At 72.5% G+C, this 56382-nt stretch carries 49 protein-coding genes and 5 pseudogenes (2 of these 54 only partly in view); 22 read left to right on the forward strand and 32 right to left on the reverse strand.

All coding sequences use genetic code 11. From position 1 onward, the window contains the following. Positions 1-1569: the 5' portion of a malto-oligosyltrehalose trehalohydrolase gene (treZ, locus tag BIV25_RS18905; protein WP_071373519.1), read on the reverse strand. It extends 177 nt beyond the left edge of the window; 1569 of the gene's 1746 nt are visible here — the first part of the coding sequence; the start codon lies at positions 1567-1569; its stop codon lies off the left edge, out of view. 179 nt (positions 1570-1748) lie between these two features. Here treZ and BIV25_RS18910 point away from each other — a divergent pair, with 179 nt between their 5' ends. After that, a complete protein-coding gene (locus BIV25_RS18910; RefSeq protein WP_071373520.1) occupies positions 1749-2300 on the forward strand; it encodes a DUF1707 and FHA domain-containing protein in 552 nt (183 codons plus the stop codon). 127 nt (positions 2301-2427) lie between these two features. Next, positions 2428-2844, forward strand: coding sequence for an SSI family serine proteinase inhibitor (locus BIV25_RS18915; protein ID WP_177235326.1), 417 nt, complete (start codon positions 2428-2430; stop codon positions 2842-2844). Between the two features lie 22 nt (positions 2845-2866). On the opposite strand, the gene BIV25_RS18920 is transcribed toward BIV25_RS18915, so the two are convergent. The 4 genes from BIV25_RS18920 to glgX all read right to left on the reverse strand — a co-directional run bounded on the left by BIV25_RS18920 (position 2867) and on the right by glgX (position 10315). Further along, positions 2867-4117, reverse strand: coding sequence for a M14 family zinc carboxypeptidase (locus tag BIV25_RS18920; RefSeq protein ID WP_071373522.1), 1251 nt, complete (start codon positions 4115-4117; stop codon positions 2867-2869). Positions 4118-4310: 193 nt separating this feature from the next. After that, complete coding sequence (gene treY, locus BIV25_RS18925) at positions 4311-6677, reverse strand: malto-oligosyltrehalose synthase (protein ID WP_177235327.1); 2367 nt, start codon at positions 6675-6677, stop codon at positions 4311-4313. A gap of 158 nt (positions 6678-6835) precedes the next feature. Next, positions 6836-7783, reverse strand: a complete 948-nt coding sequence (locus BIV25_RS54380; protein ID WP_071373524.1) for a hypothetical protein — start codon at positions 7781-7783, stop codon at positions 6836-6838. 366 nt (positions 7784-8149) lie between these two features. Next, positions 8150-10315, reverse strand: coding sequence for a glycogen debranching protein GlgX (gene glgX, locus BIV25_RS18940; RefSeq protein WP_071373526.1), 2166 nt, complete (start codon positions 10313-10315; stop codon positions 8150-8152). 365 nt (positions 10316-10680) lie between these two features. Here glgX and BIV25_RS18945 point away from each other — a divergent pair, with 365 nt between their 5' ends. Beyond that, the gene (locus BIV25_RS18945) at positions 10681-11919 is read left to right on the forward strand and encodes an SAV2148 family HEPN domain-containing protein (RefSeq protein ID WP_079176721.1); all 1239 of its coding nucleotides are present in this window, start codon (positions 10681-10683) and stop codon (positions 11917-11919) included. Between the two features lie 101 nt (positions 11920-12020). Continuing rightward, the gene (locus tag BIV25_RS18950; RefSeq protein ID WP_071373528.1) at positions 12021-12746 is read left to right on the forward strand and encodes a 3'-5' exonuclease; all 726 of its coding nucleotides are present in this window, start codon (positions 12021-12023) and stop codon (positions 12744-12746) included. A 40-nt stretch (positions 12747-12786) separates the two neighbouring features. Here BIV25_RS18950 and BIV25_RS18955 read toward each other — a convergent pair whose 3' ends face one another. Then, the gene (locus tag BIV25_RS18955) at positions 12787-13650 is read right to left on the reverse strand and encodes a phosphotransferase enzyme family protein (RefSeq protein ID WP_071373529.1); all 864 of its coding nucleotides are present in this window, start codon (positions 13648-13650) and stop codon (positions 12787-12789) included. Positions 13651-14002: 352 nt separating this feature from the next. Between BIV25_RS18955 and BIV25_RS52855 the strand changes: the two are divergent. The 6 genes and pseudogenes from BIV25_RS52855 to BIV25_RS18980 all read left to right on the forward strand — a co-directional run. Beyond that, positions 14003-14572 (forward strand): annotated as a pseudogene (locus BIV25_RS52855) (ABC transporter substrate-binding protein); the annotation flags it as partial. Between the two features lie 77 nt (positions 14573-14649). After that, positions 14650-15892: pseudogene (gene mgt / locus BIV25_RS47120) on the forward strand (macrolide-inactivating glycosyltransferase). Between the two features lie 219 nt (positions 15893-16111). Further along, positions 16112-16663: a DUF1697 domain-containing protein gene (locus tag BIV25_RS18965; protein ID WP_071373530.1), complete on the forward strand. Its 552-nt coding sequence runs from the start codon at positions 16112-16114 to the stop codon at positions 16661-16663. Between the two features lie 33 nt (positions 16664-16696). Beyond that, entirely contained in the window at positions 16697-17707 is a 1011-nt protein-coding gene (locus BIV25_RS18970; RefSeq protein ID WP_071373531.1) for a ketopantoate reductase family protein, read from the forward strand. 78 nt (positions 17708-17785) lie between these two features. Beyond that, positions 17786-18466: a DsbA family protein gene (locus BIV25_RS18975; RefSeq protein WP_071373532.1), complete on the forward strand. Its 681-nt coding sequence runs from the start codon at positions 17786-17788 to the stop codon at positions 18464-18466. Between the two features lie 525 nt (positions 18467-18991). Next, the gene (locus BIV25_RS18980; RefSeq protein ID WP_071373533.1) at positions 18992-19291 is read left to right on the forward strand and encodes a hypothetical protein; all 300 of its coding nucleotides are present in this window, start codon (positions 18992-18994) and stop codon (positions 19289-19291) included. 57 nt (positions 19292-19348) lie between these two features. On the opposite strand, the gene BIV25_RS18985 is transcribed toward BIV25_RS18980, so the two are convergent. The 15 genes from BIV25_RS18985 to BIV25_RS19050 form a co-directional block, all read right to left on the reverse strand. After that, positions 19349-20086 carry a sirohydrochlorin chelatase gene (locus tag BIV25_RS18985; protein WP_071373534.1) on the reverse strand — a complete coding sequence of 246 codons (738 nt, stop codon included), beginning with the start codon at positions 20084-20086 and terminating at the stop codon, positions 19349-19351. A 1-nt stretch (position 20087) separates the two neighbouring features. Further along, the gene (locus tag BIV25_RS18990) at positions 20088-20981 is read right to left on the reverse strand and encodes an ABC transporter permease (RefSeq protein ID WP_071373535.1); all 894 of its coding nucleotides are present in this window, start codon (positions 20979-20981) and stop codon (positions 20088-20090) included. Continuing rightward, the gene (locus BIV25_RS18995; protein ID WP_071373536.1) at positions 20968-21747 is read right to left on the reverse strand and encodes an ABC transporter ATP-binding protein; all 780 of its coding nucleotides are present in this window, start codon (positions 21745-21747) and stop codon (positions 20968-20970) included. Before BIV25_RS18995 ends, BIV25_RS18990 begins: the two co-directional genes overlap by 14 nt. Positions 21748-21782: 35 nt before the next feature. Further along, positions 21783-22886 carry an ABC transporter substrate-binding protein gene (locus BIV25_RS19000; protein ID WP_071373537.1) on the reverse strand — a complete coding sequence of 368 codons (1104 nt, stop codon included), beginning with the start codon at positions 22884-22886 and terminating at the stop codon, positions 21783-21785. Positions 22887-23109: 223 nt separating this feature from the next. Next, on the reverse strand, positions 23110-24444 hold the full coding sequence (locus BIV25_RS19005) for a sulfate adenylyltransferase subunit 1 (protein WP_071373538.1): 1335 nt from the start codon (positions 24442-24444) through the stop codon (positions 23110-23112). Positions 24445-24446: 2 nt separating this feature from the next. Then, complete coding sequence (gene cysD / locus BIV25_RS19010; RefSeq protein WP_071373539.1) at positions 24447-25382, reverse strand: sulfate adenylyltransferase subunit CysD; 936 nt, start codon at positions 25380-25382, stop codon at positions 24447-24449. A 118-nt stretch (positions 25383-25500) separates the two neighbouring features. Then, on the reverse strand, positions 25501-26076 hold the full coding sequence (cysC, locus tag BIV25_RS19015; protein ID WP_079176724.1) for an adenylyl-sulfate kinase: 576 nt from the start codon (positions 26074-26076) through the stop codon (positions 25501-25503). Beyond that, positions 26073-26792 (reverse strand): phosphoadenylyl-sulfate reductase, encoded by a 720-nt coding sequence (locus BIV25_RS19020; protein ID WP_071373540.1) that lies wholly within the window; start codon positions 26790-26792, stop codon positions 26073-26075. Before BIV25_RS19020 ends, cysC begins: the two co-directional genes overlap by 4 nt. Then, positions 26789-26971, reverse strand: coding sequence for a hypothetical protein (locus BIV25_RS19025; protein ID WP_071373541.1), 183 nt, complete (start codon positions 26969-26971; stop codon positions 26789-26791). The genes BIV25_RS19020 and BIV25_RS19025 overlap by 4 nt, the downstream gene beginning before the upstream one ends. After that, the gene (locus BIV25_RS19030; protein WP_071373542.1) at positions 26968-28668 is read right to left on the reverse strand and encodes a nitrite/sulfite reductase; all 1701 of its coding nucleotides are present in this window, start codon (positions 28666-28668) and stop codon (positions 26968-26970) included. The genes BIV25_RS19025 and BIV25_RS19030 overlap by 4 nt, the downstream gene beginning before the upstream one ends. A gap of 127 nt (positions 28669-28795) precedes the next feature. Continuing rightward, on the reverse strand, positions 28796-28879 hold the full coding sequence (locus tag BIV25_RS54385; RefSeq protein ID WP_309486338.1) for a putative leader peptide: 84 nt from the start codon (positions 28877-28879) through the stop codon (positions 28796-28798). Between the two features lie 186 nt (positions 28880-29065). Beyond that, a complete protein-coding gene (locus tag BIV25_RS19035) occupies positions 29066-29641 on the reverse strand; it encodes a GNAT family N-acetyltransferase (protein ID WP_071373543.1) in 576 nt (191 codons plus the stop codon). A gap of 88 nt (positions 29642-29729) precedes the next feature. After that, entirely contained in the window at positions 29730-31061 is a 1332-nt protein-coding gene (locus tag BIV25_RS19040; RefSeq protein WP_071373544.1) for a hypothetical protein, read from the reverse strand. Positions 31062-31249: 188 nt separating this feature from the next. Beyond that, positions 31250-32536 carry a GAF domain-containing protein gene (locus tag BIV25_RS19045; protein ID WP_177235328.1) on the reverse strand — a complete coding sequence of 429 codons (1287 nt, stop codon included), beginning with the start codon at positions 32534-32536 and terminating at the stop codon, positions 31250-31252. Between the two features lie 327 nt (positions 32537-32863). Next, positions 32864-34501, reverse strand: a complete 1638-nt coding sequence (locus tag BIV25_RS19050) for an acyl-CoA dehydrogenase family protein (protein ID WP_071373546.1) — start codon at positions 34499-34501, stop codon at positions 32864-32866. A gap of 154 nt (positions 34502-34655) precedes the next feature. Between BIV25_RS19050 and BIV25_RS19055 the strand changes: the two genes are divergently transcribed. After that, complete coding sequence (locus BIV25_RS19055; protein WP_177235329.1) at positions 34656-35909, forward strand: YihY/virulence factor BrkB family protein; 1254 nt, start codon at positions 34656-34658, stop codon at positions 35907-35909. Between the two features lie 75 nt (positions 35910-35984). Here BIV25_RS19055 and BIV25_RS19060 read toward each other — a convergent pair whose 3' ends face one another. Beyond that, positions 35985-36830 (reverse strand): NmrA family transcriptional regulator, encoded by an 846-nt coding sequence (locus BIV25_RS19060; protein WP_071373547.1) that lies wholly within the window; start codon positions 36828-36830, stop codon positions 35985-35987. Between the two features lie 81 nt (positions 36831-36911). Between BIV25_RS19060 and BIV25_RS19065 the strand changes: the two are divergent. The 3 genes and pseudogenes from BIV25_RS19065 (at position 36912) to BIV25_RS19075 (ending at position 39705) form a co-directional block, all read left to right on the forward strand. Next, a pseudogene (locus tag BIV25_RS19065) lies at positions 36912-37889 on the forward strand (AraC family transcriptional regulator). Positions 37890-38081: 192 nt separating this feature from the next. After that, entirely contained in the window at positions 38082-38918 is an 837-nt protein-coding gene (locus BIV25_RS19070) for a VC0807 family protein (RefSeq protein WP_256255919.1), read from the forward strand. A gap of 100 nt (positions 38919-39018) precedes the next feature. Continuing rightward, the gene (locus BIV25_RS19075) at positions 39019-39705 is read left to right on the forward strand and encodes an AraC family transcriptional regulator (protein WP_079176725.1); all 687 of its coding nucleotides are present in this window, start codon (positions 39019-39021) and stop codon (positions 39703-39705) included. Here the strand turns inward: BIV25_RS19075 and BIV25_RS19080 are convergent. Then, a complete protein-coding gene (locus BIV25_RS19080) occupies positions 39679-40089 on the reverse strand; it encodes a VOC family protein (protein WP_071373548.1) in 411 nt (136 codons plus the stop codon). The two genes, BIV25_RS19075 and BIV25_RS19080, sit on opposite strands and share 27 nt — an antisense overlap. A 246-nt stretch (positions 40090-40335) precedes the next feature. Here BIV25_RS19080 and BIV25_RS19085 point away from each other — a divergent pair, with 246 nt between their 5' ends. Both BIV25_RS19085 and BIV25_RS19090 read left to right on the forward strand, forming a co-directional pair. Next, on the forward strand, positions 40336-41199 hold the full coding sequence (locus BIV25_RS19085; protein WP_071373549.1) for an oxaloacetate decarboxylase: 864 nt from the start codon (positions 40336-40338) through the stop codon (positions 41197-41199). Then, positions 41196-41462 (forward strand): hypothetical protein, encoded by a 267-nt coding sequence (locus tag BIV25_RS19090; protein ID WP_177235330.1) that lies wholly within the window; start codon positions 41196-41198, stop codon positions 41460-41462. Before BIV25_RS19085 ends, BIV25_RS19090 begins: the two co-directional genes overlap by 4 nt. A 96-nt stretch (positions 41463-41558) precedes the next feature. Here the strand turns inward: BIV25_RS19090 and BIV25_RS19095 are convergent, their stop codons facing one another. Then, positions 41559-41762, reverse strand: coding sequence for a hypothetical protein (locus BIV25_RS19095; RefSeq protein WP_071373550.1), 204 nt, complete (start codon positions 41760-41762; stop codon positions 41559-41561). Between the two features lie 549 nt (positions 41763-42311). Here BIV25_RS19095 and BIV25_RS19100 point away from each other — a divergent pair. Together BIV25_RS19100 and BIV25_RS19105 are read left to right on the forward strand one after the other, a co-directional pair. Next, a pseudogene (locus tag BIV25_RS19100) lies at positions 42312-42952 on the forward strand (alginate lyase family protein); the annotation flags it as partial. A 132-nt stretch (positions 42953-43084) separates the two neighbouring features. Further along, positions 43085-44659: a carboxylesterase/lipase family protein gene (locus tag BIV25_RS19105; protein ID WP_071373552.1), complete on the forward strand. Its 1575-nt coding sequence runs from the start codon at positions 43085-43087 to the stop codon at positions 44657-44659. Between the two features lie 190 nt (positions 44660-44849). Here BIV25_RS19105 and mmuM read toward each other — a convergent pair whose 3' ends face one another. The 3 genes from mmuM to BIV25_RS19120 all read right to left on the reverse strand — a co-directional run bounded on the left by mmuM (position 44850) and on the right by BIV25_RS19120 (position 47544). After that, entirely contained in the window at positions 44850-45779 is a 930-nt protein-coding gene (mmuM, locus tag BIV25_RS19110) for a homocysteine S-methyltransferase (RefSeq protein WP_071373553.1), read from the reverse strand. 188 nt (positions 45780-45967) lie between these two features. Then, on the reverse strand, positions 45968-46576 hold the full coding sequence (locus BIV25_RS19115) for a DJ-1/PfpI family protein (protein WP_071373554.1): 609 nt from the start codon (positions 46574-46576) through the stop codon (positions 45968-45970). Continuing rightward, positions 46573-47544, reverse strand: coding sequence for a GlxA family transcriptional regulator (locus BIV25_RS19120; RefSeq protein WP_071373555.1), 972 nt, complete (start codon positions 47542-47544; stop codon positions 46573-46575). Before BIV25_RS19120 ends, BIV25_RS19115 begins: the two co-directional genes overlap by 4 nt. Positions 47545-47995: 451 nt before the next feature. On the opposite strand from BIV25_RS19120, the gene BIV25_RS54390 reads away from it, so the two are divergent. The 3 genes from BIV25_RS54390 to BIV25_RS19130 all read left to right on the forward strand — a co-directional run bounded on the left by BIV25_RS54390 (position 47996) and on the right by BIV25_RS19130 (position 50096). Next, the gene (locus BIV25_RS54390; protein WP_371273037.1) at positions 47996-48148 is read left to right on the forward strand and encodes a hypothetical protein; all 153 of its coding nucleotides are present in this window, start codon (positions 47996-47998) and stop codon (positions 48146-48148) included. 73 nt (positions 48149-48221) lie between these two features. Beyond that, on the forward strand, positions 48222-48659 hold the full coding sequence (locus BIV25_RS54395; RefSeq protein WP_371273038.1) for a hypothetical protein: 438 nt from the start codon (positions 48222-48224) through the stop codon (positions 48657-48659). Positions 48660-48674: 15 nt separating this feature from the next. Then, complete coding sequence (locus BIV25_RS19130; protein WP_071373556.1) at positions 48675-50096, forward strand: RICIN domain-containing protein; 1422 nt, start codon at positions 48675-48677, stop codon at positions 50094-50096. On the opposite strand, the pseudogene BIV25_RS19135 reads toward BIV25_RS19130, so the two are convergent. Continuing rightward, positions 50090-50437, reverse strand: a pseudogene (locus tag BIV25_RS19135) (polysaccharide lyase family protein); the annotation flags it as partial. The gene BIV25_RS19130 and the pseudogene BIV25_RS19135 sit on opposite strands and share 7 nt — an antisense overlap. Positions 50438-50677: 240 nt before the next feature. Between BIV25_RS19135 and BIV25_RS19140 the strand changes: the two are divergent. Then, positions 50678-51520 (forward strand): isocitrate lyase/phosphoenolpyruvate mutase family protein, encoded by an 843-nt coding sequence (locus BIV25_RS19140; RefSeq protein WP_071373558.1) that lies wholly within the window; start codon positions 50678-50680, stop codon positions 51518-51520. On the opposite strand, the gene BIV25_RS19145 is transcribed toward BIV25_RS19140, so the two are convergent. From BIV25_RS19145 to BIV25_RS19160, 4 genes are all read right to left on the reverse strand, one after another. Further along, positions 51454-52179, reverse strand: a complete 726-nt coding sequence (locus tag BIV25_RS19145; RefSeq protein ID WP_071373559.1) for an alpha/beta fold hydrolase — start codon at positions 52177-52179, stop codon at positions 51454-51456. The two genes, BIV25_RS19140 and BIV25_RS19145, sit on opposite strands and share 67 nt — an antisense overlap. Then, entirely contained in the window at positions 52176-52766 is a 591-nt protein-coding gene (locus BIV25_RS19150) for a TetR/AcrR family transcriptional regulator (protein ID WP_071373560.1), read from the reverse strand. The genes BIV25_RS19145 and BIV25_RS19150 overlap by 4 nt, the downstream gene beginning before the upstream one ends. Before the next feature lie 245 nt (positions 52767-53011). Then, the gene (locus BIV25_RS19155) at positions 53012-55888 is read right to left on the reverse strand and encodes a glycoside hydrolase family 2 TIM barrel-domain containing protein (protein ID WP_071373561.1); all 2877 of its coding nucleotides are present in this window, start codon (positions 55886-55888) and stop codon (positions 53012-53014) included. 12 nt (positions 55889-55900) lie between these two features. Then, positions 55901-56382, reverse strand: the 3' portion of a protein-coding gene (locus BIV25_RS19160; RefSeq protein ID WP_071373562.1) for a carbohydrate ABC transporter permease. 394 nt of this gene lie beyond the right edge of the window; the window shows 482 of its 876 coding nt (coding positions 395-876); its start codon lies off the right edge, out of view; its stop codon occupies positions 55901-55903.

The following is a 56382-nucleotide window of genomic DNA, read 5'->3' on the forward strand; positions in this document are numbered from 1 at the left end:
GAGCCAGCGCGCCTCCTCGTCGTACGCCACCTTGGTGTCGGCGAGATCGGGGTCGGTGAGGTCCGGCTGCTCACCGCGCAGTGCGATCAGCCGCCGGTACCAGGCCAGTACGCGCGCGTGGGGCTCGCGCGCCGGCTCCGACCAGTCCAGCACGGAGCGGTCCCGCGTCGCCGGGTCCTGCGGGTCCGGTACGTCCTCCTCGGCCCAGCCGTGCGCCGCGAACTCCCGCCGCCTGCCCCGCCGTACCGCCTCGGCCAGCTCCGGATCGGTGTGGTCGGTGAAGAACTGCCACGGCGTGCCCGCCGCCCACTCCTCGCCCATGAACAGCATCGGCGTGAACGGCGAGGCCAGCGTGAGCGCCGCCGCGCAGGCCAGCAGGCCGGGGGAGAGCCGGGCCGAGAGCCGGTCGCCCTGGGCGCGGTTGCCGACCTGGTCGTGCGTCTGGCTGTAGCCGAGGAGGCGGTGCCCGGCCACGCGCGCGCGGTCCAGCGGGCGGCCGTGGCACCGGCCCCGGAAGGTGGAGTACGTGCCGTCGTGGAAGTACCCGCCGGTCAGCGTCTTGGCGAGCGCGGCGAACGGGGCGCGCGCGAAGTCCGCGTAGTAGCCCTGTGCCTCACCGGTCAGCGCGGCGTGCAGGGCGTGGTGGAAGTCGTCGTTCCACTGCGCGTGCAGCCCGAGGCCGTGCTCCGCGCGCGGGGTGATGTACCGCGGGTCGTTCCGGTCGGACTCCGCGATCAGCGACAGCGGCCTGCCCACCTCCTCGGCGAGCGCGTCCACCGCGGCCGACAGCTCCTCCAGGAACGGGTACGCGCGCGTGTCGTGCAGCGCGTGCACCGCGTCCAGACGCAGCCCGTCGATCCGGTAGTCCCGCAGCCACGCCAGGGCGCTGCCGAGCAGGAACGCGCGCACCTCGTCCGAGCCGGGCGCGTCCAGGTTCACCGCCGAACCCCAGGGCGTGTGATGCGTGTCGGTGAAGTACGGCCCGAACGCGGGCAGATGGTTGCCCGACGGACCCAGGTGGTTGTGCACGACGTCCAGGACGACCCCGAGGCCGAGTTCGTGGGCACGGTCGACGAAGCGTTTCAGCGCCTCCGGGCCGCCGTACGGCTCGTGCACCGCCCACAGCGACACCCCCTCGTACCCCCACCCGTGCCGCCCCGGGAAGGGACACAGCGGCATCAACTCCACGTGCGTGACGCCCAGTTCCACCAGGTGCTGCAGTCGCGCCGCGGCCGCGTCCAGAGTGCCCTCGGGGGTGTACGTCCCCACGTGCAGCTCGTAGAGCACCGCGCCCGGCAGCCCCCGCCCCGCCCACCGCGCACGCCACGCGTACCGGCCGTGGTCCACGAGCGCGCTCAGCCCGTCCGGGCCGTCCGGCTGGCGGCGCGAACGCGGGTCGGGCAGGACGGGACCGTCGTCCACCGCGAACCCGTACCGGGCGTCGTCGTCCGCCTCCGCCTCCCCCGTCCACCAGCCCACGCGCTCGGGATCGCGCACCAACGCGCGCGTGGTGCCCTCGCAATGGAGCGTCACTCGGTCTGCCTGCGGTACCCACACCTCGAACTGCACGGACGGTTCCCCTTCGTCTGCTCACCGTGATGATCTCCCGCGGCCCCATCGTGCCGTCCGGACGATCAATGCGCTCTCGAATTCGGTCTTTCCCGGCGGGTGTCGCGGAACGCACGCACGCGTGACAGCGATTCCGGGTTTTCTGGACACTCGGGGTTCACTGACCGACAATCACCTGCGTGACGTCGTCTTTCGAGTTCTCCACGTACCCCGCGCGGCTGTCCGACGCGGAGCGCGACAAGGCGCTCATGGTGCTGCGCGACGGCGTCGCCAAGGGGCGGCTGTCGCACGACACGTTCGTGCGCCGCATGGAACTGGCGCTCGCCGCCCGCCATGCCGACGAACTGGCCGCCCTCGTCGCCGACCTGCCCCGCGAGAAGCGCCTGTCCCGCGCGGTCTTCGGCAGCGTCGAGGCCGTCTCCGCGTTCACCGTACGGCTGCGCCGCGCCTGGCAGGCCGAGCGGCTGCCGAAGCTGCTGCTGCCGCATCCCGGACAGACCCACCCGCTGCGCATAGGCCGTGACCCCGCCAACGGGCTGCGCCTGAACCACGAGACCGTCTCCCGTATGCACGCCGAGCTGTTCCGCCAGGGGGAGATGTGGGTCCTCAGGGACCTCGGCTCCACCAACGGGACCACCGTCAACGGCCGCCGGGTGACCGGTGCGATCGTGGTCCGCGAGGGCGATCTGGTCGCCTTCGGCCGCATGGGGTTCCGGCTGGCCGTGAGCTGAGCCCGCCGGCCGAGGCGCCCGGTCGTGTTCGAACAGGCGCTCTTCGCGCGTGCGCGTGCCGTCCCGTTCGAGTGAGCCAGACGCGCCGGACTGCGGAACGCGCGCCGGCGTGCCGATGCTGGGAAGCATGACGTACCTCTCGAGATCGACCGCGGCGGTCGGTGCCGTGCTGGCGGCCGCCGGGCTCCTCGCCGCGGGCCCGGCCCAGGCGGCACCCCGCGACCGCGTTTCCGGCAACTGGCTCCATCTGACCGTCGCCAAGGGCGAGGACGGCAACGGTCCCACGCGCGGCGCCCTGCTGTTGTGCGACCCGCCGCGGGGCGGCCACGCGCGGGCGGCCGAGGCGTGCACCGAACTCGCCGCCGCCGGCGGCGACATCCGCCGTATCCCGCCCGAGCGCGTGTTCTGCCCGGCCCTCTACTCCCCGGTGACCGTCCACGCGTACGGGCGGTGGAACGGCCGGCCGGTCGACTTCCGGCAGACCTACACCAACACCTGTGTCATGAACGCGCACACGGGGGCGGTGTTCGCCCTGGACGCGTGACCGCCGGGCGCGGCGGCGCGGCTCACCCGGCCCGCTCGCGGGCCTGCTGCGCCGCCACCAGCACCGTCCGGGACTGATGCTCCACCTGGTGCTCCAACGGCACCCAGCGGGCCCGGAAGCGCTCCGCGAACGCGTCGCACCAGTCGGCCACGAGGTGCTCCAGCCGGGGCGCCGCACGGTCGTCGGTCTCCCGCAGCACCCGCAGCAGCATCGCCGCCGCGCGCAGCGGAAGCCGTCGCCCGAAGGCGTCCACACTGCCGACGTACGCCATCGTGGTACCGGCCGGCGGGGTGTGGATCCAGTCCTCGGCCAGGCCCGGGATCAGCCCCAGCACCCAGCGCGAGGCCCGCAGCAGCGGACCGTCCAGGCCGTCCAGCCGGGGCTGCGCCTCGGCCAGTATCCGCTCCACCTCGCGCGCGTCCCCGGTCAGCCGCCGGGCCAGTCGCCGTATCGCGGCCGCGGGCGCCGGGTGCGGCGCCCGGTCGTCCACCAGGTCGCTGGCCCACATCGGGACCTCCACCACGGCCGTCAGACCGCCGTAACGGTGCGCGTGGTACCAGGTGCTGTGCCGCGCGTCGTCCGGCATGCTCGGGTAGGCGACGCCCGTCTCCGGGCCGGGCATGACATGCACCCCGGGGCCGGCGGCGGGCCAGCCAGCGGCGTCCGAGGCACCCGTCTCCACCGGGATGTGCAGCTGCGCCGCGGACTTCGCGAACGGCTCGGCGAGCCCCGGCACGGCCCGGGTCAACTGCACCCAGCTGCCACCCAGGTCGGTGCCGTGCAGCGTCACCTGGAGGTACGGGCGCAGCTCGTCGATCACCCCGGTCAGCGTCCGGGTCTCGGGCGGCAGCCGGTCCGGCGGCAGCACCGACGGCGACCACTCCGGCTGCTCCGCGCCCGTCGGCCGGTAGAAGCCGAGGTGGTAGTCGAGCAGGCTGCGCGGCGCCGGGGTCACATGCAGACTCGCGCCGTCGGGATCGGCACAGAGCAGGAAGTGCCAGGAGGTGTCCGCCCGCAACTCCCGCTCGGCCAGGACGCGTTCGGCCAGCACCCGCAGGGTGGAACCCCCCGTCGGCTCGTTGGCGTGCGCGCCGGCCACCACCAGCACCGCCCGCCGGGCGTGCCCCACCGAGAGCAGGTGCAGGGGTCTTCCCGCGCGCGAGGCGCCCACCTGCCTGAGCGCGCACAGCCCGGGTTCCTGAGCGGCCAACGCCTGTGCGGAGGCGGTCAGTTCGGGAACGCTGGGATAGCGCAGCTCCGGCAGGAAACTCACCCCCGTACTCGTCCGCCCGGCTTCGCCCTCCCAGTCCCGCACGGGATGGGTGGACTGTCAAGCATGCGGCGGGGGAGGCTCCCGGGGGCGCCCGGACGCAGTTCCCGGGACGCGGTGCGAGCGCTGTGCGCCGTGGGCTCACTGCTGGTGCAGGCCGCGTCCCGCGAGCGCCAGGAACCCGCAAAGGCCCCTCTCAGTCCTGTGCGACGCGCTCCAGGAGTGCCACCGGGCGCCGGTCGAAGAGGTCGGCCACGCGCGTGTGGCCGGTGAACTCCCGGCCCGCGGCGAGCACGTCCGACCACCGCCCGGGCGGCAGCGCCAGCCGTGTCTCCCGCCAGCCGCCCGCCTCCGCGAGGCGCAGCGACAGCCGGGTCACCGCCGTGACCACCTCCCCGGAGCGGGCGAAGGCCACGCAGTGGGCGGCCGCCGGGCCCTCGGCCGTCAGCGGGGCGTACGCCGCCCTCGTACCGAAGGCGTCGGGGCGCCGGGCGCGCAGCCGGAGCGCCGCCGCCGTCAGCGCGTCCTTCTCGCCGGGTGCCTCGGGTGGGAAGGACACCGGACGCCGGTTGTCCGGGTCCACCAGCGCCCGGTACTCGCCCTCGGTGCCCTGGTACACGTCCGGCACCCCCGGCATCGTCAGCTGGACCAGGGCGGTGCCGAGCACGTTGGCCCGGACGTGCGGCTCCAGCATCGTGCGGAACGCGGCCACCTGCTCGCCGGGGGGCCCGCACGGACCGGCCGCGACGAAGGCGGCCACCGCCTCCTCGTACGGCGGCTCCTGCTCCGTCCAGCTGGTGTAGAGGCCCGCCTCGCGCACGTGCTTCAGCAGCGCCTCCTGGACCCGCTCCGCCGCCGCGGGCCCCAGCCCGAACACCGTCTGCCAGGCCGCCCAGGCCAGTTGCCCGTCCGGCACCCCCTCCTCCGGCAGCGTCACCTCGGCGATCAACTCGGCCCACCGCGCGGGGCATTCGGTCAGCACGGCCAGCGCCGCGCGGACATCGGCGCTGCGCTTGGTGTCGTGTGTGGTGACCACCGTGCCGGTGGCCGGCCAGTCGCGCTGCACGCGCGCGCAGTACGCGTGGAACTCCTCCGGGCAGACCCCGGGCCGGCCGGGATCGCCGCCCACCTCGGTCGCCGACAGCAGCGGCACGTAGCGGTAGAACGCCGTGTCCTCGACCGACTTGGCCCGCAGCGCCGACGCGGTCTGCGCGAACCGGGTGCGCAGCTCGGCCCGGCCCGCGCGGTCCCCCGCCGGTGCCTCGGACGGTTCGGTCAGCAGCCGTCGTACGACGTCCACCGCCCCGGCCTCCTCGGGGACGGCGAAGGCACGCCGGGCCTCCTCGGCGGCCTCCTCGGTCACGACGGCGGCCGCGTCGGCCGAGGTGTAGGGCCGGTACACCCGCATCCGGACCAGCAGTTCCACCAGGGCCGTACGCAGCGCCCAGGGCGCCCGGTCGCGCAGTGCGAGATCCGGCGAGGCCGCGCAGAGCCGGGCGGCCACCCGGGTGAGCCGGTCCGTCTCGGCGGCCAGCTCGTGCGTGAGCACCTGGTAGGCGGCCCGGCGCACGGTGGCCGCCCAGTCCCCGCCCCGATCGGTCTGCGGGGCCGCGAACCGCCGGTACGCCGTACGGAGTCCGTCCGCCCCGGCCCGGTCCGTGAACAGGCCGTCGACCCGGCGCAGGGCGTCGTACCCGGTGGTGCCCGCGACGGGCCAGGACGGCGGCAGGGCTTCGCCGTCGGCGAGGATCTTCTCCACCACCGTCCAGCGCCCGCCGCTCGCCGCGTGGAGCCGCGCGAGATATCCGCCGGGGTCGGCGAGCCCGTCGGGGTGGTCGACGCGCAGCCCGTCGAGAACGCCCTCGCGCAGCAGTTGGAGGATCTTGGCGTGGGTGGCGTCGAACACCTCCGGGTCCTCCACCCGCACCCCGATCAGTTCCGAGATGCTGAAGAAGCGCCGGTAGTTCAGCTCGGTGCGGGCCAGCCGCCACCACACGGGGCGGTACCACTGGGCGTCCAGCAGCTCCGCCGGCGGCAGGCCCTCGGTGCCCGGGCGGAGCGGGAAGGCGTGGTCGTGGTGGCGCAGTACGCCGCCGTCGACCACGAGACGCCCGTGTTCCGTGCCGACGGGGCCGCCGAGCACCGGCAGCAGCAGCCGGCCGTGCCCGGCCTCCCAGTCGATGTCGAACCACCGCGCGTACGGCGAGGCAGGCCCCTCGCGCAGTACCTCCCACAGGGCGTGGTTGTGCCGGGGCGCCATCGCCATGTGGTTGGGCACGATGTCCGCGACCAGACCCATACCGTGCTCCCGCGCGGTCCGCGCCAGCGCCCGCAGGCCCTCCTCGCCGCCCAGTTCCTCGCGCACCCGCGCGTGGTCCACCACGTCGTAGCCGTGCGTGGAGCCGGGCACGGCCTCCAGGACGGGGGACAGATGCAGATGCGAGACCCCGAGCGACGCCAGGTACGGTACGGCCGTCGCCGCGGCAGCGAACGGGAACGCGGGCTGCAGCTGGAGCCGGTAGGTGGCCGTGGGCACGCGTGGTCCGGGTCGCACAGGGGTCATGGAAACCTACGTACCCAGACCGCCCGGTTTCGTGTCATCGGTCCCTGCACGCACGCATGCGCGCGTGCCTGGCTTCGGCGGATGGGGACAACGCCTCGCCCGACGGGGGAGCCGGGGACGGGGAAGCCGGACCGGCCCCGCACGCGCGACACGTACCGTCAGGTGATCGGCCTGACGGGACCGCTGCTGCCGTGCGTGTCGTTCCTGGGCCGGCTGCCGACGGCCACCATCCGGTTCGGCAGCGTGCTGCTCGTCGCCCGGACGAGCAGTTCCCTGTCCGCCGCGGGGCTGGCCGCGGGGCGCTCGCCCTCGGCCAGGTGGTCTGCGGCCCGGTGGTGGGGCGGCTCGCGGACCGGCACGGGCAGCGCAGGGTCGTGCTCGCGTTCTCGCTCGCCAACGCGCTCGTGGTGGCCTCCCCGGTCGCCGACGCCCTCGCGGGCCTTCCCTCGGCCGTCCTGGCGCTTCTGGGGGCCGCTGCGGGTGGCACCGTGCCGCTCGTGGGTCCGCCGGCCCGCGCCCGGCTGGTCGCTCTCGCCCGCCGCGCCGGATCCCCCGAGGCCACGGTCGGTGCCGCGCTGTCCTTCGGGAGCACGCTCGACGAGCAGTCCTTCGTCCTCGGCCCGGCCCTGGTCGGGCCCGCCTCCGTGCTCGCCCGTCCGGCGTACGCGATGGGCGGCGCGGCGGTCCTGGTGGCCACGTGCGGCACCGCCTTCGCCCTGCACCCGACCGCCACCCCCGAAGACCGCGGCCCGGCACACGGGCATGACACCGATCCGGCGAAGTCCCCCGCCCGCGCCCCCGCGCGTGCCGCCCTTCCGGCCGCGCCCGCCCGCATGCCCGGCTGCGTGCACGCACCGCGCGCGGCTCTCGCCCTCCGGCGGGCCATGCTCGGTGCATGTCAGTCCGGGATCACCGCGCTCACCGCCCGGCTCGGTCAGGAGGACCAGGCGGGGCTCGTGTACGCCGCCATGGGGGGTGACGAGCGCCGGGGCCGGGCTCGCCATGGCCGCCGTACCCGCCCGCTTCGGGCCGCCGCCGCACTGGCGGCTGGCCACGGCGGCCGCGCGCGTCCTGTCGCTGTCGCTGCCGCTCTCGCTGCGGCGCACGCGCAGCCTGCCTGGTCTCTACGCCGTGGTCGCCGTGCTCGGCATCGCCTACGCGCCGCATCTGATCACGGTGTTCGGGCTCACCGAACGCGCGGTGCCGCCGGCCCGGCTCGCCGAGGCGACGGCGGTCGCCACCGGTGCGCCGGCCGGCGGACAGGCCCTCGCGGTCGCCGTGACCGGCCGCCTCACCGACGCCCGCGGCCCCGGAGCGGCCTTCGAGGTGGCGAGCACGGCGGCCGCGCTCACCCTGGTGATCGCCCTGACGGCCCGCCCCACGACCCACGCCGCAGCGGCCGGACACGCCGCGCACACGCGCGTGGACGACGTACCGGCCCGCGCGCTCCTGAGCCCCGCCCGCCCCCGAGGTCAGGCCGGTCGCTGCAGCACCGTCAGGCTGCGGTCCGGCAGGGTGAGCAGGTCGCCCGCCCCGACCTTCGCGCCGCCGCCCGGCGGCACCCCCTCCGGGCGGGCCGTGTCGACCACCACCTGCCACTGCCGGCCGTGGTCGACCGGCACCAGGAACTCCAGCGACTCGGGCGAGGCGTTGAACATCAGCAGGAACGAGTCGTCGGTGACGCGCTCCCCGCGCGGGCCGGGCTCGGAGATGGCGTTGCCGTTGAGGAACACCGTCAGCGCGGACGCCCGCGCCGAGTCCCAGTCCCGCTGCGTCATCTCGGCGCCCTCCGGGGTGAACCAGGCGATGTCGGAGAGCGCGTCGTGCGTGCCCTCCACCGGCCGCCCGTGGAAGAAGCGCCGCCGCCGCAGCACCGGGTGGTCCCGCCGCAGCCACACCATCGCGCGCGTGAACTCCAGCAGCCCCCCGGCCTCGTCCTCGGCACCGGCCTCGGCACCGGCCTCGCCCTCGGCACCCGCCTCCGCGCCGCTGTCGGGCCAGTGCACCCAGGCCAGCTCGTTGTCCTGGCAGTAGGCGTTGTTGTTGCCCTGCTGGGTGCGCGCGAACTCGTCGCCGTGGCTGATCATCGGCACGCCCTGGGACAGCATCAGCGTGGCGAGGAAGTTCCGCAGCTGCCGCGCGCGCAACGCGCGCACGCCCGCGTCGTCGGTCTCGCCCTCGACCCCGCAGTTCCACGAGCGGTTGTGGCTCTCGCCGTCCCGGTTGTCCTCGCCGTTGGCCCGGTTGTGCTTGTCGTTGTACGAGACGAGGTCGCGCAGCGTGAAACCGTCGTGGCAGGTGACGAAGTTGATCGAGGCCAGCGGGCGGCGGCCGTCGTTCTGGTACAGGTCGGACGACCCGGTCAGCCGGGAGGCGAACTCCGCGAGCGCCCGCGGCTCGCCCCGCCACAGGTCCCGCACCGTGTCGCGGTACTTGCCGTTCCACTCGGCCCACAGCGGCGGGAAGTTGCCCACCTGGTAGCCGCCCTCGCCCACGTCCCACGGCTCGGCGATCAGCTTCACCTGGGAGACCACCGGGTCCTGCTGCACCAGGTCGAAGAACGACGACAGCCGGTCCACCTCGTGGAACTGCCGGGCGAGCGTCGCCGCGAGGTCGAAGCGGAAGCCGTCGACGTGCATCTCCAGGACCCAGTAGCGCAGCGAGTCCATGATCAGCTGGAGCACGTGCGGGGACCGCATGAGCAGCGAGTTCCCGGTGCCGGTGGTGTCGGTGTAGTAGCGCGGATCCTCGGCGAGCCGGTAGTACGACGGGTTGTCGATGCCCTTGAACGACAGCGTCGGGCCCAGATGGTTGCCCTCGGCCGTGTGGTTGTAGACCACGTCCAGGATGACCTCGATCCCGGCCTCGTGCAGCGCCCGGACCGCCGACTTGAACTCCAGCACCTGCTGCCCGCGGTCGCCCCAGGAGGCGTACGCGTTGTGCGGGGCGAAGAAGCCGATCGTGTTGTAGCCCCAGTAGTTGCTCAGCCCCAGGTCGGTCAGCCGGTGATCGTTGACGAACTGGTGTACGGGCATCAGCTCCAGAGCCGTCACCCCGAGCCCGGTCAGATGGTCGATGACCGCGGGGTGGGCCAGCGCCGCGTACGTGCCGCGCAGCTCCTCCGGCAGCCCCGGGTGACGCATGGTCAGGCCCTTGACGTGGGCCTCGTAGATGACCGTGTGGTGGTACTCGGTGCGCGGCGGCCGGTCGTCGGCCCAGTCGAAGTACGGATTGATCACGACCGAGGTCATGGTGTGCGGCGCCGAGTCCAGGTCGTTGCGCCGCTCCGGCGCGCCGAAGTGGTAGCCGTACACCTCCTCGCCCCACCGGACCGAGCCGCTGACCGCCTTCGCGTACGGGTCGAGCAGCAGCTTCGCGGAGTTGCAGCGCAGCCCGCGCGCGGGGTCGTACGGGCCGTGCACGCGGAACCCGTAACGCTGTCCCGGCATCACGCCCGGCACGTACGCGTGCCGCACGAACGCGTCGCTCTCGCGCAGTTCCACCGCCGTCTCCGAGCCGTCGTCGTGCAGCAGACACAGCTCTACTCGGTCCGCGGCCTCCGTGAAGACCGCGAAGTTGGTTCCGGCGCCGTCATAGGTGGCGCCGAGCGGATACGCCTGTCCAGGCCAGACCTGCATGCAGACGACTCTGACAGGTGATCCGCCCGCCCGGGGCCGTGACGGCCCCCGAGTCTCCCGAAAGTGACGAAACCTCACCTGTCCCGGAGCGGCCACGAGGCGCGTCGGCGTCCGCCCGGGCGCCGCTCACCAGCACGGACGGTACCCCGGCGGGGCCCGCCCGGCACCCCGGAGACCGTCCCCGCTATGAATCCGCTCACTCCCCGTGACGCAGGGCCGGGGAACGACCGTCGGCACAGGTCGAGTTGAGGAAAACAGTTGGACAACCGACCTGTCCATCCGGCTGCAACCCCGACCGCTCCCGGAGTACCCTTCCTTGATCGTTGGGACGGGGCAGGCCCCGGGGCGCGGAAGGCGGTGCACGGGTGGGCTCGGGAGGGCTGGAGCTGCCCCCTGGTGACGAGGGTCACGAGGGAAACTCCACAGACGTCCCGCCCGGCGCGGTGTCCCTGGCCCGGCCGATGGACGCGGGCTCCATCGGGCCGGAGCTGGACTGGGACGCCGACGCCTGGCGCGAGGTGCGCACCCGCGCCCAGCGGGCCGGCCGGGCCTACATCTGGCTGAACCTCGTCGAACAGCGGCTGCGCGCCGTCGTGGCCGCCGTGCTGCGCCCCATCTACGAGCCCGTCCACGCGGACGACTGGGTGGTCGCCGCGGCCGGACCCGCCGGGCAGGAGTGGGTGCAGCGCGCGGTCGCCGTCCGCGAGGTCAGCCGCCGCAAGGGCTACCTGCTCGATCCGGCCGACGACAACGTGCTCAGCTTCCTGACCCTGCCGCAGCTGCGCGAGCTGATGGTGCAGCACTGGCCGTGCTTCGAGCCGTACTTCGACGAGCGTCGTGACCTCGAACTCGCCCTGGACGAGCTGGAGGTGACCCGCAACGTCGTCTCCCGCAACCGGGCCCTGTCCGAGACGGTGCTCAGCCAGGCCGAGCGGGCCTCGGCCCGGCTCCTGGAGATGCTCGGCGCGGCCGGGGACGTCCCCTCCGCGCGCCGGCTGCCCGTCGACGCGGTCGAGGACCTGGTCGGCGACCGGTACGCCGACGTGGTCGCCGTCCACGCCGACCGGGTCCGGCTCATGCGCCAGTTCCCCGCCGAGGACCTCTTCGCCGGTGCCCGCCGGCTCGACGCCATCGGCATCGGCCTCAACCTGCTGGTGCAGAACTTCTCCGGGCGCCGCCTGATCCGCCTCGCCGAGTCCGGCTGCCGGGTACGGCTGCTGTTCCTCAACCCGGCCTCCAGTGCGGTCAAGCGCCGCGAGCGCGAACTGGGCATGAAGCGGGGCGAGCTGAGCCGCTCGGTCGAGATGAACATCCTGCACATGCGCCGGGTCCGCTCCCGGCTGCGCGACCCCGGGGCCTTCGAGATCCAGGTGTACGACGAGACGCCCCGCTTCACCGCCTACCTGGTGGACGGCGACGGCGCCGACGGCATCGCCGTGGTGCAGTCCTATCTGCGCGGGGCGCGGGGGATGGAGTCGCCGGTGCTCGTGCTGCGCAACGGCAGCAAGCTGGTGAAGTCGGATGATGTCGGCGAAGCCGGACTGTTCCCGACATACCGGGAGGAATTCGAGCTGTCCTGGGTGGATTCGCGCCCTGTGTCCTGAACTGTCCGCCGGAGTAAGCGGAATCCCGTCCTCGGATTGTCAGTGCCGCGTGCGAGGGTGGAGGCCACTGGGGGAAAGCACCACCGAGAAGGGGGGCCGCCATGGGCTGGCACCGTGAGCTGCTGATCGGCTTCGATCTGGAGACGACCGGCACGGATCCGCACGAGGCACGCATCGTCACCGGTGCGGTGATCGAGGTCAGGGCCGGGGAGCCCGTGGGGCGCCGGGAGTGGCTTGCCGACCCCGGCGTGGAGATCCCGGCCGACGCGGTGGCGGTGCACGGCATCAGCACCGCGCACGCGGTGGCCCAGGGCCGGCCCGCCGACCAGGTGGCCGACGCCCTCGCCGCGGCCCTGACCGGGTACTGGCAGGCGGGCGTCCCGGTCGTCGCCTACAACGCGGCCTTCGACCTCACCCTGCTCTCGGCCGAGCTGCGCCGCCACGGCCTGCCGTCCCTCGCCGACCGCCTCGGCGGCACCCCGCCCGCCCCGGTCGTCGACCCCTACACGATCGACCGCTGGGCCGACCGCTACCGCCGCGGCAAGCGGAACCTGGAGGCGGTCTGCGCCGAGTACGGCATAGTCCTCGACCGGGCCCACGACGCCGCGGCCGACGCCCTCGCCGCGGCCCGGCTGGCCGGCGCGATAGCCGACCGCCACCCGAAGATCGCGTCCCTGAGCCCGGCGGACCTGCACGGCCGCCAGATCGAGTGGTACGCGCAGTGGGCGGCGGACTTCCAGGAGTTCCTGCGCCGCAAGGGGGACACGGAGGCGGTGGTGGACGGGACATGGCCGCTGCGGGAGCCGGCCGGGAGCCGGCTCGTGTAGCGGCCGGTCCGCACCGCGTCGCGGTCACCTCGCGGCATGCTCAGAACGGATACCAGCGCACCGCCCCGTCCCCGTCCCGCAGCGACGACACCCGCCTGCGGAACTCGGCCAGCGCCTTCGGGTTGCTCGGGGCGTGCTGGGCCACCCAGGCGCAGCTCGCCGTCTCCCGGGCGCCGCGCAGGACCGCGCAGCCCGCCCACTCCCGTACGTCCCAGCCGTACGCCGCGGTGAAGGAGTCGTACGCCTCGGCGGGCAGCCCGTACCGGTCGCGGGAGAGGACCATCACCACCAGATCGTGCTCGCGCAGGTCGGCGGAGAAGGTCTCCAGGTCGACCAGGACCGGCCCGTCGGGCCCGATGTGCACATTGCGGGGGAGTGCGTCGCCATGGATGGGGCCCGGCGGCAGATGAGGCGTCAGCGCGGCCGCGGCCGCCGCGAAACCGTCCCGGCGCGCACGCAGGTAGGCCGCGTCCTCGGGGTCGATCGCGTCCCCCGCGAGCCGCAGCCAGCGCTCGACACCGCCCAGCAGCTCGCGCGGCGGCAGGGCGAAGGAAGGAGAGGGAAGTGCGTGCACGATCCGCAGCAGCTGCGCCAGATCACGCGGCTCGGCGGGCCGTGCCGGCTCCGGCAGCCGGTGCCACACGGTCACCGGATGACCCTCGGTCAGCCGCGGCTCCGGCTCGGCCGCCCGTACCGCCGGCACGCCCGACTCGGCCAGCCAGCCGGCGATGTCCAGCTCGCGCCGGGCCCGCTCCAGCAGCTCGGCGTCCCGGCCCACCTTCACCACCAGGTCGCCGGCGGCGAACACCGCGTTCTCCCCGAGAGCGAGCAGCCGTGCGTCCCCGGCCGGTCCCGGCAGCACCCCCGCCGCGGCCAGTACGTCCCGTGCCCGTCCCTCGTCCATCGTGCCTCCGTGCGGTCGGATCTCCCCGGTCAGTCTCGCATTCGCACAGGTCGGGTGGTGTGCCGGGCCGGGTGAGCGGTCCCGTGACGCGACCTGAGGCGCTCACGACGATGAGCACGTCGACCCAGGCAGGCGAAGGGACGATTCCATGACATCAGTGGCCGAAGGGTTACAGCCGGGCCGTCGCCGTGCCGCCGATCACGGCACCTGGTTCCTCGTCCTGCCCGCCCTGATCCGGCCTCGGCCCGCCGGTCGCCGCCGCGTTCCTCGCCACGCCGCCCTCCTTCGCCGTCTTCGCCCTGGTCCAGCGGCGGATCACGGCCGGTCCGCTCGCAGCGGCGGTGAAGAGCTGATGAGGCCGCCGACGAGGCCCCGGACGCTCACCGCACTGGTCGCCGTCCTGCTGCTGCTCGCCGGCTGCTCCTCGGCCGGACGGCACGCCGGTGGCCCGGTCACCCTGCGCTTTCTGTCGCTCGCCCGGCAGCAGGAGTCCGCCGCCTCCGACAAGTCCCCGGTGAAGGAGTGGAACGCCACCCATCCGGGCCTCACGGTCGAGTGCGTCCAGGGAAGCTGGGACAGCGTGCACGGCCAGCTGCTCACCTCCTTCGAGGGCGGCGAGGCCCCGGACATCATCCACGACGCCTCCGCCGACCTCGCCGACTTCGCCCACGGCGGCTACCTCGGCGGCCTGTTGCCGGCCCGCCTCAACGCCGATGTCCCGCCCGGCAGTTGGGACGCCGTCACTTTCGGGCACGGCGTCCACGGCGTGCCCTTCCTCCGGGAACCCCGGGCGCTGATCGCCGACGCCACCCTGCTCGCCCACGCAAAGGTGCGTGTGCCCACCCCCGGACACTCCTGGAGCTGGGCGGAGTTCCGGCAGGCCGCGAAAAGGCTGAGCGGGCCCGGGAGATACGGCGTGGCCCGGCCGCTGGATGAGCCCGTCTCCGCCACGCTCGACCTCTCCCTGCCGGCGGGCGGACAGGGGGCCGGGAAAAGCGTTTGGACGAGACGTCTCGTCTCGCCTAACCTCGGACCCATGACCAGTTCCGCACACATCGCCATGTTCTCCATCGCCCAGCACGGCCACGTGAACCCCAGCCTGGAGGTGATCCGGGAGCTCGTCGCCCGGGGCCACCGGGTCACGTACGCCATCCCGCCGGTGTTCGCCGACAAGGTGGCCGAGACCGGGGCCCGGCCCGTGCCGTACACCTCCACGCTGCCCGCGCCCGGCGCGGACCCGTCGGCCTGGGGGACCACGCTCCTGGACAACGTGGAGCCGTTCCTCGCGGACGCCGTCCAGGCGCTTCCCCAGCTCATCGAGGCCTACGCCGGCGATGAGCCCGACCTCGTGCTCCATGACATCGCCTCCTATCCGGCCCGCGTCCTTGCCCACCGCTGGGGCGTCCCGGCGATCTCCCTCTCGCCGAACCTCGTCGCCTGGGAGGGGTACGAGAAGGAGGTCGCCGAGCCGATGTGGGCGGAGCCGAGGAAGACGGCGCGCGGGCAGGCGTACTACGCCCGGTTCGAGGCCTGGCTGAAGGAGAACGGGATCGCCCGGCACCCGGACCCGTTCGCCGGCCGCCCGGACCGCTCGATCGTGCTGATCCCGAAGGCCCTCCAGCCCAACGCCGACCGGGTCGACGAGCGGGTCCACACCTTCGTCGGCGCCTGCCAGGGCGACCGCTCCGACCAGGGCGACTGGCAGCGGCCGGCCGGCGTGGACAAGGTCGCGCTGGTGTCCCTGGGCTCGGCCTTCACCAAGCAGCCCGGGTTCTACCGCGAGTGCGTCCACGCGTTCGGGGACCTGCCCGGCTGGCACCTGGTGCTCCAGGTGGGTCGCCATGTCTCCGCCGTCGACCTGGGCGACGTACCGGCCAATGTCGAAGTCCGCGACTGGGTGCCGCAGTTGGCGATCCTGAAGCAGGCCGACCTGTTCGTCACGCACGCGGGCGCCGGCGGCAGCCAGGAGGGCCTCGCCACGGCCACCCCGATGATCGCCGTACCGCAGGCCGTCGACCAGTTCGGCAACGCCGACATGCTGGTGGCCCTCGGCGTCGCCCGGCGGCTGGACACCGAGGAGGCCACCGCCGACCGGCTGCGCGAGACCGCCCTCGCCCTGGTGGCCGACCCGGAGGTGGCCCGCCGCCTGAAGGCGGTCCAGGCCGAGACGGCCCAGGAGGGCGGCACCCGCCGGGCGGCCGACCTCATCGAGGCGGAACTGCCCCGCCGCGCCGGTGCCTAGGAAGAGGTGAGGCGGGGCCGCGGAGCGGAACGAAGGATGTCCGTTCCGTCGTCACCGCACGGATTTGTGATTACAGAAGCTTGTTGAACAAGTCACAGCTGTGTGGCGAGGTTGCTCCGGCCCCCGCTCATCAGCCAGAGTTTCGCGCAGTGCGCCTCGCGCGGACCCGGCCGTCGTGCCCACCCCCACGGGGCACGACGGCCGCTCTACGCTGGCTGGATGACGACCTACGCGGCGCTGTTGCGCGGTATCAACGTCGGCGGCGCCAAGAAGGTGCCCATGGCCGACCTGCGCGCCCTGCTGACCGGCCTCGGCCACACCGGCGTACGGACCTATCTGCAGAGCGGCCAGGCCGTGTTCGGCGCGGAGCGCAGCGACGAGGAGTCGCTGGCGGCGCAGCTGAGCCGGGCGATCGAGGGGCGCTTCGGCTTCCCCGTCGACGTGCTCGTGCGTGAGCACGCCTATCTGAAATCCGTCGCCGAGGCCTGCCCGTTCCCGGCCGCAGACCTCGCGCCGAAGCAACTGCACGTCACGTACTTCTCCGCGCCCGTCACCGCGGAGCGCTACGCCGAGATCGACCGAACCGCCCATCTCCCCGAGGAGTTCCGGCTCGGCGACCGCTGCCTGTACCTGTACGCTCCGGACGGCCTGGGCCGCTCCAAGCTCGCCGAGGCGCTCGCCCGCACCCGCCTGACCAAGGGGCTGATCGCCACCAGCCGGAACTGGAACACCGTACGGAAACTGGTGGAGTTGACGGCACCCCCGGCCTGACGCGGTTGGCCGCGCGTGTGCGAGGCTCGCCCCATGCGCTACGTGGTCATCGGGGCGGGAGCGGTCGGCGGAAGCGTCGGCGGGCGGCTCGCCCAGGCCGGGCGCGAGGTCGTCCTCGTGGCCCGCGGCAGACACCTCGACGAGCTCGCCGGACACGGGCTGCGCCTGCTCGTCCCGGAAGGCGAGTCGAGGCACCGGCTGCCCGTCGTCGACGGGCCCGGCCCGCTCGGCGAGCTGCGCGCCGACGACGTACTCCTCCTCGCGGTGAAGACGCAGGACACCGTCACCGCGCTGGAGACCTGGGCCGACGTGCCCGTCGCGGGCGGCGGCACAGCGGCGCAGAGACTGCCGCTCGTGTCCCTCCAGAACGGCGTGGAGAGCGGACGGCTCGCACTGCGCCGTTTCCGGCACGTGTACGGCGTCTGCGTCTGGCTGCCTTCGGCCTTCGTGGAACCCGGTGTCGTCTCCGCCGCCGGCAGCCCGCTCACCGGCATCCTGCACTTCGGCCGGCTGCCGCACGGCACCGACGACACCGCCCGCCGTATCGCCGCCGACCTCGCGGACGCCCGCTTCGAGGCACCCGTCGTGCCCGACGTGGCCCGCTGGCAGTACGCGAAGCTGCTCGGGAACCTCGGCAACGCCGTCGAGGCGGTGAGCGGACGCCTCGCCGACGAGGCCGGACAGGCGTTGTACGCGCGCGTGCGCGCCGAGGGCGAGCGGGTGCTCGACGCCGCCGGGATCGCGTATACGAGCGCGGAGGAACAGCACGCGGCACGCGGCGACAAGGTGACCCTGCAGCCACTGGACGGCGCCCCGCGCGGCGGCGGCTCCTCCTGGCAGTCCCTGGCCCGCGGCACCGGCACCATCGAGACGGACTACCTCAACGGCGAGATCGTCCTGCTCGGCCGGCTGCACGGCGTACCCACCCCGCTGAACGAACTGCTCCAGCGTCTCGCGGGCCGCTTCGCCCGCGAGCACCGGGCCGCCGGCTCGATGCCGGTCGCGGAGCTGGTGCGCAGGGCGGACGAGGCGGAGCGGAGATAGGAACAAGCCGATTGGACCATGAAGAGGAGAGGTGAATGGGCCGGGATCGGGCACCAATGGCCGACTAGCGTTGCCGTCATGACGCACAGCGACACCGCCTCCACCCCCGCCCCGACCACCGCCCCCGCCCCGGCCACCGGCGCCGCCGAACCCGCCCGTACCCGCGTCGACTTCTTCTTCGACCCGGCCTGCCCCTTCGCCTGGCTCACCTCCCGCTGGCTGCTGGAGGTCGAGCGACTGCGCCCGCTCGACCTCCGGTTCCGGGCGATGAGCCTGTACCTGCACAACACCGGCAACCAACTCCCGGGCTGGTACCGGGACCTGGTGGACCGTTCGATCGGCCCGGTGCGGGTCGCGGTGGCCGCGGCCGAGCGGCACGGCGAGGAGGTGCTGCGCGATCTCTACACCGCGTTCGGCACCCGGATCCACGAGCGCGGGATCAAGGACTTCGACGAGGTCGTCACCGAGTCGCTGGCCGAACTCGGCCTCCCCGCAGGCCTCGCGGCCGCCGCGCACGACCCGGCGTACGACGACGCCGTGCGCCGCAGCCACGAGGCCGGGGCCGAGCCCGAGACGGGCGGCTACGTCGGCACGCCCACCCTGCACGTCGACGGCACGGTGTGGTTCGGACCGGTGCTGCGCGCCGTACCGCGCGGCGCCGAGGCGGCCGAACTCTTCGACAGCTTCCGGGTGCTGGCCCGCCACCCCGACCTGTTCGAGCTCAAGCGCACCCGCACCGGCTCCCTCCGCTTCGACTGACCCGGACGCCGGGGTGGCCGATAAACGCCGCTGAGGCGCCCGGAGTTCGCCTCGCCTGTGACATGCGGGCCGTGCCCGGCGCAGAACGAGAAGCCACCGGGTCCGACGTCACAGGGGAGCGCCGGACCCGGTGGCCTTCTACCACGTCCGCACCCCGCGGTGGCCCGGCTCCGCGAACCTCGCGACAAAATCATCCGCTTGTCCCTAGGGTCGGGAGAGTGAACGGCCGGAGGCAAGCGGAGTGAGGGGACGCATGAGCGGGGCGCACGGCACCGGCACCGCGGGCAGCGCGGTACCGATCCCGCGCCACGCGCCCGGCCCCGCGCGCGTCACCGGCCCACAGGGCCTGGTCAACGGATACCGATCACCCGGATGGGTGGCGATTTTCGGCCCATTCCGCACCACCGTGACCGCCCGGCCTCCCGCGCGTCCGAGGGGCCCCCGCGACGTCGGTAACGTCAGCGGTCTCTCCCCCTCACCCAAGCTCCCCTCACGGCCCCTGCGGGCCAGAAGCGAGGACAGGACATGACCACCTACGGCTACGGCGGCCGCGGCCGCATGGGCCTCGGCGACGGCACACCGCCGGACCTGGAGACCCTCATGGCCGTCGCGGAGCGGCTCACCGCCGCGCTGCAGGCCGAATACCCGGGTATCGCCGAGTACGGCATGATCATCCAACGTCAGTTCGAGCAGTCCGCGGAGGACGGCCTGCCGCCCAACCTGGGCCGGATCCGCTCCTCGCTGAACGAGATCGCCATCCGGGCGGGCGCCGGCACCGGCAGCCTCACCTTCACCCAGCGACTCCTGGACGCCCTCGGCCTGTGACCCGCCGCGGCGCCGCCGCCACGGGCCGGGTGCCCTCCGCGACGGCGCTCGGTGCGCTCAGGCGCCCAGCGCCGCCAGTGCCGGCCGGCGGGCCGCGTCGTAGCGCTCCAGCAGCACCCGCGCCACCTCCGGCGCGGCACCCAGCACCCGCGCCCGTACGTCCGCCCCGGCCGCGCCCCGCGCGATGCGGTCCGGCAGGAAGCCGGGGGCCAGGACGTACGGCGCGACGGCGACCCGCGCGCAGCCGAGGGCCCGCAGTTCGGCGACGGCGTCCTCGGTGCGCGGCAGGGACGCGGAGGCGAACGCAGGCCGCACGGCGCACCAACCGGTGTGCCGCCACTCCCGCGCGATATCAGCGATCACTGCGATCGCCTCCGGGTCGGAGGACCCCGCCGAGGCCAGCACGACCCCGGTCGAGGACTTGTCGGCGGGCGTCAACCCCGCCTCGTACAGCCGCCGTTCCAGCGCGGACAGCAGCAGCGGCGACGGGCCGAGCACGTCCGCCTGCCGGATCCGCAGCCGCGCCGGGGCATCCCGCAGCACGGCCGGGATGTCGGCCTTCGCATGGAAGGCGCGCGTCAGCAGCAGCGGCAGGGCGACGACGTCCCGTACGCCCTCGGCCGCGAGTGACTCCAACACCCCGTGCACGGAGGGCACGTTGAAGTCCAGGAACCCGGTCTCCACACGCAGCCCCGGCCGCAGCGACCGCACCCGCCCCACCAGGGCGTGCACGGTCGCCGCGTGCCGCGGATCGCGGCTGCCGTGGGCGATGACGAGAAGAACCGGGGCGCGCATCTCAGCCCTTCACCAGCAGACCGCGGCTGCGCAGTACCCACCGCTCCAGCGGGCTGAAGATCAGCAGGTCGATCGCGACGCCGACGAAGAGGATGAGCAGGATGGCCTCGAACACCATGGCCATGTCGCTGGCGTTGCGGCCGTTCTCCAGCAGCTGGCCGAGGCCCACGCCCAGGTCGGGGAAGGACGCGATGATCTCGGCGGCCATCAGTGAGCGCCACGAGAACGCCCAGCCCTGCTTGAGCCCCGCCACGTAGCCGGGCATGGCGGCGGGCAGCGTCACGTGCCAGATGCCCTTGAGACCCGTCGCGCCCAGCGTGCGGCCGGCCCGCAGGAACAGCGGTGGCACCTGGTCGACGCCGGACACCAGACCGTTGGCGATCGAAGGGACCGCGCCGAGCAGGATCACGGCGTACATCATCGAGTTGTTCAGGCCGAGCCAGATCACGGCCGGTGGGACCCATGCCACCGACGGCAGCGACTGCAGACCGGACAGGATCGGGCCGATGGCGGCGCGCACGAACTTCGCCCGGGCGACCAGCAGTCCCAGCGGGGTGCCGATGAGCAGGGCGAGGGCGAAGCCGAGCAGGCCGCGTGAGACGGACGTCCAGATGTAGCCGAGGAGCGTGCCCTGGAGCCAGGCCTCCTTGAACGCGCTGCCGACGGCGGCCGGGGAGGGCAGCTTGGTCGGGTTGTCGACGACCGGGTAGAGCAGTGCCCATGCCGCGAGGACCACCGCGATCGCGACGATCGGCGGGAGGATCTTGTTGAGGAACGTCTGCCGCAGCGGCGGGCGGCCGGTGGTGGTGGTCTCCAGTGCGTCGAGGCCGGCCTCGACGCTCCCGGCGTCCTGGCCCGGCGCGTCCTGCGCCGGTGTCGTCTCAGTGCTGGCCATGACGGCGGATCTCCCCCCGCAGTACGTCGGTGATCTCAAGGGACAGTTCGGCGACGGGGGCGTCCTCGATGCGCCGTGGCTGCGGGATGTCCACGCGCCACTCGCGCGCGATCCGGCCCGGCCGCGAGGACAGCAGCACGACCCGCTGGGCGAGCCGCACCGCCTCGCGCACGTTGTGCGTGACGAACAGCACGGACACGCCCGTCTCCGCCCAGATCCGGGTCAGCTCGTCGTGCAGCACGTCCCGGGTGATGGCGTCCAGCGCCGAGAACGGCTCGTCCATCAGCAGCAGGCTGCTCTCCTGGGCGAGCGCGCGGGCCAGCGCGGCCCGCTGCCGCATGCCGCCCGACAGCTCGTGGACGCGCTTGCCGTGCGCGCCCTTCAGCCGGACCAGGGCGAGCAGCTCCTCGGCCCGCTCGCGCCGCTCCGGCTTGGCAACTCCCCGCAGTTTCAGGGCGAGTTCGATGTTCTTGCCCGCGGTCAGCCACGGGAACAGGGCGTGTTCCTGGAACATCAGGGCGGGGCGCCCGTCCGTCGTGATGGCGCCGGCGGAGGGCCGGTCGAGCCCCGCCACCAGGTTCAGCAGCGTGGACTTGCCGCAGCCCGAGGCCCCCAGGAGGGTGACGAACTCGCCCGGAGCGACATCGAGGCTGATGTCGTCCAGGACGAGCTGCTGCCCGCCCGGAGTCGCGAAGGACTTCGAGACATGGTCGAGGCGTGCGGCGTACTGGGTCGTTTCGGCGGCCTTGGCGAAGGTCGTGGCCATGGTCGTCACCTCCTGGGGACTGGTCGAGACCTGCGTCAGCTCGTGCCGAGGCCGGCGGCGTCGACCGTGCTCGCGCCCTCGGCCTTGAGGACCTTGTTCAGGATCGTGAGGTCGTAGATGCCCTTCAGGTCGGGCTGCTGGAGCAGACCGGCCTGCACCGCGTGCTGTGCCTCGGTGTCGAGGGTGGCGGCCAGCGGGTCGTCGGTGAACCGGATCGACGTCCACGCCGGGTCCAGGACGTTCGCGGGCAGTGCCTTGCCGGAGTCCGCCGCCAGCTGCTTGTTCGCCGCGGCCTTCGCCGCCGCGGGGTTGGCGTTGATCCACTTGTTGGCCTCGACCGAGGCCTTCAGCACCGCCTCGACCGCCTTCGGGTGCTCTTTCAGGAACGACTGCCGCACGATGATGTTCGTGATCACGAACTTCTTGTCCGGCCACAGCGACGACTCGTCCAGCAGGACCTTGCCGCCCTCGGCGACCAGCTTCGACGCGGTCGGCTCCGGCACCCAGGCGCCGTCGATCGAGCCGTTCGCGAAGGCGTCCGGGGTCACCTTGTTGTCGGTGCGCACGACCGACACGTCACCCTTGCCGCTCTGCGCGTCGACCTTCCAGCCCTGCTCCGCGATCCAGTTGAGGAACGCGACGTCCTGCGTGTTGCCCAGCTGCGGGGTGGCGATCTTCTTGCCCCTGACGTCCTTGAGGGACGTGATCTTCTTCGGGTTGACCACCAGCTTCACCCCGCCGGACGCCGAACCGCCGATGATCTTCAGGCTCTTGCCGTCGGACTTGGTGTACCCGTTGATCGCGGGGGAGGGGCCGATCCAGCCGATGTCGATGGACCCGGAGTTCAGCGCCTCGATCTCGGACGGACCGGCGTTGAAGAGCGCGTAGTCCGCCTTGGTGGCCCCCAGTTCCTTCTGGAAGATGCCCTGCTGGCGGGCGACCAGTGCGGTGCCGTGCGTCAGGTTCCCGAAGTAGCCGATCCGGACGGAGCCCAGTCCGTCGATCTTCTTCGCGCCGGCGGCGACCTTGGCGGTGTCGTCGGTCTTGGCCTGGGATCCGTATCCGCAGGCGGCGAGGGTGAGCAGAGGCAGCGTGGCTATCACCGCGAGACTGCGGCGGAAGGCGGTTGTTGCAGGCACGGGAGGTGTTCCTCTCGGAGGCCCGGCGGTCACGGTCTCTCAGGTCGTGGCCGGGAGGTCGGCAGGTCTTCGTCTACGGCGGTGGGGGGTGAGGGCGCGCATGCGGTGCGCGTACGTCAGCGCACACATCGGGCCACCCCGCCCTGCCCGCTGCCGAGGGCGCCGCTGCCGATGCGGCCGCCCTCCTTCGCGAACGTCGAGTAGAAGTCCGGGGAGTTCATGGTCAGAAGTCCCAGCCGTCCTCGTCGGCCCGGTCCTTGACCGGGTCCGGGGCCGCGAACGACTCGCCGACCATGCCCGCCGTCAGCGTGGTGCCGTCGGCCGGGTCGATCAGGATGAAGGAACCGGTGCGGCGCGAGTCGGCGTAGGAGTCGACCGGCAGCGGCTCCGCGGTACGGATCTTCACCCGGCCGATGTCGTTGGCGACGAGCCGGCCCGGGTGCGGGTGCAGGGACAGGTCGTCCAGCGTGAGCCGGGACGGGATGTCCTTCACGATCGCCTTGACCGTGCGGGTGCCGTGCTTGAGCAGCACCCGGTGCCCCACGGTCAGCGGGGCGTCGGCCACATGGCAGACGGTCGCCTCCACGTCCTGGGTGGTGGCGGGCGCGTCCTTGGTCGGCACGATCAGGTCACCGCGCGAGACGTCGACGTCGTCCTGGAGCAGCAGCGTCACCGACTGCGCCGTCCACGCCACGTCGACCGGCTCGCCCAGCAGGTCGATCCCGGAGATCGTCGTGGTCCGGCCGGACGGCAGGATCGTGACCTGCTCGCCGACCCGGAAGGTGCCGGCCGCGATCTGGCCCGCGTAGCCGCGGTAGTCCGGGTGCTCGGCGGTCTGCGGCCGGATCACGTACTGCACGGGCAGCCGCGCGTGGCAGTGCGCCAGGTCATGGCTGACCGGCACGGTCTCCAGGTGCTCCAGGACGGTCGGGCCGCCGTACCAGTCCATGTTCGCGGACGGCTCCACCACGTTGTCTCCGGCGAGCGCCGAGATCGGGATCGCGGTGACCTCGGGGACGCCCAGCTCGGTCGCGTACGCCGTGAACTCCTCGGCGATCGCCGCGAACACCCTCTCCTCGTAGCCGACGAGGTCCATCTTGTTGACCGCGAGGACCACGTGCGGCACCCGCAGCAGCGCGGCGATGGCCGCGTGCCGGCGGGTCTGCTCGACCACGCCGTTGCGGGCGTCGACCAGGACCACCGTCAGCTCGGCCGTGGAGGCACCGGTGACCATGTTCCGGGTGTACTGCACATGGCCGGGGGTGTCGGCGAGGATGAACCGGCGCCGGGGCGTGGCGAAGTAGCGGTACGCCACGTCGATCGTGATGCCCTGCTCCCGCTCGGCGCGCAGACCGTCGGTGAGGAGGGCGAGGTCCGGCGCGTCCTGGCCACGGCTCGCGGAGACGCGCTCGACGGCCTCCAGCTGGTCGGCCAGGACCGACTTGGAGTCGTGCAGCAGCCGCCCGACCAGGGTCGACTTGCCGTCGTCGACGGAGCCGGCGGTGGCGAACCGCAGCAGGGTGGTGGACGGGAGAACCTCGGTCGTCGTCGTGCTCATGGCTAGAAGTACCCCTCGCGCTTGCGGTCTTCCATCGCGGCCTCGGACAGCTTGTCGTCGGCGCGGGTCGCGCCCCGCTCGGTGAGCCGGGAGGCGGCGATCTCGGCGATCACGGCGTCCAGCGTCGTCGCGTCGGAGTCGACGGCGCCCGTGCAGGACATGTCACCGACGGTCCGGTAGCGCACGAGCCGCTTCTCGGCCTTCTCGCCGTCCTTCGGGCCGCCCCACTCACCGGCGGTCAGCCACATGCCGGACCGCGCGAACACCTCGCGCTCGTGCGCGAAGTAGATCTGCGGCAGCTCGATGCCCTCACGGGCGATGTACTGCCACACGTCCAGCTCGGTCCAGTTGGACAGCGGGAACACCCGGACGTGCTCACCCGGCGCGTGCCGGCCGTTGTAAAGATTCCACAGCTCGGGGCGCTGGCGGCGCGGGTCCCACTGGGAGAACTCGTCGCGCAGCGAGAACACCCGCTCCTTGGCGCGGGCCTTCTCCTCGTCCCGGCGTCCGCCGCCGAACACCGCGTCGAACTTCTCGCTCTGGATCTTCTCCGTCAGCGGCAGCGTCTGCAGCGGGTTACGGGTGCCGTCGGGACGTTCCTTCAACACACCCCGGTCGATGTAGTCCTGGACCAAGGCCACATGGAGGCGCAGCCCATGGGCGGCCACCACACGGTCCCGGTACTCAAGGACCTCGGGGAAGTTGTGTCCGGTGTCCACATGCAACAGCGAGAACGGCACCGCGGCCGGCGCGAACGCCTTCAGCGCCAGGTGCAGCATGACGATGGAGTCCTTGCCCCCGGAGAACAGGATCACCGGGTTCTCGAACTCGCCCGCCACCTCGCGGAAGATGTGGACGGCCTCGGACTCCAGGGCGTCCAGGTGGGAGAGGGCGTACGGGCTGCCCGTACCGTCCTTCACCGTGGCGACCGTGGTCATGCTGCGCCCCTTTCGTTCTCCCCCAGACTCCGTCCGGGGGCACCCCCGTCTCCGCCCGCGCGGCGCAGAGGTGCGGCCATCGTCGTCGGCTGCGGCTGAGTGGCCGCGCGCGCGTCGCTCACAGCAGTCCCCTCTCGCTCAGCAGGGCGTACACCGACGCGGCGGACTCCTGCACGGTCTGGTTCTGCGACTCGATCCGCAGATCCGGGGTCTCGGGCTCCTCGTACGGGTCGTCGACCCCGGTGAGCCCGGTCAGTTCGCCCGCGGCCTGCTTGGCGTACAGCCCCTTCACATCGCGGACGCTGCACACGTCGACCGGGGTCGCCACGTGGATCTCCAGGTACGACGTCCCGTTCTCCGTGTGCCGCTTGCGTACCGCTTCCCGGCTGTCCGCGTACGGTGCGATCACCGGCACCAGCGCCGTGACGCCGTTGCGGGCGAGGAGTTCGGCGACGAAGCCGATGCGCTGCACGTTGGTGTGCCGGTCCTCGCGGCTGAAGCCGAGGCCGGCCGAGACGAACTCGCGGATCTCGTCGCCGTCGAGCACCTCGACGCGGTGGCCCTCGCCGCGCAGCCGGCCGGCCAGCTCGTACGCGATGGTGGTCTTGCCGGCGCTCGGCAGACCCGTGAGCCAGACGGTGGCTCCGGTCGTCACGTGGTTCTCCTGGGTCGAGTCGTTCGAGTCGTTCGTCATCCGTGCAGTCCGCACTCGGTCTTGGCGCGGCCCGCCCAGCGGCCGGCTCGCGCGTCCTCGCCCGCGAGGACCCGGCGGGTGCAGGGGGCGCAGCCGATGGAGGCGTAGCCGTCCATCAGCAACGGGTTGGTGAGGACGCCGTGTTCGGCGACGTAGGCGTCCACGTCGTCCTGCGTCCAGCGGGCGATCGGGGAGACCTTGACCTTCTGCCGCTTCTCGTCCCAGCCGACCACCGGGGTGTTCGCCCGGGTCGGGGACTCGTCGCGGCGCAGGCCCGTCGCCCAGGCCCGGTAGCCCTTCAGGCCCTCTTCCAGCGGCTGCACCTTGCGCAGCTTGCAGCACAGGTCGGGGTCGCGGTCGTGCAGCTTCGGCCCGTACTCGGCGTCCTGCTCGGCCACCGTCTGCCTCGGGGTGAGCGTGATGACGTTGACGTCCATCACGGCCTCGACGGCGTCCCGGGTGCCGATCGTCTCCTCGAAGTGGTAGCCGGTGTCCAGGAAGACGACGTCCACGGCGGCCTCGCCCTTCCGTACCCGGGAGGCGAGATGGGTGACCACCGCGTCCTCCATGGACGAGGTGACGCAGAAGCCGGATCCGAAGGTGTCCACCGCCCACTGGAGGATCTCCAGTGCGGAGGCGTCCTCCAGGTCCCGGCCCGCCTGTTCGGCGAGCGCCTTCAACTCGTCATTGGTCCGCTGTTCCTGAGCCGTCGTCATATCCGGTCGTCCCCTCCGTTGTCGGCTCGCTTCAGCCCCCGGGCCAGCAGCCCGAGGAACTTCAGCTGGAATGCGCGGTTGCACGCCCCGCATTCCCAGGCGCCGTGGCCCTCCTCGTGCGGACGCAGGTCCTCGTCACCGCAGTAGGGGCAGTAGAAAGGCGCGGCGCGCTCACTCATGACAGGGCCTCCTCGGAGGCACGGGCGGCCCAGGCGGCGAACCGCTCGCCGTCCGCACGCTCGGCCTGGAAGCGCTTCAGCACCCGCTCGATGTACTCGGGCAGTTCCTCCGCGGTGACCTTCAGGCCGCGCACCTTGCGGCCGAAGCCGGCCTCCAGACCGAGGGCGCCGCCGAGGTGCACCTGGTAGCCCTCGACCTGCTCGCCCCGGTCGTTCAGGACCAGCTGGCCCTTGAGACCGATGTCCGCGACCTGGATGCGGGCGCAGGCGTTCGGGCAGCCGTTGAGGTTGATGGTGAGCGGCTCGTCGAAGTCCGGGAGACGGCGCTCCAGTTCGTCGATCAGGGTCGAGCCGCGCTGCTTGGTCTCGACGATCGCGAGCTTGCAGAACTCGATGCCGGTGCAGGCCATGGTGCCGCGCCGGAAGGACGACGGGCGCGCGGTGAGGTCCAGCGCGTCCAGCCCCTCGACCAGCGACTCGACCTTGTCCTCCTCGACGTCGAGGACGATCATCTTCTGCTCGACCGTGGTGCGGACCCGCCCGGAGCCGTGCGCCTCGGCGAGGTCGGCGATCTTCGTCAGCGTGGCGCCGTCGACCCGGCCGACTCGCGGGGCGAAACCGACGTAGAACCGGCCGTCCTTCTGCCGGTGCACGCCGATGTGGTCGCGCCACTGCTGCGCCGGCTGCTCGGGGGCGGGTCCGTCGATCAGCTTGCGTCCGCCCAGGTACTCGTCCTCCAGCACCTGACGGAACTTCTCCGCGCCCCAGTCCGCGACGAGGAACTTCAGCCGGGCGCGGTTGCGGAGCCGGCGGTAGCCGTAGTCGCGGAAGATCGAGACGACGCCCTCGTGGACGTCCGCGACCTCCTCCAGCGGCACCCAGGCGCCGAGCCGCACGCCCAGCCTGGGGTTGGTGGACAGGCCGCCGCCGACCCACACGTCGAAGCCGGGGCCGTGCTCGGGGTGGCGTACGCCGACGAAGGCCACGTCGTTGATCTCGTGCACGACGTCCATCAGCGGCGAGCCCGAGATGGCGGTCTTGAACTTGCGGGGGAGGTTCGAGTACGCCGGGTTGTTCAGCACCCGGCGCTTCATCTCCTCCAGCGCCGGGGTGGCGTCGATGATCTCGTCCTCGGCGATGCCCGCCACCGGGGAGCCGATCATCACGCGCGGGGTGTCACCGCAGGCGGTCACGGTGGACAGGCCCACGGCCTCCAGCCGCTGCCAGATCTCGGGCACGTCCTCGACCTGGATCCAGTGGTACTGGACGTTCTGCCGGTCGGTGATGTCGGCGGTGCCGCGCGCGAACTCCTGCGAGATCTCGCCGATCACACGCAGCTGCCGCGTGGTGAGGGCGCCGCCGTCGATGCGCACCCGCATCATGAAGTAGCTGTCGTCCAGCTCCTCCGGCTCCAGCACCGCGGTCTTGCCGCCGTCGATCCCGGGCTTGCGCTGGGTGTAGAGGCCCCACCAGCGCATCCGGCCGCGCAGGTCGCTGGGGTCGATCGAGTCGAAACCGCGTTTGGAGTAGATCGTCTCAATGCGTGTCCGCACATTGAGACCGTCGTCGTCCTTCTTCACCTGCTCGTTGCCGTTGAGCGGGGTGAAGTGCCCCGCGGCCCACTGACCCTCACCGCGGTGACGGCTCACCTTGCGGCGGGGCGCGGAGGCGGCGGGGTTCGGTGGGGTGGCGGCCATGGTTCTACGTCCTTCGGGACAGGCGGGAAGGGGGCTCTGACCTGCGCGTGGGCACGCATGCGGGCATGCTCGCGCAGCGTCGCGCGGCAGAGATCAGGTGCGGGGAGGGGCGGCGGTGCTGGTGGGCTCAGCTCGCCGGACAGATGGCGCTGGACATGCGGCCGAGGTCGACGTGCCGCCGACTCACCAAGGCAATTCCAGTTCCAGACATGACGGAAGCGTGTCACGGCGATCTGGACACAGTCCAGCTTTATCCATCATGCGGACATCCTTGTCTCGAAATACGGAACAAGGGTGTTGTCGCTCACATGCGCCGCCGAAGGCTTGTCCCGGCAGGTCGCGCCGGGTATGCGGGGGCACGGGGCGCGGTACGGGTCGCCGGGCGGGCTTGACGGGCTCAGGCGGGGTACGCCCCCGGCCACGGACCTGGCGTCGCCACCTCCGGCTCCGGCTCGACCCTCGTGTCGAACAGCGTGAAGCCCCGCCGCTGGTAGTTGGCCATGGCGAACTCGCCGTCCTTGCTGCACGTGTGCAGCCACACCCGCTTCGTCGGCGCCCGCCCCGGCCACCGCTCCGCCAGGTCCCAGGCGCGGGCCGTGCCGTACGACAGCAGATGACCGCCGATGCGCCGGCCGCGGAAGGCGGGGACCAGTCCGAAGTAGACGATCTCCACCACGCCCTCGTCCTGCGCCTCCAGCTCCACGTAACCGGCGGGCGTACCGCGGTCGTAGGCCACCCAGGTCTCCACGCCGGGCCGCGCCAGGTACTCCTGCCACGCGGCGTACGGCCAGCTCAGCCGGTCGGTCCAGCGGATGTCGCCGCCGACCGAGGCGTACAGGAAGCGGCTGAACTCGGGGGAGGGGGCCTCGGCGCGGACGATCCGGACGTCGTCGCCCTCCGGCGCGGCGGCGCTCAGGAGATCAGCCGGGGACGTCTGCTCCAGTGACCAGGTGGTGACGGGGACGCTGCTCATGCGGGCCAGGGAATCATCCCGCCGCGGATCTGTCGATCGCCCTGGTCACCCCGCGTGCTGCCCGCGTGCGGTCCGAGGGGAGAGGGGCTCAGTCCGGTGAGCGGTCCAGCTCGGCCAGCGGCAGGGCGAAGAGCATCCGGTTCGACAGCGACCAGACCTCGCCGGTCTCCTGCCAGTACGACAGCGAGCCCGCGTCCTCGGCCCAGCAGCGGTGTGAGGCGTCCGACCCGCACTGCGCCGCCTTCGCGCCCGTGAGGTCCTGCCGCCACAGTCCGCCGTGTCCGTCCCGGGAACCGGGCAGGCGTCCCACATACCAGGACGGATGGGTCGCTCCGGGCTCCCGGTACGACAGCACGCCCCGGATCCCTGCCGCCCGGGTCCGGTACTCCTCCACCGCGTTCACCCGGCCCGCGGTGTCCGTGGCGAGCAGCCCGCCGCGCCCGGGATCGGTGCTGAAGGCGTACCGCCACAGCCGGGCCGGGCGGTCGCCGCCGGGCGCCGTCCACTCCGCGGCGACCAGGCTGTCGGGCGCCGTGCTCCGGTCCAGGGCGAGCGCGCCGGTGCAGGGCGGCCCGTCGGCGGTGCAGCGGCCGGCGGTGAAGCGGTAGGAGCCGACCGCGGGCATCACGTACTGATAGCCGTCCGCGGACCAGCCGCCCGGCACCCGGCCGATCGCCGGCCCGTCGACATCGGTGCGCTGGATGCGGTCGAGGTCGTAGACGTAGAGCGCGTCGGCGCCGCCGCTCCTGGCGGTGACCAGCAGCTTGTCCTGGTACCAGACCATGCCGGAGATCCCGGAGGCCAGGCCCCGGTAGTTCCGGCCACCGTCGGCCGGCACCACCAGCAGCACCCAGCTGTAGGAGAGGCGGGCGGGGTCGTCGGCGTTCACGAAGGCGACCCGGGCGAGGCCCCGCTCGGCGGCGGGGCCGGCGGTGGTGCTGTGGGTCCAGCCCGCGAGGACCACCCGGTGCGTGCCCCAGACGCCGTCGTCGTCGGCGTCCCCGGAGGTGGTCACCGACGCCGGCCGCCAGGCGCTCGCGGCGTCCGCCGGGTCCCAGCAGTAGGCGCGGGCGACGTCCGGGGCGACGGGCAGGGAGGAGCGGTCGGCGGAGGAGCAGTCGGCGGACTGGTTCATGGTGCGGTCGGCGCCCGCGAGGACGTCGGCCACGCCGACCGGGTTGCCCATCGCCGTGGCCAGCCGGTCCAGCGTGCGGTCGGGGACGAGCTGTTCCCGCAGCTGCAGCCGGCCGGTGTCGGCGGGGGAGGAGAGCGGCTTGAGCGCGCCGGGGCTGTCGGTGACATCCGCCTGGGAGGCGCTGATCAGGGTCGCGGCCGCGGTGAGCGCCAGCGCGGTCCCGGCCAGGACCGCGCGCAGCGCGGCGCCGCGTCTGCGCCGGCGGTGTCTGCCGCGATGCTTCATCTCGTCCCCTCTTTCAGGGCTCCTTCGCCTCCGAGGTGCCTGGGTGGCCCTGTGCGGGCCGAGGCGGGCCAACTGTGCCTGGTGGTCCGTATGTTGACGCCTGGCGCAGTCGGGGAGGCCCTGACAGGATGCTACGGCAGTAACGGCCCGCGCAGGGCGAAGACCCCGCAATTGCGCCCAGGACATCGTCAGGAGGCGGCGGGCGGCATGCCTCCCGGAGTCGTCCGGCGACGCGAGATCGCCGGTGCCGTCGAAGAAAGTAGCAGGTCACGTGGGTCGTCGGGGAGCAGTACCGTCGATTCCACGTCCTCGCGGAAACGATACGGCCGATGCTGGAGAAGTTCCCCGAGGTACCGCCGGACCCGCGACATCTCGGCACGCACCGTCACGGTGCGTGAGGGATCCCCGAACAGGTCCCCGGCGAGCGCCGCCGCACCCCGGCCGGAGCGGTGCTCGGCGAGCAGGTAGATCAACTCCGCGTGCCGAGGACTGAGTTCACGCGACCAGGACCCGGCGGCACCGCTCACCGTCAGCGTGCTGCGCCAGGGCCTGGCCAGATCCAGCACGAGCCGGGTCGCCGTGGCCGCCGGCTCGTCCGCCGCCCGCAGCAGCCAGCCCCCGGCCAGCGGCTCCACCGCGCACGAACCCAGCGAGGGCAGCCACCGCAGGCCCGGCGAGAGCGACTTGGGCAGCGCCACCCGCCGTACGTACGGCATCCCGGACACCGCCGCCGACCAGCCGTCCCGGTCCACCACCAGCGCCCGGCCGTCCAGCCGGGCCAGCAGCGGAGCCGCCACCGACCGCAGCCGCTCCAGCGACTCCAGATGCAGTTCCCGCAGCCGCGCCTCGGCCAGCTTGGCCACCGAGTCCACCCAGGCCAGCGTCGCCGGATGCATCGTCTCCAGCGGGCCGCTGACGTCCACGACACCGATCAGCCGGCCGTCCCGGGGGTCGGTGATCGGCGCGCCCGTACACGTCCAGGAGGCGTGGGACCGTACGAAGTGCTCGGCGGCGAAGACCTGGACGGGCCGGCGCACCACCGCCGGAGTGCCCACGCCGTTCGTGCCGACGACGTCTTCCCGCCAGTCCGCGCCGAGTTCAAAACCGAGGCCGTCCGCCTTGCGCAGCACCGGCGGGGCACCCTCCCGCCACAGCACCCGTCCCTCCGCGTCCGCGACGACCATGATGTGCTGGGCGACGTCCGCGACCGAAAGCAGACCCTCGCGCAGCACCGGCAGCACGTGCCGCAGCGGCGACTCCTCGCGCCGGCGCCGCACTTCGTCCGACGGCAGCAGCCCCGAGCGGAAGTCGTGGTCGGGGTCCACGCCGCTGCGCAGCATGCGCCCCCAGGACTGCTCGATCACCGGCCGCGGCGCGATCCGCGCACGCTGACCGGCGAGCGTGGCCTCGCGCACCTCGTTCAGTACGCGCGCCGCCTGCGCCGCGTCCACGGCGGCCAGGCGCGCCACGTTCATCGGCGGGTTCACCACTGGGGTCCTCCCGGGGAAAGGGCCCGACCGGGCCCGGAAAGGTCTTCGAACGTCCGTGTAAAGCCGTACCGACGGCGGTTTCCGGCCCGGCTGTGCTCCCCCATACTGCCGCGAGGCCTATGGCGGAGGCACATACTCCGCACACGTGGGCCGACAAGTTGCAACCCCTTGCAACCCTGGTGAACCCGTCGAAGGTGGCCGAGACTTGACCCCCCGGGGTGGTGCCGTGTCGGCGCAGCACCACCCCGTCCCTCCGGAGACCTGGCCGAAAACGCCCACGGGGGTGCCGGGTTCGGCGGGGCAAGCGGCGTTTCACGGCACAGGGCGTGCTCGTTCCACGATCGCCGTCAGATCCAGGCCCGCCGGCAGGGTGCCGAAGCTCGCTCCGTGGTCGCCGCCCAGGCGCGAGGCGCAGAAGGCGTCGGCGACCTCCGGCGGGGCGTGGCGGACCAGCAGCGAGCCCTGGAGGACCAGCGCGAGACGCTCCACCAGGCGACGCGCGCGGGCCTCGATGCGGTCCAGGTCGGCGAGTTCGGTGAACAGGTCCTTCACCGCCCGGTCGAGCCGGTGGTCGGCGCCATGGGCGCGGCCGATCTCGGTCAGACAGGCGTCCAGCGCACCCGGCTCGCGCTGCAGCGCCCGGAGCACGTCCAGCGCCTGGACGTTTCCCGCGCCCTCCCAGACGGAGTTCAGCGGCGACTCCCGGACCAGCCGGGGCAGCCCGGACTCCTCGACGTAGCCGTTGCCGCCCAGGCACTCCGCGGCCTCCACCGCGACGGGCGTACAGCGCTTGGTGATCCAGTACTTGGCGGCCGGCACCGCGAGCCGCAGGAAGGCGCGCTCCTGCTCGCTCCCGTCGTCGTGGGCGGCCGCCAGCCGCAGCGCCAGCGTGGTCGCGGCCTCGGACTCCAGAGCGAGGTCGGCCAGGACGTTGCGCATCAGCGGCTGGTCGATCAGCGCGGCGCCGAACGCCTCCCGGTGCGCGCAGTGGTGCACGGCCTGCGCCACCGCCTGCCGCATCAGCCCCGCCGAACCGAGCGCGCAGTCCAGCCGGGTCGCGGCGACCATGTCGATGATGGTCCGCACCCCGCGCCCCTCCTCGCCGACCCGCCGCGCCCACGTCCCGTCGAACTCGACCTCGGCGGAGGCGTTGGACCGGTTGCCCAGCTTGTCCTTCAGCCGCTGGAGCAGGAACACGTTACGGGTGCCGTCCGCGAGGACCCGGGGCACGAGGAAGCAGGTCAGCCCGCCGGGGGCCTGCGCGAGCACCAGGAAGCCGTCGGACATCGGCGCCGAGCAGAACCACTTGTGCCCGGTCAGCGTGTACGTCCCGGCCTCGGCGAGGGGCCGGGCCTCGGTGGTGTTCGCCCGTACGTCGCTGCCGCCCTGCTTCTCCGTCATGGCCATGCCGAAGAGGGCGCCGGGTTTCCGCTCGGCGGGCCGCAGCTCGCGGTCGTAGACCGTCGACGTCAGCCGCGGCACCCACTGCGCCGCCAGCTCCGGGTCGGCCCGCAGCGCGGGCACGGCCGCGTGGGTCATCGACAGCGGGCAGCAGTTGCCCGCCTCGACCTGGGTCCAGACCAGGAACCCGGCCGCCCGGCGCACGTGCCCGGCGGGCCGCGTCCAGGCCGCCGTCAGCCCCGCCCCGACCCCCTTGCCCAGCAGCCGGTGCCAGGCCGGGTCGAAGTCGACCTCGTCGATCCGGTGGCCGTACCGGTCATGGGTGCGCAGCCGGGGCGGATTCTCGTTCGCCCGCACTCCCCACTCCTGCACCTGCGCCGAGCCGGCGGCACGGCCCAGCACGGACAGCTCCTCGCGCACCTCGTCCAGCACGTCCGGACCGGTGTGGCGCTCGACGGCCGCCACGAGCGCCCGGTCCGCGGTGAACAGGTCGTATCCGGCCAGCGGGGGCGGCTGGTTCGTCACGGTGTGGGTGGAGGTGCCTGCCATGATCGCGAACCTATCCGGGACGGTGCTGGTGGTGGCCTCCAGCGTGGCACAGCGGCGGGTACCAGGGGGACAGAAGGCGATCAATGGGGCCGTGGAGCGGAGCCGACCGGGCCGGAAGGTGAGGCGGGTCCGGTGCTGCGGATACCGTTGGCTCGTGCAGCCAGCAAGTGAACCCCCCACGCGGCCCGCCGGTCGCCTCCACCGGGCCAGAGCCCTCTACCGGAACGTCTCCAAGCGCAGGACCGCCTGGCTGCTGCTCAAGGACACCGTCAACTCCTGCATGGAGTACCGCATCCTGGGCCTCGCCGCCGAGGCCGCGTTCTTCACGCTGCTGTCCGTGCCGCCCCTTCTGCTGTGCCTCATCGGGCTGCTCGCCTACGTCGACACCTGGACCGGCGCCCACAGCATCCAGAGCCTGGAGACCAACATCCTCGACGCCTCGCGGACGGTCCTGTCCGACAAGGGCGTCAAGGACATCACCCAGCCGATACTGCACGACGTGATGAAGGGCGGCCGCCCCGACGTCATCTCCATCGGCTTCGTCTTCGCCCTGTGGTCCGGATCCCGCGCGGTGAACGTCTTCATCGACACCATCACCGTCATGTACGGCCTCGACGGCGTCCGGGGCATCGTCAAGACCCGGATGATGTCGTTCCTGCTGTTCATCGTGGCGCTGCTGATCGGCTCGGTGGCACTGCCGCTGATGGTGGCGGGCCCGGACGCCGTCGTACGGGTGGTGCCCTGGTCGGAGACGCTGGTGCAGGTCCTGTACTGGCCCGTCGTCATCCTCCTGTCCATCGCCTTCCTGACGACCCTGTACCACGTGTCCGTGCCCGTCCGCTCGCCGTGGATCGAGGACGTCCCCGGCGCCCTCGTCGCCCTGGCCATGTGGGTCCTCGGCAGCTTCCTGCTGCGCATCTACCTCGTGCACACCATCGAGGGCGCCACCATCTACGGCTCCCTCGCGGCGTCCGTCGCCGTCCTGTTGTGGATCGGCGTGTCGGCCTTCGCCGTCCTCGTCGGCGCGGCCGTGAACGCGGCGATCGACCGGGTCTGGCCCGCCGCCGCCACGGCCGCCGCCCGCGAGGCGAACGAGCGCGTCCGCGAGGCCCAGGTCGCCGAGTACGTCGCCTGGGCGTCGGCGGCCCGCGAGACCGACCCCGACGACCCCGAGATGCCCTCCGAGTTCCCCGAGCGCTGGTCCCGCTTCCTCCCCCCGGAGGACGTCACGGCCCGCCTGCGCACCCACGCCAAGAACCCGCACCACCACCACGCGCACAACGGGAGCGGTGACCCGCACAAGGGACAGGGACAGGGACAGGGTCAGGGCCATGCTCAGGGTCAGGGTCAGGGCCAAGGGCATGGGCATGGGCCCGGCCCGGGGAGTGCGCCGTCGCAGGGGCAGTGACGGGTGCGCCGGAGAGCAGGCAGGCAGGGACGAAGAGGGGGAGACGAGCAGGGGCGTGCGATGGCCCCCAGCCGCTCAGGGCTTCCACACTCCGTCCGCCGCGGCCTCCCGTACGACGTCACCGAAGTCCCGCGGCTCGCGGCCCAGCACCTGCCGTACGCCGTCGGACAGGTGGGCGTTGTGGCCGTCGAGCAGGGAGGCGAACAGCTCGACCAGGAACTCCACCTCCTCGGGCGGAAGCCCGAACGCGGCCATCCGCTCGCCGTAGTCGCGGGCCGATACCGCCCGGTACGCCAGTTCCCGGCCCGTCGCCGCCGCGATCTCCGCGATCGCCTCGCCGAAGCTCAGCAGCCGCGGCCCGGACACCTCCACCGTGCGTCGTACGTACCGCTCGCCGCCGGTGAGCGCCGCCACCGCCACGTCCGCGACGTCCCGCACGTCGACGAACGGCTCCCGCACCGCTCCGCCCGGGAACACCAGTTCTGCGGCCGCCCGAATCTCCTCGACGAGCGGCCCCTCGCTGAAGTCCTGGGCGAACCACGCGGCCCGCACGACCGTCCACTCGGCCCCGGACTCCGCGAGCGCCCGCTCCGTCGGCCGGGCCCGCTCCTCGCCCCGCGCGGACAGCAGCACCAGCCGCCGTACCCCCAGCCGCACCGCCTCGCGCGCGAGCCCGCCGACCGCCTCGGGGGCGTCCGGCGCGCCCACGTCCAGCGGGTGCACCAGATAGGCCGCGTCGGCGCCACGCAGTGCGGCCTCCCAGGTCGACCGGTCCCGCCAGTCGAAGCCACGCGCGCGTGTGGCGGCACGGACCGTCAGGCCGGCCGCCCGCGCCGCCGCCGCGACCCGGCTCCCCGTACGGCCGGACGCCCCCGTCACGACGACCGTCGACACCTTCGTGTGTTCCGTGTTCTGGGTCATGCCCCCCAGTCAACTGCCGTGCCCCGCACGGGAACATCGCCGATCCGCTCGCTGCCATAAGCGGGCGTCTACGCTGCCTTCATGGACGCACTCGCAGGCCTGCTGGACGGCCCACGCGCGCGTGGCGCCTTCATGATCCGGGCGTGCTTCGACCCGCCGTGGGCTGTCCGCGTGGAGGACGAGGCACCGCTGACGGTGATGCTCATGGCACGCGGCACCTGCTGGATCGTCCCGGACGCGGACGGCGTGCCGGTGCGGCTCGGCCCCGGAGACCTCGCGGTCACGCGCGGCCCGGACCCGTACACCGCCGGCGACGCGCCCGGCACCGCCCCGCAGGCGCTCATCCTGCCCGGCGGCGAGTGCCGCCACCCCGACGGCACCTCCCTGAACGGATCCATGGACCTCGGGGTCCGCACCTGGGGCGACCGCCCCGACGCCGCCACGGTCATGCTCATCGGCACCTACCCGATGCGCGGCGAGATCCACAACCGTCTCCTCGACGCCCTGCCGCCTCTGCTGACCCTGCCGGCCGACGTGTGGGACTGCCCGCTCACGCCCCTGCTCGCGGAGGAGATCGTCCGCGACGAACCGGGCCAGGAGGTCGTCCTGGACCGGCTGCTGGACCTGCTGCTCATCAGCGCGCTACGGGTCTGGTTCTCCCGCCCGGAGGCGGCCGCGCCCGCCTGGTAACGGGCGCTGGCCGACCCGGTCGTCGGCCGCGCGCTGCGCCTGCTCCAGGACGACCCGGCGCACCCGTGGACGGTGGCCGCGCTCGCCGCCGAGGCCGGGGTGTCCCGCGCGGCCCTCGCCCGCCGCTTCAGCGGCCTCGTGTGCGAACCCCCGATGGCCTACCTGACCGGATGGCGGCTCGCCCTCGCCGCCGACCGCCTGCGCGACACCGACCTCACCCTGGAGACGATCGCCCGCCGGATCGGCTACGGCAGCGCGTTCGCCCTCTCCACCGCCTTCAAGCGCGTCTACGGCGTGAGCCCCCAGGAGCACCGGGCGGGGCGGGCCGCTGCGGCAGTTGGCCTCCGAGCGGCGCCGAGCGTCTCGTGAACCGAGGGGCCCTTGGACCGAGGGCTCCTTGAACGGAGGGTCCCTTAAGGGGCGGCGTGCTGGTGATCTCCACCCGCCTCTCCACCCCTGCTCCGATCCGCCCGGTACCGCCTCGGGCCTAGCGTTTTCCGCAGGTCGGCGATCGGCTTTCGGGCCGGCGGGGAAGCGGACGAGAGGGCGGAGGTGCGGGACATGGCATACATGACGCGGCACGCACGACAGCCGGAAACCGGCACGGCGACGGACACGGCGTCCGAGCCGGGAACCGAGCGGGGGACCGAGGCGGCGACTGGGCCGCCGACCGGACCGACGACTGGGCCGAAGCCGGGGACGCGAGCAGGTGGCACGGGCTACGGCCCGCTCCTCGCAACTGCTGTCGACATCGTCCTGCCGCTCGTCGTCTTCTACGCCGCCCGCGCTCTCGGTGCCGGTCAGGCTCCGGCGCTGCTGCTCAGCGGAGCGCCTCCCGCGCTGCGTCTGCTGTACGGCGCGGTCCGGCATCGCCGGATCGACGGGGTGGACCTGTTCTTCACGGTGCTCCTGAGCGCCGCCGCGTCGGTGACCCTGCTCGGCGGCGGACCCCGGGTCCTGCTGTTCAAGGACGCGGCGCTGTCCCTCGTGGTCGGCATCTGGGTGCTCGGCACCGGCTTCACCCGCAGGCCGCTCGCCTTTCAGCTGGGGCAGCGGCTGCACCGGGGGCCGACGGCCCGGGCGCGGGCCGGATTCTGGGAGGGTTCCGCCGAGTTCCGCCGGGCCCTGCGCGTGCTCACCCTGGCCTGGGGCGCCGAGCAACTGCTCGACGGCGGCCTCGGCACCCTCGCCGCCGCCACCCTGCCCACGGACACGGTGCCCCTGCTCACGCGCGTCGTGTCCCTGTCCCTGCTGGCCGTGACGGCCGTGGCCACCGCCGCCTACGCACGCCGGTTCCGCACCCGCCACGGCCTCCCGCTGCTCGGTGCCCCCGGCGACGAAGCCACCGGCATACGCACCTCTGTGGCCGCGCGCGCCGGAGCCGGACAACCGAGCTGACCGCCACCGTCACCGCCGCTGTCGGAGCTTGCGCCCCCACGGGGGCTGCACCCGGTGCCCGACCCCCGGCCGGGCGGCGTGGGCGACGTAGGCTGGCCGTGTGTACGCGGAGCGGGCCTCCCGGCTGACCGGAGCCGTCGTCTGGACGCACACCCCGAGCAGATCCAGGAAGGGGGCGGTGCTCCCCGACGGCTGCATGGACCTGCTGTGGAGCGAAGGGCGGCTGCTGGTCGCGGGACCCGACACCCGCCCCTACGCCCCCGAGGGTCCGGGCCGTGCCTGGGCGGGCATCCGCTTCTTTCCCGGCACCGCGCCCACCCTCCTCGGCGTACCCGCGTACGAACTGCGCAACCTGCGCGTGGAGTTGGCGGACCTTTGGCCCGCCGCCCGGGTCCGCCGGCTGTGCGAGGGCATCGAGGCGGCGCCCGCCGCGGCGACGGCGCTGGAGGAGATCGCCCTGGCCGCGGCCGCGCGGACGGAAGCCCCCGACCCGTTGCTGCGCCGGCTGGTGGAGCGCCTGGACGAGGGCCGCCCGGTGGCTGCGACGGCCGCCGAACTCGGCCTCGCCGCCCGCACGCTGCACCGCAGAAGCATGAACGCGTTCGGCTACGGACCCAAGACCCTGGCCCGGATCCTGCGTCTGCACCGCGCGCTGGCGCTGGCCCGCTCCGGGCTGCCGTACGTCGAGACGGCGATCCGTGCGGGCTACGCGGACCAGTCTCATCTCGCCCGCGAAGTGCGCGAGTTGACGGGCCGGCCGCTAGGGGAGCTGCTCGGCGGCGGATAGCGGGGCGAACAGGTCGACGCCGTTGCCGTCGGGGTCGTGCACGGTGGCGTAACGCTGCCCCCAGAAGGCGTCCCACGGCTTCAGTTCCCCGTGGTGTCCGGCGCCGACGAGGTCCGTGTACACGGCGTCGACCTCGGCGGGGGAGTCACAGCGGAAGGCGAGCCCGACGCGCCCGCCGCCCTGGGGAGGCCGCCAGCCCGGGTGGAAGGAACGGACGGTCTCCTCGGTGTCCAGCGCGAGCACCAGCCCGCCGGGCAACTCGGCCTCGACATGCGGCTGTTCCTCGGCCCCGGGCGGGAAGGCGAGTCCGAGGCGGCGGTAGAAGGCGAGCGAGGCGGCCAGGTCGGAGGCCACCAGCCCGATCACGGCGAATCGTGCGGTCATGAATCCACCGTAGAAAGACGCTGCCCGCCCGGTCTTGAAGAAATCGGCCACCCACACGGAAGACGAGCCCGAGCGGGCACCCTGTGAGCAACGTTTCTGCGGTGAATCGACTCCACCATTGGGGTGAGTAAAGCTCGCATACATGGATGGTCATGTGAGTATCTAGAGATGCTTTCGTTTTGGCAAAGAGCATCGAACGTGCAGCCCGATCGCTCCGCGTCACCCACCCACAGAAGGAGCCGGACCTTGACCTACGGAAACCAGCTGCGCGAGCGCATCGCCGGGCCCGGGACCACACCCCTGATCGGCGTGTACGACATGTACTCGGCGTCCATCGCGGCCAAGCACTACGACGGAATGTTCGTCTCGGGCTTCGGATTCGCGGCGTCGTACTACGGGCTGCCGGACATCGGTTTCATCGCCTGGCCCGACATGGTGGCCTTCGTGCAGCGGCTGAGGGGTGCGTTCCCGCACCACCACCTGCTGGTGGACATCGACGACGGTTACGTCGACCCCGAGGTCGCGTGTCACGTCGTCGAGGGGCTGGAGCGCATCGGAGCCTCCGGGGTGATCCTGGAGGACCAGAAACGGCCCCGTCGCTGCGGGCACGCCGACGGCAAGCAGGTGCTGCCGCTGGAGGAGTACCTGGAGAAGCTGAACAGGATCCTCAAGGCCCGCAAGGACCTGGTCGTCGTCGCCCGGACGGACGCCACCGACGAGCACGACATCCTGCACCGTGCCGAGCGGCTGGCCGCCACCGACGCCGATGTCGTCCTCGTCGACGGGGTGCGCAGCATCGAATGGATCCAGCGCATCCGTACGGTCGTGGGGGACAAGCCGCTGCTGTTCAACCAGATCGCCGGCGGCAAGTCGCCCCGCCTCTCCCTCGGCGAACTGACCGATCTCGGCGTGGACGTGGCGATCTACAGCACCCCGTGCCTGTTCGCGGCGCACGAGGCGATGGACTGCGCACTCGGCGACCTGAAGGCGGCCGACGGCCGGCTGCCCGAGGTGGATCCGGCGAGCGGTATCGGCGTGAAGGCCTCCACCAGCCTGCTGGAGCGCAACATCGCACCCGAGCGGCGCACCGCCGAGGGCGTGGGCGTGTGAGCGGTGCCGTGGTCCGGCTCGGGCGTGCTGTGGTCCTCGCCGCCGCGGTGGCCGCCGTCGGTGCGGCGCCCGCGGCCGCGTCCGACAGCCTGATCACCGTGATCGACAACTCCCACGCCGACTCCTGGCTCGAAGTCGACCGGACCGCGAACATCCAGGCCGGCAGGGGCACGGCCGGCAGCGACCACGACGGCAGCGCCGTGGACGCGATCGAGGCCCTGGTCGGCGGCAGAAACGACCACAAGGAGGTCTGGGAGAACTGAGCGCCCGGGAGCCGCCCGACTGGCGCCGCGCCACACCGGTCCTCGCCGAGGCCAGGCCGGGCCGGTCCGGTCCGGCCTCTCCGTGCACCGGCCGGTTCAGTCCTCGCCCAGGTCGGGGCGGCCGTTCTCGTCGAGTTCGACGTCTTTCTTCGGATCGTGCTCGCCGCCGGGGGTGGTGACGGCGGCGCGGTGCTGTCCGGGGGCGAGCGTGCGGCAGGCGGCGTGGGCCGTGCCGTAGGCGGCGACGAGGGCGACGGCGGTCACCGCGAGGAAGACCGCGGGGCGCAGGGTGGGTTTCATGCCGGAGAAACGATCTCGACGCCGGCGTGGTCACCGGCCTGCCCCCGAACGGGCGTGCCGCATCAGATAGTTGGCCGTACGGCGAGCGGCGCGGCAGTGCTGCCGCGCCGGACCGGCTGGCGCTCCCCGCACGGAGCACAGGAAACCGCCTCTCCGGCCCGCCTTCGGGCCTCGAAAGTCGCGACCGACGCTGCTTCCGCGGCCTGCTCACCGACCGTGCAGAAAACGCTTCCTGAGATAGGTGTGCGTCAACACGACGTGAAGTCATGGGAATTCATGGGATGGCGGCAGCCGACACTTTCGAAACTCCGAACATTGTCGAGTCGATGCCGGGACGGCCGGGGGGACGGCCACTCACTCCGGAGCGCAGTCGAGCCAGAGGTCGGCGAAGTCCGCAGTGAAGGAGGCGTCGACCAGGTCCACCACGGGGACCGCGGTCATGGCGCCGGCTCGTAGGGGCCGGTCGGACGCCGGGAGCGGGACACGTGTACGCGACGCGCGAAGCCGGTGCCGCCCTCGGCGAACGGCAGGACGTACCAGCCGTCTCGCCTCGCCGCCGGCATCTGTGGCCGGGAGCTCGCTGACGCCGCCGAAGTCATGCGGGACCACAGCCCGTTCGACCTCGCCGCATTCCAGGAGATGATGACCAACGTCTTCTGCCCGCTCAACAACCAGTTCCTCACCGGCCACAACGACGCCTGCATCACCAATTACTGGGCCGACTGGGACCTGTGCCACATGGCCTCCGTCCTGGCCATCGGCATCCTCAACGACGACGCTGCCACGTACGACCAGGCCGTCACCTACTTCAAGTCCGGCGCGGGCGACGGCTCCATCGAGCACGCGGTGCCGCACCTCTGCACCGACAGCGACGGCTCCGCCCTCGGCCAGTGGCAGGAATCCGGCCGCGGCCAGGGCCACACCGTCAAGGGCATGGGCCAGATGGGCGCCGTCTGCGAAATGGCCTGGAACCAGGGCGACGACCTCGACTCCCAAGGCGACCGCCGCTTCGTGAAGGCAGCCCAGTACGTCGCCGAGTACAACACCGGCCGGAGCGTCCCCTGCGCCACCTGCAGTACATCTCCGCCATGCACGACGACTTCGTCGCCCCCGAGGGCGGCGGAGACTCCGGCTCGACCGGCGGCGGCTGCGACCAGCTCGACTTCGGCACCCTGATGCACATCAAGTAGCAACAGAGTCACACTCCGTGCTCGAGTAGCTCGAACGGCCCTCCCGCGCGCCCGTGCACCGGAATACCGGACGCGCCTGTGGTGCTCTGATGTTGCACGGTGCACGAGTGCGCGGCGAAGGACTGGTGGGCGATGACGGCAGACCGGACGAACCCCGAGGTCAGTACGGCGTACGGGAACGTACGCGGCCGGTACGAACACGACGTCGCCGTGTTCCGGGGCATCCCCTACGCCGCCCCGCCCTTCGGCCCCCGGCGCTTCCGCCCACCCGAGCCGCCCGAACCCTGGGACGGCGTGCGCGACGCCGGCGCCTTCGGACCCACCGCGCCGAAACCGCCGTACTCCGAGGCCTTCGCCCCATACCTGTCCGACCCCGAGATCCCCGGCGACGACTGCCTCAACCTCAACGTCTGGACCCCCGACCCGGACCCCGGCGCCCGCCTCCCCGTCCTGCTCTGGCTCCACGGCGGCGCCCTGACCAGAGGATCCTCCGCCGTACCCGTCTACGACGGCACCGCCTTCGCCCGCGACGGCGTCGTCTGCGTCTCCGTCAACTACCGCCTGGGCGTGGAAGGTTACGGCCTCTTCCCCGACGCACCGCCCAACCCCGGCCTGCGCGACCAACTCGCCGCACTGCGCTGGGTCCACGACACGATCGGCGCGTTCGGCGGCGACCCGGACCGGATCACCCTGTGCGGCCAGTCGGCCGGCGCCATCAGCGCCGGCGCCCTGCTCGCCGCCCCCCAGAGCCAGGGCCTCGTCCGGCGGGCGGTCCTGCAGAGCGGCCCGCCCGAGGTCCTCGACCGCGACAAGGTACGGCGCATGGTGCGCCGCATGGCCAACCGGCTGAAGATCCCCGCCACCGCCGAAGCCTTCGCCGCCGTCGACCGCGAACTGCTGCTGCGCACCCAGGCCGAGGTCGGCCGGCTCAGCAGCCCGGTCCTCGGCGGACCCGCCTTCGGCATCGTGGTGGACGGCGACCTCGTACCCCGCGACCCGCTGGAGTCGCTCATCGACGGCGACGCGGCCCGCGGCGTCGACCTCCTCACGGGCTGGACACGCGACGAGTACCGGCTGTGGCTCGTCCCCGGCGGCCTGCTGGAACGGATCGACCGGCTCGGGCCCGTCGCCCTCGCCGGCGCCATGGCCCGCTGCCACGCCGGCCACGAGGTGCCCCGCGGCTACCGCGCCCTGAACCCCGACGCCGGCACCGCCGAGATCGTCGGCCAGATGGTCACCGACCACCTGCTGCGCGTCCCACTGCACCGCCTCGCCGACGCCCGCCCCGGCACCTCGTACCTCTACGAGTTCGCCTGGCCCTCCGGCCTCCCCGACCTCGGCGCCTGCCACGCCCTGGAACTGGGCTTCGTCTTCGACACCGGCGCCGCCCCCGAATCCAGAAAACTTGCCGGAGAAGACGCCCCGCCCGACCTGTGCACGCAGATGCACACGGCCTGGGTACGCTTCGCGACGACCGGGGACCCGGGCTGGCAGGCCTGGGATGCGTCCCACCCGGTGCGGATCTTCGGCGACGGTGGACCGTATACCGCATACGGTCCACGGGATACGGAAGTCGCCCTCTGGTCGACCGTCCCCACCTCCGCCGCCCCGGGACCCGGCCCCACCGCGGAGATCCGAGCCCCCGGCGCCGAATGGGCGGCGGCGGTAAGGCGATTGAGGCGCTCGGTGGGGGCGAGGCGGAGGTGATTGTCTGCGATCTGCGATCTGCGATCTGCGATCTGCGATCGACGGTCTACCGTCTACCGTCTACGGTCGGCGGTCGCCAGTGGATTGTCTACAGTCGTCGATGGTCACCCCGACGCGCGGGCGGGCCGCCAGGTCTCCAGACCGCCAGACGGTGACCGTCAGGCGGCGTGACCGCCAGACGCCGTGACCGTCAGACCGCAGCCAACGCCTGCCGGATCGACGCGATCGCCTCCGGCCCCACCCGGCAGCACCCCCCGATGAGCCGCGCACCCGCGTCCCGCCACGCCTTCACCTGCTCGGTGGCGAACCTCGACCGTCCCGTCCAGGCTCGCGCCTCCGCGTCCCAGGTCTCCCCGCTGTTGGGGTAGACCACGACCGGCTTGCCGGTGACCCGGGCGGCGATCTCCGTCGCGGGCTCGACGTCTTGCGGGGCGCAGCAGTTCACGCCTACCGCGATCACCTCCTCCGCCTCCGCGGCCAGGGCGAACGCCTCCTCCAGGGGCTGCCCGGCACGCGTGTGCATACCGTCGACCGTATACGAGAGCCAGGCCGGTACGCCCAGCCCGCGCACCGCCCGGAGCAGCGCGGCGCCCTCGTCGGCGTCGGGAACCGTCTCCAGCGCGAAGACGTCCGGCCCGGCGCCGGCCAGCGCCTCCATGCGCGGCCGGTGAAAGCGCTCCAGCTCGGCCACGCTCAGCCCGTACCGGCCGCGGTACTCGGCCCCGTCCGCGAGCATCGCCCCGTACGGCCCGACCGAGGCCGCCACCCACAGCGGCCGTGCGACGCCCGCGTCCCCCGCCCGCCGGGCGGCCGTACGGGCCAGGTCCACGCTCCGTGCGAGGAGCCGCGCCGCCTCGTGGTGGCCGGTGCCGCGCCGGGCGAAACCCTCGAAGGTGGCCTGGTAGCTGGCGGTGATCGCGACGTCCGCGCCCGCCAGGAAGTAGGCGAGGTGCGCTTCGGTCACCGCGTCCGGCCGCTCCGCCAGCAGCCGCGCCGACCACAACTCGTCGCTCAGGTCGTGCCCGGCCGACTCCAGCTGGTTGGACATGCCGCCGTCGAGCACGACCGTCCCGTCGGCGAGGGCACCGGCGAGACTGAGGGAGGTGTTGCTGCTGGTCATGACATGACGCTAGTCGAAACGGAGCCGGGCCGGGCAGCCGCGTCCAGCACGTGAGTGCTTCTCGAGTACTTCTCGATCGGCTCTGCGCCCCCAGGAAACCCTGCGAGTGCCGGCCTTGTGTGCAGTGTGCGAACAGGTCGCCCAGCACGTGGACCACACGGTTCTGGGCGACGGCGCTCACCAGGCTGTCAGACGGCGACCACCGGTTCGTCGGCGAGGTAGGGCGGGGCGGGTTCGTACTGGATGTACCGGCGTACGGCGCGGGCGTGGTCGCGGCCGTGGAGGCGGCCGACGAGCCACAGGGCCATGTCGATTCCGGCTGAGACGCCCTGGCTGGTGACGAGGTTCCCGTCGATGACGTAGCGGGCGTCGCGGACGACGGTGATGTCGCCGCGGGCCTGCAGGGTGTCCTCGAACTGGTGGTGGGTTGCGACCTTTCGGCCGCGGGCCGGGCCTGCCTCGTGCAGCAGCAGGGCCCCGGTGCACACGCTGGTGGTCCACGCGGCGTCGGCGGCGGTGGTGCGGATCCAGTCGATGAGCTTGGGGTTGGACACTTCGTGGCGGGTTCCGTTGCCGCCCGGGACCAGCAGTACGTCCAGCGGAGGGTGGTCGTCCAGGGTGTGGTCCGGCAGGACCCGCATGCCCTTGTTGCAGCGGACGGCGCCGGGGTGTTCGGCGATGAGGAGCACGGTGTCGGTGTGTCCGCGCAGCATCGAGGAGGCGGTGAACACCTCCCACGGCCCGGTGAAGTCCAGCTCCTCCGCTCCGTCGAAGATCAGTATCCCGTAGGTGGTCATCGGTACTCCTCGGTGGACCGGAATCGGTCGCGGTAGTCGGACGGGGCGACACTCAGATGCCGGTGGAAGGCGCGGCGCAGCGTCTCCGCGGTGCCGAAGCCGTACCGGCGCGCGATGGTCTTGACGGGGTGGGAGCTCTCGGCGAGCGCCCGTTTGGCGGCCTCGATGCGTACGCCCTCGACGTACGTCGCGGGCGGGATGCCGAGCTCGGCGGTGAACCTGCGCTGGAGATGACGGGGGCTCAGACCGGCGTGCGCGGCGAGATCGTCGATGCCGTGCCGGGCACCGGGACCGCGGTGGATCGCCGTGACCACGGCGCGGACGGGGTCGCTGGCCGGCTGCGCGGACCACAGCGCCACGCTGAACTGCGACTGGCTGCCCGGGCGGCGCAGGAACAGCACCATCTCCTGCGCGACGGCGTGGGCGACCTTGTGGCCCACGTCGTTCTCCACCAGAGCGAGTGCCAGGTCCATGCCCGCCGTCACCCCGGCCGACGTCCACACCCGCCCGTCCCTGAGGAAGATCGGATCGCAGTCGACGACCAGTTCGGGATGCTCCCGGACGAGCTGCTCCTCGCGCGCCCAGTGCGTGGTCACCCGCCGCCCGTGAAGCAGTCCGGCGGCGGCCAGCAGGAACACCCCGCTGCACACCGCGGTGACGCGCCGGGCGGTGGCTCCCGCGGTGGCGATCCAGCGTGTCAGCGCCGGATCGTGCCGGGCCCGGTCGACTCCGTCGCCGCCGGCCACCACCAGTGTGTCGATTCCGGCAGGGTCCAGATCGGCCACCCCGTAGGGGGCGTGCACCGGAACACCGCTGCCGGACCGCACCGGGCCGGGCAGCGGTGCCGTGATCCGGCAGGAGTATCCGCCGGTGAGCCGGTGGGCGTGCTGGAACACCTCGTGCGGGCCGAAGAGATCCAGAGGCTGGAAACCCTCGAAGACGACGAAAACGATACGGCGCTGCTTCACCCCTCCACCCTGTGATCCGACACCGACGACGTCAACGACACACACCCCACACATCGCGCCACGCCGAACACCGCAAAGGGCAGCCGCGACCGTTCGTGAACCCGCACAGCTCGGGCGGTCTCCACCGCCGCCCCGCTGCCGCCGCCCACCCACCCGATGAAAGGGCTTTCCGTTCCCCGTGCCGTACCCATTGACCGTGCAGGAGTCCACCCTTACCGTTTCGGCGTCCGGGACCGCAGACGATGTACGAAATCTCAGACAGCGTGTACGGAGGCAGTCCGCATGAGCCGCGACCACGCCCGGCCCGAACTCCCCGGCCGCAGACTGATGCTGAAGGGCGCCGCGCCGGCCCCGAGCACGTCCGCCACTGCCAACCGGCACCGCGACCGGCACCCCGACCGGCTCGGCCCATGCCACCCCCGCCCAAGCCACCGGGAAGGCGGCCCCCTCCATGAACCCCCTGGTCCGCCGAGGCGCCGACCCGCACATCACCCGGCACACCGACGGCCACTACTACTGCACGGCCGCCGTCCCCGTGTGCGACCGCGTCATCCTGCGCCGCTCCCGCACCCTGAACGGGCTCGCCACCGCCGCCGGTTCGTGATCTGGCGGGCCCGCACCACCGGCCCGATGAGCGCACACATCTGGGCGCCCGAGCTGCACCGCACCGGCGGCACGTGGTACATCTACCTCGCCTCGGCCCCACCGAGGAGGTGTGGACGCTCCGGATCCGGGTGCTGGAGAACGCCGACCAGGATCCGTTCACCAGGACTTGGGTCGAGCGGGGCCGGATCCGCACCGCCTGGGAGACGTTCTCCCCCGACGCCGCCACCTTCAAGCGCCGCGGCACCCGCTACCTGGTCCGGGCACAGCACGAGCCCGGCATGGACGACAACACCGCGCCGTGGATCCCGCGGACGGTCACTCCCTGGACCCTCACCGGGCGTCAAGTCCACCGGCCCACCGCGGAGTTCGACTGGTCCACCATGCCCGCCCGCACAAGGACATCACCGGCGAACCCCTGCACGACCCCAACCGGCACACCCGGGTCCAGAAGCTCGGCTGGAGACCCGACGGCACCCCGGACGTCGGCGTGCCCGGCGCCGACACCGTGAAGGAGTGTGTGTGAGATGAGACGTGTGTACGCCCTCCTGCTCGCCCTGTGCTGCGCCGTCGCCGCGGCACTGGCGGCGGCCGGACCCGCGCAGGCCGCACCGCAGGCGATCACCAACGGCACGCAGTTCACGGACACTTCGGGCAACCCCGTGCACGCCCACGGCGGCGGAGTCATCAAGGTCGGCTCGTACTACTACTGGTTCGGCGAGGACAGGAACAGTGACAACACCTTCCGCTCCGTCGACGCCTACCGTTCCACCGACCTGAAGAACTGGGAGTTCCGCGCCCACGTCCTCACCCGGTCCTCGGCCGCCGAGTTGTCCACCGCGTACATCGAGCGGCCGAAGGTCGTGTACAACGCGTCCACCGGCACCTACGTGATGTGGATGCACAAGGAGAACGGTGTCGACTACACCCAGGCCCGCACCGCCGTCGCCGTGTCCTCCACCGTCGACGGCGGCTACGCGTACCAGGGCAGCTTCCAGCCGCTCGGCCAGTACCAGTCCCGGGACATGACCACGTTCGTCGACACCGACGGCACCGCCTACCTGGTCTCCTCCGCGAACAACAACTACGACCTGAACATCTACAAGCTGACCGCCGACTACACCGGCGTCGCCGGCCTGGTCGCCAACCCCTGGCCCGGCGGCCACCGCGAGGCCCCGGCCCTGTTCAGGCGGAACGGTGTCTACTTCATGCTGACGTCGGGCGCCACGGGCTGGAGTCCCAACCAGCAGCAGTACGCCACCGCCACCTCCCTCGCCGGCCCCTGGACCTCCTGGACCGACGTCGGCGACTCCACCGCGTACGGCTCGCAGACCGCCTACGTCCTTTCCGTACAAGGGAGTTCGGGCACGTCCTACCTGTACATGGGTGACCGCTGGGGCAACTCCTTCGGCGGCACGGTCGACGACTCCCGGTACGTCTGGCTGCCGCTGACCTTCCCGGCCGCCACGTCGATGTCGATGTCCTGGTCCCCGGAGATCACCGTCGACACCGCCGCCGGCACGGTCACCGGTACCGGCGCCACCTACGACACACTCATCGCCCGGCACAGCTCCAAGTGCGCCGACGTGCCGAACCGGTCCCTGTGGCAGGGCGTCGCCGTGAGTCAGTACACCTGCAACGGCGGCACCAACCAGAAATGGTGGTTCAAGAACCTCGGTAACGGTTACTACTCCCTGCTCGGCCGCGGCAGTTCACTGTGCCTTCAGGAGAACGCCGGCAACGTCACGCAGGAGAACTGCACCGGTGCCACCGCCCAGCAGTGGTCGGTCGCCACCGCGGGTTCGTACGTGAACATCAAGGCACGCATGACCGGCGAGTGCCTGGACGTGTCCGGCGCGTCCACCGCCGACTCCGCCGCCCTGATCACCTACACCTGCAACGGCGGTGCGAACCAGCAGTGGACACGGAACCTGACGGAGAATCAGTAGCTCGGATCGGTGGATCCGGCTCGGCGCGGCCAGGCCAGCAGATCGATCGCGTCGATCGCTGCGCCCGCGCTGTAGGTGAACGTGCAGTTGCTGCCCCGGTACGAACCCACCGTCAGGGACCGGGTGCCCGGCTGCGGGGGCGGGGAGGGGATCGACGACGTCCAGTCGTTGACCGTGACCTGCGGCCGGCCGTTGGCGTACGCCGTCGTCACACCGATTCTCAGCGTGCGCGCGGCAGCCGCCTGCGCGGCGGTCAGCTTGAAGTACACGATCAGGCCGCTGTTGACGTCCTTCCACGGGTAGCAGGGGAAGGCGGACGTCTCGGTGCCGCTGCCGATCACGGGCCCGCGGGCCGTGCGGACGCGACGGTGACCTGTGGTGCGTGGTGCTCGGGTCATGCCCAGGGGTTGCCGCAGGCGGCTCAGAGGTTGCCGGAGTGGTTTCCGGCGCACCCCGCGACCTGTGCGCCCCGTGACCTGTGCGCCCCGTGACCTGTGTGACGGGAGGGGGCCGTACGTCGTGCCGGGGGTGTCGCCCATCGTTCGGTGGGCGCCGAAGCGTCCGGCGCCTAGCGTGGCCGTATGACCGCAGAGCCCACCATGACCGCGACCGTGCCTTCGTTCGCCGCGCTGCACCTCCGCCCGGGCGAACCGCTGCTGCTGCCCAATGCCTGGGACCACGCCTCGGCCGCCGCGCTCGCCGCCCGGGGGTTCGCGGCGATCGGTACGACCAGCCTGGCCGTCGCGGCGGCGGCCGGACTGCCCGACGGCCGCGGCGCGACCCGCGACCAGACCCTGGGGCTCGCCCTCACACTCGGCTCGGAACCGTATCTCCTCTCCGTCGACGCGGAGGACGGATTCTCCGACGACCCCGCAGAAGTCGCCGAACTGGCCCGTCAGTTGTGGTCCGTCGGTGTCGTCGGCATCAACCTGGAGGACGGGCTCGGGCCGGCCGCCCGGCATGCCGCGAAGATCGCCGCGGTGAAGGCCGCCGTGCCCGGCCTGTTCGTCAACGCCCGTACGGACACGTACTGGACGGGCGGAGGCGGTGACGGCGCCGGCGGCACCGTCGGGACGGAGACCCTGCACCGCCTCGACGCTTACCAACAGGCAGGCGCCGACGGGGTGTTCGTGCCCGGGCTGACCGATCCGGACCGTATCCACCTCCTCGTCCGGCACCTCGACGTCCCGCTCAACATCCTCTACTCGCCCACCGGTCCCACGGTCGCCCGCCTCGCCGACCTCGGCGTCGCCCGGGTCAGCCTCGGCTCGTTCCTCTACCGGCGGGCGCTGGGGGCGGCGTTGGACGCGGTGGCCGACATCGCGGCGGGGCGGGTGCCGGGCGGTACGACGCCGTCCTACGCCGAGGTGTGCGCGCCGGACAGCAGCGTCTCGGTGAGGCGGTCGGCGAACTCCTCGGGGTGATCGAGGGTGCCGAGATGCCCGCCCGGGAACTCGACGAAGGAGCCGCCGAGCCGTTCGGCGAGCAACTCGCCGGTACGGTAGAGGGGTTGACCGCGTGACGCGGCCCCGACGGCGAGGGTGAGACGGACCCCGGCGGCAGGGGCGGACGGGACGGGCGGGACGTGGGCGGTGAAGGGGTGCAGGACATGCGCGAGGAAGACGCCCATCGGGGTCGCCGACGCGCCCTCGGCGGGCGGCCGCCCGGCCCCGTCGAACTGCGCGAGCAACTCGGCCCGCCGCTCCGCGCCGTCCGGCAGCACCGTCACGCACGGCGGCTCGTGCGCCACCACGCCCGCCAGCCGCTCCGGGTGCCGGGCGAGCAGCTCGAGTACGGCGATCCCGCCCGAGCTGGTCCCGAACACATACGCCCGCTCGCCCTGCGGCAGCACGGCTTGCAGCAGCCGGTACGCTCCCTCGCTCCAGTCCGCCGGACGCTGGTCCGGCACCGGCAGGCCGAGCCGCCCGTGGGCGAGCCCCAGCGGGTCGTACGTCACGACGGTGAAGCGCCGCGCCAGCCGCTCGGTCAACGGTCCGAACCCCATGGGGTGCCCGGCCCCGCCCGGCACGATCAGCAGGACGGGACCGCTGCCCGTGACAGCGTGGTGCAGGGAATCGGTCATCGTTCCTCGTCTCCCGGTGTCTCCCGGGGCCAGTGTGTGAGGGCGAGGTGCAGGGCTTCGACGGCCTTGTCCCAGGAGGCCTGCACCTCGCGGGCCGCGCCGAAGCCACCCGTGGACTCCAGGGCGCAGTAGCCGTGGAACGTGCTGCGCAACAGCCGTACGGCGTCCGTCAGGTCGGGTTCGTCGAGGCCGTAGGCGCGCAGCATCCCGTAGGTGATCTCGGCCGTGCGGCGCATCGCGGGGGAGTCGGCGATCAGGGACTGGTCGATGCGGATCTGGGTGGCCGCGTACCGGCCGGGGTGCTCCAGGGCGTAGGCGCGGTAGGCGCCCGCGAAGGCGGCCAGCGCGTCCTTGCCCGCCCGGCCGGCGACGGCTGAGGCGATCCGCTCGATCAGCTCGCCGCCCGCGTGCAGCGCGAGCCGGGTCCGCAGGTCCGCAAGGCCCCTGACGTGCGAGTACAGGCTCGCGTCCTTCACCTCGAAGCGACGGGCCAGCGCGGACAGCGTGACGTTCTCGAAGCCCGCCTCGTCGGCGAGGTCGGCCGCCGCCGCGATCAACCGGTCGACGCTGAGTCCCGCACGCGCCATCAGCCGACACCTCCTCCTTGGATACCTAGGTTCAATCCTAGGGTATCTAGGTTCGGAGTGGGGCAGACGCCCCCTGACCTGCCGACGGCAGCGGGCAGCGTCCCCACAGGCGCAGGAAGCTCGGGACGTCGTCCCAGCCGTCCAGGGCCCGACCGCGGCACGCACGACACCCGCCGCGACCGGCCGGTACTCGCCGGCCGGCCGTGGCGGATGTCGGGGCCGGGTCGGCCGGACGGCCGAACAGGTCAGTCGGCCGGCGAGAACACGAAGGAGAACTCTGCCGGCTCGGCCCGCAGGTGGTACTGCGGCAGTGGGCCCGGTCCGCAGGACTGGGAGCCGATGCCGTGCTGGGCTTGGTCCAGGTTGATCCACACGGTGCCGCCCGGCGTGAGGTCCGTGCGGTGGGCGGCGGCGTCCAGTTGCTCGGTGGTCCAGCGGCGGGCGGTGAGGAGGAACTCCGGGTCGCCCTCGATGCGCAGACCGCCCAGCTCCGCCCAGCGGACGTCGATCCGGGCGCCGTTCTCCTGCGGACGGACGTACGGCGTCTGCATACCGTCCACAGTCGACTGCCAACGGCCGACCGTCGACGCCATCCTGCTGTCTGCATACGCCTCACCGGGCCCGCCGCCGAACCAGCGCACCTCGTCGGCTGCCGACAGGCCGAAGCGGACGCCGAGCCGGGGCAGCGGGACGGTCCAGTTGCCCTCGGGGGTCGTGCATACAGTCAACCGAAGACTGTCTCCATCAGACGTCCAGCGGTATACCGTCGACAGTCCCACCTCCGCCGCGGCCGGCGCCACCCGCGTCCGCACGGTCAGCGTGTCCTCGCCGGCCTCCACCGCGTCCAGCCGGTGCCGCATCCGGTGCAGGCCCAGTTGACGCCACAGCAGGCCGTAGCGTGTGTCGGTCTGCCAGGCGGCGCCGTCGTCGTTGTCGGTGGTGGCCCGCCACACGTCGAGCCGCGGACCGGTGACCGGCACGGCGCCGATCGCGGTCAGGGCGCCGGTGCGGGCGTCGAAGGTGCCGGGGCCGAGGGTGATCACCCCGGCGCCGGACACCGGTCGGGCGGTCGGCGCGACCGACGGCACCCGGCGCGGCGAGGCCGGGACCTGTCCCCAGGCGACGACGTGGCCCTTCGGTGCCCACGGGGTCTCGGTGGCGAGGACCGCGCGGAGCGTCCAGTGGGCCTCGCCCGTCGGCGCCGCGGCGGGCGGTGCGGGCAGCTTCACGTCGGCGGACTCGCCGGGCGCCAGCTCGGGCACCGTCAGCGTGCCGGACTCCACCGGCTCCCCCTCGACCTCGTACGACCACGAGAACGCGAGCGCCGACAGGCCGGCGAAGTCCTGCTTGTTGGTGATCCGGACCGTGCCGTCGCCGGCGGCGCCGCTGATGCCGACCGGTTCGATCACCTTCTTGAACTCGACCAGTCCGGGGGAGGGCTGCCGGTCCGGGAAGAGCAGGCCGTCGCAGACGAAGTTGCCGTCGTGCAGCTCCTCGCCGAAGTCGCCGCCGTAGGCGTAGCCCAGTTCCGGGTGGGTGATGCCGTGGTCGATCCACTCCCAGACGAAGGCGCCCTGGAGCCGCTCGTGCGTCTCGAACAGCCGCTGATAGTCCGCGAGTCCGCCCGGGCCGTTGCCCATGGCGTGGGCGTACTCGCAGAGGATGAAGGGGAGTTGACGGCGCTTGTGGGTGCCGCCGTCCAGGTGCCGGCCGATCCGCTCGACCTCGGCGTGGCCGGCGTACATCCGTGAGTACATGTCCGTGTCACGGCAGGTGACGTCACCCTCGTAGTGCACCAGCCGCGACGCGTCCCGGCCGTGGATCCACTCGGCCATCGCGGTCAGGCCGCGGCCGGTGCCGGCCTCGTTGCCGAGGGACCAGATGACGACGGAGGGGTGGTTCTTGTCCCGCTCGACCATGCGGGAGGCGCGGTCCAGCAGGGCCGGGGTCCAGCGGTCGTCGTCGACGGGGTTGTCCCGCCAGCCCTGCTCGGTGAAGCCGTGGGTCTCCAGGTCGCACTCGTCGATCACCCACAGGCCGTACTCGTCGCACAGGTCGAGGAAGGCCGGGTGAGGCGGGTAGTGGGAGGTGCGCACGGCGTTGATGTTGTGCCGCTTCATCAGCAGCACGTCCTCGCGCATGGTGTCCAGGTCGAGGGCGCGGCCCCGCTCCGGGTGCCACTCGTGCCGGTTGACGCCCTTGAAGAGGACGCGCCTGCCGTTGACCTTGATCAGGCCGTCGGACAGTTCGACGGTACGGAACCCGATGCGCAGCGGCACCCGCTCGCCCCCGGTGGCCAGTTCGCCCGTGTACAGCCGCGGGACTTCCGCCGACCACGGCTCGACCGGCACGGTCGCGCTCTCGCCGGTCGCGAGGTCGATGCCGAGGTCCGGCACGGTGACCCGGCCGGGTACGCCGGAGTCGACCCGCAGGGTGCCGGTGCCGGAGAGACGGTCGTAGGAGGCGTGGACGAAGAAGTCGGCGGCGGCGCCCGCCGGCCGGTGCAGCAGGGTGACGTCACGGAAGATGCCCGGCAGCCACCACTGGTCCTGGTCCTCCAGGTACGAGCCGGCCGACCACTGGTGGACGCGGACCGCCAGTACATTGTCCACAGTCTTCAGCAGACTGCCGACCGCGAACTCGTGCGGCAGTCGCGAGCCCTTGAACGCGCCGATCTCCGTGCCGTTCAGCCACACCCGGGCGCAGGACTCCACTCCGTCGAAGCGCAGCACCGCGCCGCCCTCGGCGAGGTCCGGCCAGTCCGCCGGCAGGTCGAAGACCCGCAGATGGTCGCCGGTCGGGTTCTCGGTCGGCACGTGCGGCGGGTCGACCGGGAAGGGGTAGAGGTGGTTGGTGTAGATCGGGGATCCGAGGAGACCGCCGCCCTGGAGGACCCAGTGGCCTGGGACCGAGACCTCGGCCCAGTCACCGGCGTCGTACCCCTCGGCGGCGAAGGAGTCGTCCTCGGCGTCGGCCGTCGGAGACAGCCGGAAGCGCCAACTCCCGTTCAGGGAGAGGGACGTGGCGTCGGACGAGGCGTACCAGGCGCGTGGCGGCAGGGCGCCGGAGCCCGGGGAGACGTTTTCGACGTAAGCGGTTTCAGCGGTGGTACGGAAAGACATCGGTCTCCTCGCTCAGCCCTTGATACCGGTCTGCGCGATCCCCTGCACCAGCCAGCGCTGGAGGAAGAGGAAGACGAGCAGCAGGGGCAGGATGGACACGGCGGTGGCCATGAAGATCAGGTGGTAGTTGACGGTCTGGTTGGTCATGTACGACGACAGGGCGACCTGGACCGTCCAGGCGCTCGGGTCCTGGCCGATGACCAGCGGCCACAGGAAGGAGTTCCAGCCGTTGATGAAGGTGATGGTCGCCATCGCCGCGAAGAAGTTCAGCGAGTTGGGGACGACGACCCGCCAGTACGCGCCCCAGTAGCCGAGCCCGTCCACCCGCGCCGCCTCCTCCAGCTCCTTCGGGAACCCGAGGAAGTACTGCCGGAACAGGAAGCAGGTGAAACCACTGAACAGGCCCGGGACGATGAGCCCCCGGTAGCTGTCGACCCAGCCGAGGGACGAGACCAGGACGAAACTGGGCACGAAGGTGACAGCCGTCGGCACCA

Origin of the sequence: Streptomyces sp. MUSC 14 (assembly GCF_001866675.1) — a bacterium.
Lineage (GTDB): Bacteria > Actinomycetota > Actinomycetes > Streptomycetales > Streptomycetaceae > Streptomyces.

What these genes read in the sequence shown, in the direction of transcription:
- BIV25_RS18965 (WP_071373530.1), top strand. Translation starts at nt 16,112, where the DNA reads ATGACGACCTACGCGGCGCTGTTGCGCGGTATCAACGTCGGCGGCGCC.
- BIV25_RS19130 (WP_071373556.1), top strand. Translation starts at nt 48,675, where the DNA reads ATGAGACGTGTGTACGCCCTCCTGCTCGCCCTGTGCTGCGCCGTCGCC.
- BIV25_RS18950 (WP_071373528.1), top strand. Translation starts at nt 12,021, where the DNA reads ATGGGCTGGCACCGTGAGCTGCTGATCGGCTTCGATCTGGAGACGACC.
- BIV25_RS19040 (WP_071373544.1), bottom strand. Translation starts at nt 31,061, where the DNA reads ATGAAGCATCGCGGCAGACACCGCCGGCGCAGACGCGGCGCCGCGCTG.
- BIV25_RS19080 (WP_071373548.1), bottom strand. Translation starts at nt 40,089, where the DNA reads ATGACCGCACGATTCGCCGTGATCGGGCTGGTGGCCTCCGACCTGGCC.
- BIV25_RS19070 (WP_256255919.1), top strand. Translation starts at nt 38,082, where the DNA reads ATGGCATACATGACGCGGCACGCACGACAGCCGGAAACCGGCACGGCG.
- BIV25_RS19150 (WP_071373560.1), bottom strand. Translation starts at nt 52,766, where the DNA reads ATGGCGCGTGCGGGACTCAGCGTCGACCGGTTGATCGCGGCGGCGGCC.
- BIV25_RS19105 (WP_071373552.1), top strand. Translation starts at nt 43,085, where the DNA reads ATGACGGCAGACCGGACGAACCCCGAGGTCAGTACGGCGTACGGGAAC.
- BIV25_RS19060 (WP_071373547.1), bottom strand. Translation starts at nt 36,830, where the DNA reads ATGACCCAGAACACGGAACACACGAAGGTGTCGACGGTCGTCGTGACG.
- BIV25_RS19020 (WP_071373540.1), bottom strand. Translation starts at nt 26,792, where the DNA reads ATGACGACGGCTCAGGAACAGCGGACCAATGACGAGTTGAAGGCGCTC.
- BIV25_RS18970 (WP_071373531.1), top strand. Translation starts at nt 16,697, where the DNA reads ATGCGCTACGTGGTCATCGGGGCGGGAGCGGTCGGCGGAAGCGTCGGC.
- BIV25_RS54385 (WP_309486338.1), bottom strand. Translation starts at nt 28,879, where the DNA reads ATGTCTGGAACTGGAATTGCCTTGGTGAGTCGGCGGCACGTCGACCTC.
- BIV25_RS54390 (WP_371273037.1), top strand. Translation starts at nt 47,996, where the DNA reads ATGAACCCCCTGGTCCGCCGAGGCGCCGACCCGCACATCACCCGGCAC.
- BIV25_RS19045 (WP_177235328.1), bottom strand. Translation starts at nt 32,536, where the DNA reads ATGAACGTGGCGCGCCTGGCCGCCGTGGACGCGGCGCAGGCGGCGCGC.
- mmuM (WP_071373553.1), bottom strand. Translation starts at nt 45,779, where the DNA reads ATGACCAGCAGCAACACCTCCCTCAGTCTCGCCGGTGCCCTCGCCGAC.
- cysD (WP_071373539.1), bottom strand. Translation starts at nt 25,382, where the DNA reads ATGACCACGGTCGCCACGGTGAAGGACGGTACGGGCAGCCCGTACGCC.
- BIV25_RS18995 (WP_071373536.1), bottom strand. Translation starts at nt 21,747, where the DNA reads ATGGCCACGACCTTCGCCAAGGCCGCCGAAACGACCCAGTACGCCGCA.
- BIV25_RS19095 (WP_071373550.1), bottom strand. Translation starts at nt 41,762, where the DNA reads ATGAAACCCACCCTGCGCCCCGCGGTCTTCCTCGCGGTGACCGCCGTC.
- BIV25_RS19050 (WP_071373546.1), bottom strand. Translation starts at nt 34,501, where the DNA reads ATGGCAGGCACCTCCACCCACACCGTGACGAACCAGCCGCCCCCGCTG.
- BIV25_RS18915 (WP_177235326.1), top strand. Translation starts at nt 2,428, where the DNA reads ATGACGTACCTCTCGAGATCGACCGCGGCGGTCGGTGCCGTGCTGGCG.
- BIV25_RS19140 (WP_071373558.1), top strand. Translation starts at nt 50,678, where the DNA reads ATGACCGCAGAGCCCACCATGACCGCGACCGTGCCTTCGTTCGCCGCG.
- BIV25_RS18990 (WP_071373535.1), bottom strand. Translation starts at nt 20,981, where the DNA reads ATGGCCAGCACTGAGACGACACCGGCGCAGGACGCGCCGGGCCAGGAC.
- glgX (WP_071373526.1), bottom strand. Translation starts at nt 10,315, where the DNA reads ATGCAGGTCTGGCCTGGACAGGCGTATCCGCTCGGCGCCACCTATGAC.
- treY (WP_177235327.1), bottom strand. Translation starts at nt 6,677, where the DNA reads ATGACCCCTGTGCGACCCGGACCACGCGTGCCCACGGCCACCTACCGG.
- BIV25_RS19030 (WP_071373542.1), bottom strand. Translation starts at nt 28,668, where the DNA reads ATGGCCGCCACCCCACCGAACCCCGCCGCCTCCGCGCCCCGCCGCAAG.
- BIV25_RS19025 (WP_071373541.1), bottom strand. Translation starts at nt 26,971, where the DNA reads ATGAGTGAGCGCGCCGCGCCTTTCTACTGCCCCTACTGCGGTGACGAG.
- BIV25_RS19005 (WP_071373538.1), bottom strand. Translation starts at nt 24,444, where the DNA reads ATGAGCACGACGACGACCGAGGTTCTCCCGTCCACCACCCTGCTGCGG.
- BIV25_RS18975 (WP_071373532.1), top strand. Translation starts at nt 17,786, where the DNA reads ATGACGCACAGCGACACCGCCTCCACCCCCGCCCCGACCACCGCCCCC.
- BIV25_RS19115 (WP_071373554.1), bottom strand. Translation starts at nt 46,576, where the DNA reads ATGACCACCTACGGGATACTGATCTTCGACGGAGCGGAGGAGCTGGAC.
- BIV25_RS18985 (WP_071373534.1), bottom strand. Translation starts at nt 20,086, where the DNA reads ATGCGCGCCCCGGTTCTTCTCGTCATCGCCCACGGCAGCCGCGATCCG.
- BIV25_RS19145 (WP_071373559.1), bottom strand. Translation starts at nt 52,179, where the DNA reads ATGACCGATTCCCTGCACCACGCTGTCACGGGCAGCGGTCCCGTCCTG.
- BIV25_RS18980 (WP_071373533.1), top strand. Translation starts at nt 18,992, where the DNA reads ATGACCACCTACGGCTACGGCGGCCGCGGCCGCATGGGCCTCGGCGAC.
- cysC (WP_079176724.1), bottom strand. Translation starts at nt 26,076, where the DNA reads ATGACGAACGACTCGAACGACTCGACCCAGGAGAACCACGTGACGACC.
- BIV25_RS19035 (WP_071373543.1), bottom strand. Translation starts at nt 29,641, where the DNA reads ATGAGCAGCGTCCCCGTCACCACCTGGTCACTGGAGCAGACGTCCCCG.
- BIV25_RS19155 (WP_071373561.1), bottom strand. Translation starts at nt 55,888, where the DNA reads ATGTCTTTCCGTACCACCGCTGAAACCGCTTACGTCGAAAACGTCTCC.
- BIV25_RS18955 (WP_071373529.1), bottom strand. Translation starts at nt 13,650, where the DNA reads ATGGACGAGGGACGGGCACGGGACGTACTGGCCGCGGCGGGGGTGCTG.